Source organism: Streptomyces sp. NPDC030809 (assembly GCF_055572195.1).
In genome coordinates this window covers 114661-170535 of record NZ_JBVIDV010000016.1, presented here as the reverse complement: position 1 = coordinate 170535, position 55875 = coordinate 114661, and the positions used below count along the sequence as shown (strand labels likewise).

Genomic DNA, 55875 nt, shown 5'->3' with positions numbered 1-55875 from the left:
GCCGGCAGCTGCTGCGCTTCGAGCGCAGCTACACCGACGGCCCGCTGTACGCACCCGTCACCGGCTTCGCCTCCCAGGTCTACGGGACGAGCTTCGTCGAGCGGGCCGAGGACGGCATCCTGTCCGGCACCGACCCGGGGCTGTCGCCGGTCCCGCTGTGGAACGAGGTCCTGCGCCGGCGGCCGCCGGGCGGGGACGTGGCGACCACCGTCCGGGCGCCCGTGCAGCGGGCCGCGTACACCGGGCTGGCCGGGCGGCGGGGGGCGGTGGTCGCGCTGGAGCCCGCGAGCGGCCGCATCCTCGCCCTGGTCAGCAGCCCTTCGTACGATCCGGAGGAGCTGTCGGGGACGGGCGCCGCGGTCCGGGCGGCCTGGGCCCGGCTGAATGCGGACCCGGCCCGGCCGATGCTCAACCGGGCGCTGCGGGAGACGTATCCGCCCGGCTCCACGTTCAAGATCGTGACGGCGGCCGCGGCGCTCGACGCAGGGGTGGTGACGGATGTGGACGCGCCCACCGACACCCCGGACCCCTACCTGCTGCCGGGTACCCGCACCGCACTGCCGAACGCCGGGAAGGGCTGCGCGGACGCCTCGATGTCCGAGGCCGTCCAGTGGTCGTGCAACACGGTGATGGCGAAGATCGGCGTACGGGTCGGGCTGCGCGGGATGGCCGAGGCGGCGGAGCGCTTCGGCTTCAACGACCCGGGGCTGCGGGTCCCCTCCTGGGTGTCGCGCTCGGACTTCGACACCGACATGAGCCCCGACCAGCTGGCCCTGTCCTCGATCGGGCAGTTCAACACCAAGGCCACCCCGCTCCAGATGGCGATGGTCGCGGCGGCGGTCGCCAACGGCGGCGAGCTGCCCCGCCCGTACCTGGTGGAGCGGACCACCGAGGACGACGGGGACCAGGTGCGCCGCACCGCCCCGCGCAGCCTGGGCCGGGCGATGAACCCGGCGACGGCGCTGCGGCTCCAGCGGCTGATGGTGAAGGTGGTGGAGGACGGCACCGGGCGCAACGCGGCCGTGCCGGGGGCCGAGGTGGGCGGGAAGACGGGGACCGCACAGCACGGGCTGGGCAATGCGGGCACCCCGTACGCGTGGTTCATCGCGTGGGCGCGGGCGGAGGGCGCGCCGCAGCCCGCGGTCGCGGTGGCCGTGGTGGTCGAGGACGCGGAGGCCGACCGCGGGGACATCAGCGGCAACAGCAGCGCGGCGCCGATCGCCCGGGCGGTGATGGAGGCGGCCCTCGGAGGGGAGGCGGCCCTCGGACGGGAGGCGGCCCTCGGACGGGAGGCGGGCCCCGGGCGGAGGTCCGGTCCCACTCCGTGAGATTCCCGCTCCGGAAGCCCCAACTCCGCACCTAGGGTGCAGACATGAGCGAATCGTACGACCGGGCGGGCGGGTCCGCCCCCGCCGCGCAGCCCGGCGGCGGCCACGAGCTGGCCCAGGTCAACATAGGACGCATCAAGTACCCCACCGACGCACCCGAGTTCAAGGGCTTCATGGACGGGCTGGAGCCCGTCAACGCCCTGGCCGACGCGGCCGACGGCTTCGTGTGGCGGCTCCAGGGCGAGGCCGGGGACGCGACCGAGTACCGGGTGCTCGGCGACGACAAGATGATGATCAACCTGTCGGTGTGGCGGGACGCGGAGTCCCTGAACACCTTCACCTACCAGGGGCTGCACCGGGAGTTCCTGGCCCGCCGCCGCGAGTGGTTCGAGCACCTGAAGGAGGCGGTCACCGCCCTGTGGTGGGTGCCGGCGGGCCACCGCCCGACGGCGGCCGAGGCCGAGCAGCGGGTCCTGCACCTGCGCGCACACGGCCCGACCCCGTACGCCTTCACCCTGCGCAGCCCGTTCCCGCCGCCCGCCGCAGCACCCACGGACGCGGACACGGCCGCGGACGCGGGCACGCACACGGCCGCGGCCGCGGGCTCCGAGGGCTGAGGCGCCCGTCTCAGCCCCGGCCGCCGCCGGGCTCCGCAGGCCCCTCGACGACGGCCGCCTCGGCGCCCGCCCCCTCGGCGACGGCCGCCTGCACCTCGGCCACCCGGGCCTGCTCCTCGGCCGCGAAGCGCTCGCGGTCGACGGCCTCGGCCAGTTCCTCGTCCCGGCTCATCAGCAGGTCGAGGCTGGAGTCGCCCATCTCGAAGACGCCCATGTCCAGGTAGGCCTTCTGGAGCCGCTCGCCCCACAGCCCGATGTCCTTGACGCAGGGCACGATCCGGCTGAACAGCAGTTTGCGGAAGAGGTGCAGGAACTCGTTGCGCTCCGCGTACTCCTCGGCCTCCTTGCGCGGGATGCCGAAGTTCTCCAGCACCTCCACCCCGCGCAGCCGGTCCCTCATCAGGTGGCAGCCCTCGATGACGAACTCCTCGCGCTCGCGCCGCTCGGCGTCCGTGAGCTGCCGGTAGTAGTCGCGCAGGGCCATCCGGCCGAAGGCCACGTGCCGGGCCTCGTCCTGCATGACGTACGCGAGGATCTGCCGGGGCAGCGGCTTCGGGGTGCTGTCGCGGATCATCCCGAAGGCGGCGAGCGCCAGCCCCTCGATGAGCACCTGCATGCCGAGGTACGGCATGTCCCAGCGGGAGTCGCGCAGGGTGTCGCCCAGCAGCCCCTGGAGGTCCTCGTTGACCGGGTAGACCATGCCGATCTTCTCGTGCAGGAACCGGGTGTAGATCTCCGCGTGCCGGGCCTCGTCCATGGTCTGGGTGGCCGAGTAGAACTTCGCGTCGAGGTCCGGCACGGACTCCACGATGCGCGCCGCGCACACCATCGCGCCCTGCTCGCCGTGCAGGAACTGGCTGAACTGCCAGGAGGTGTAGTGCCGGCGCAGGTCGCCCTTGTCCTTCTCGGTGAGCTTGGACCAGTGCCGGGTGCCGTACAGGGTCATCGCCTCGTCGGGCGTGCCGAGCGGGTCGTACGGATCGACCTCCAGCTGCCAGTCGATCCGCTTGGCGCCGTCCCACTGCTTGTCCTTGCCCTTCTGGTACAGGGCGAGGAGGCGCTCGCGGCCGTCGTCGTACTCCCAGCTGAACCGGGCCGCGCCGGTTGCGGGAATCTGCCAGACCGGTTCACCCGGGTCACTCGTGTAGAGCTCGCGCGTCGACACGGACGCCCCCTTCTTGCTGTGGACTGCCGCACACATCAGGGTCGTCGGCAGCGTCACACGTTGGTAGACGGCGGGTCAACAACCCGCGCGCAAGGGATTGACGACCTTGCTGACAAGCAGTCTCATAAGCAGTGACCACCGGTAACCCCTCAACGGACGAGGTGCCTCCGCCATGACCACCGTGACGCCAGCGAACTCCGCGAGCCGCGCGGACCTCACCGCGCTGCGGGACGCCCTCGGGCTGCTCAAGGACCGCGAACAGGTCGCCGAGCGGCTGCTCGACTCCTCCGCGAAGCACTCCTTCGACCCGGACAGGCAGCTCGACTGGGAGGCCCCGCCCGTCGAGGGCAAGTGGTACTGGCCGCCGGAGCTGGTCTCGCTGTACGACACCCCGCTGTGGAAGAAGATGCCCGAGGAGCAGCGCATGGAGCTGGCCCGGCACGAGGCCGCGGCGCTCGCCTCCCTCGGCATCTGGTTCGAGATCATCCTGATGCAGCTCCTCGTCCGGCACATCTACGACAAGCCGCTGACCAGCAAGCACGTCCGCTACGCCCTGACCGAGATAGCCGACGAGTGCCGGCACTCCATGATGTTCGCCCGCATGATCGAGCGTCACGGCGCCCCCGCGTACCCGGTTTCGCGCCTCAACCACAACCTCGGCCGGGTGCTGAAGACCATCTCCACCACCCCCGGCTCCTTCGCCTGCACCCTGCTCGGCGAGGAGGTGCTCGACTGGATGCAGCGGCTGACCTTCCCGGACGAGCGGGTGCAGCCGCTCGTCCGCGGGGTCACGAAGATCCACGTCATCGAGGAGGCCCGGCACGTCCGCTACGCCCGCGAGGAGCTGCGCCGCCAGATGGTGACCGCCCCGCGCTGGGAGCAGGAGCTGACCCGCATCAGCTGCGGCGAGGCCGCCCGGGTGTTCTCGGTGGCCTTCGTCAACCCCAAGGTGTACGAGAACGTCGGCCTGGACCGGCGGGAGGCGGTGGCCCAGGTGAAGGCGAGCGGGCACCGCCGCGAGGTGATGCAGACCGGCGCCAAGCGTCTGACCGACTTCCTCGACGACATCGGCGTACTGCGCGGAGTCGGCCGGAAGATGTGGCAGCGCTCCGGACTCCTGGCCTGAGCCGTGCGCTGTGGGGCTACGCTGCGGGGCATGACCAGGACCTCGCCGACCCGGACGTACCGCCGGCTGAGCGTCGAGGAGCGGCGGGGCCAGCTCCTCGAAGCGGCCCTGCAGCTCTTCGCGCACCGCGCACCCGAGGACGTCTCGCTCGACGACGTCGCCGAGTCGGCCGGGGTCTCGCGGCCGCTGGTCTACCGCTACTTCCCCGGCGGCAAGCAGCAGTTGTACGAGGCGGCCCTGCGCTCGGCGGCCGAGGAGCTGGCGCAGTGCTTCGCCGAGCCGCAGGCCGGACCGCTGACCCGGCGGCTGTCCCGGGCCCTGGACCGCTACCTGGAGTTCGTGGACGGGCACGACGCGGGCTTCAGCGCCCTGTTGCAGGGCGGCAGCGTGGTGGAGACCTCGCGGACCACGGCGACCGTGGACGGGATCCGGCGGGCGGCGGCCGAGCAGATACTCGTGCACCTGGCGGTCCCGGACCCGGGGCCCCGGCTGCGGATGATGGTCCGCACCTGGATCACGGCCGTGGAGGCCGCGTCCCTGATCTGGCTGGACGAGGGCAAGCAGCCCCCGCTGCCGGAGCTGCGGGACTGGCTGGTGGACCAGTTCGTCGCCCTGCTCACGGCGACCGCGGCCACCGACCCGCAGACCGCCGCCGCGGCCCGCCGCGCCCTGGCCCTGGAGGCCGCCGAGGGCCCGGTCGGCGTCCTGGCCCGCCGGGTGATTCCGGTCGTCTCGGAGGCGGCGCACCTACTGTAGGAGCGTGAAGAGCCAGAACACCCCCTTCGAGGGCGGCCCGATGGACGGGCGGGTGCTGCCCATCCTGCTCGGCCCGACGGGCCACCCGCCGAAGGTGTACGAGATCCCCGTGCCCGATCCCGACGGGGGCCCGCCCACGGTCCTCCTCTACCGGCGCGTCCCGGCCGGGTACTCCAAGCGCCTCGGTTTGCAGACCGGCTGGAAGTACGCGTTCGACCCGACCGGCCGGCGCGAGCGGCTCCGCTGGCCGTGGTCCAAGCCGCAGCCGCCCGCGCCGGAGGGCTGAGCGGCCGGGGAGGCCCGGGCCGGGCGGCGGCCGGGCGGCACCGGGCGGGGCGGGAGCGCTGCGCCGTACGGCTGAGGCGGGCGGCAGGGCCGACCCGGTCGGGCGATTCGTCATATTTCATATGTCACGATCCCTCCCTCGGAGGTGATCCCATGTCACGAGGACTGCTGCGTACCGCCTGTGTGGCCGTCGCGGCCGCCGCCGCCCTGGTCACCGCGGTGCCGCCGGCCGCGACGGCCCGCCCGGCGGACCCGCCGGACCGGGGCCCGGGCACCGGGACGGTCTCGGACGGCGGGGCCGGCTCCACGGCCGAAGCGGGTGCGCCCACGGCCGCATCGGGTACGGACCCGGCGCCGGGCACGGACACGGACACCGGCACGGACACCGGCACCGGCACCGGCACCGGCACGGCGGCGAACCCCGGTGCGGGCCCCGGCAGGGGCGCCGGCTCGGCGGCCGAGGTCGCCGACCTGCTGAACCGGCTGCGCGAGCTCTACCGGCGGACCGAGGAGGCCACCGAGGCCTACAACGCGACCGCCGCCGCCCTCAAGGCCCGCGAGGCCGACGAGCGGCGGCTGCGCGAGGCCCTCGGCAAGGCCCGCAACGCGCTGGGCAGCGAGCGGGCGCAGGCCGGGCGGCTGGCCCGGGAGCAGTACCGGGGGGCCGCCGGCTTCTCCCGGTACGCCCGCATGCTGCTGTCCGGGAATCCGGAAGAGGCGCTGGACCAGCGGCGGATCGCCCGCCGCGAGGCCCGGCACCGGGCCGCGGTGCTGGCCCGGCTGACCGGCGCCGAGAAGCAGGCCGGAGCGCTCGCCGCCGGGGCCCGCAAGGCCCTGGACGCCCAGCAGCAGCTGGCCGCCCGCCGGAAGGCGCAGCGGGAGGAGGTGGTCCGGCAGCTCGGCGCGGTGGAGCGGCTGCTCGCCTCGCTCACCGCCGAGCAACTGGCGGCCCTCGCGGCCCGCGAGCGCGCCGACGAGGCCGCGGCCCAGCGGGCGCTGGAGGACTCGGGCCGGCTCGGCCCGCCCGGCACCCCCGGCTCCCCGGGCCCCCCGGCGGCGTCCGTCCGGACGCCCACGGCCGCGGGCGGCGCGGCCGTCGGCTTCGCGACCCGGCAGCTGGGCAAGCCGTACGTGTGGGGTGCCGAGGGGCCGGAGTCCTTCGACTGCTCGGGGCTCACCTCGCAGGCCTGGGCGCACGCCGGCCGGCCGATCCCCCGGACCAGCCAGGAGCAGTGGGCCCGGCTGCCCCGGGTGCCGCTGGACCGGCTGCGCCCCGGGGACCTGGTGGTGTACTTCCCGAAGGCCACCCATGTGGCGATCTACATCGGCGACGGCAAGGTGGTGCAGGCACCGCGGCCCGGGGCCCTGGTGAAGGTCTCCCCCCTCGCCGCGAACCCGCTGCTGGGCGCCGTACGCCCGGATCCGCAGGGGCTGCCGCTGCCCGCGGGCTCCTACACCCCGCCGGAGCTCCCCGAGGAGGCCGCGGCGGGGGACGACGCGGGCTACGCGGAGACGGAGGCTCCGGCCGCGGCGGACACCTCGGCGAGGTAGTCGGCCGTGTCTTCGGGGTCGTAGAAGAAGGAGTCGAAGTCGGCCGGGTTGTCGAAGCCGTTGGCGAACCGGTCGGCGACGGGCTGGAGCTGCCCGGCCGCGCCGAGCAGGTTCACCACGTGCTCCGGCAGCTCGCCGAGCATGGCGTTGGTCCACTGGGTGACCGGCTTGCCGGTGGTGAACCAGTACTTGTCGAACGTGGCCTTCATCCACGCCTCGTCGAACGGCTTGTCCCCGTGCATGAGGATCGAGGACAGGTACGAGGCGGCGCACTTGGCGGCCGAGTTGGAACCCTGCCCGGTGATCGGGTCGTTGGCCACGACCACGTCGGCCACACCGAGGACCACCCCGCCGCCGGGCAGCCGGCCCACCGGGTTGCGCACGACGGGCGCGTACCGGCCGGCGAGGGTGGCGCCCGCGTCGGTCAGCTCGGCCTTGGCGGCGCGCTCGTACTCCCAGGGGGTGAAGCGCTTCATCAGCTCCAGGGTGCGGGCGAGGTGCTCGGAGGGGCCGGCCAGCCCCTGGAACGCGTCGAGGGGGCCGCCGGGCACGCCCTCCCAGAAGAGGATGTCGGCCCGGCCGGAGGTGGTGAGGGTGGGCATCACGAAGAGCTCGCCCACGCCCGGCACCACGTTGCAGCGGACCGCCTCGGTCTCCGGGTGCTCGGGGCGCGGCTCCAGGCCGTGGACGTACGAGACGGCCAGCGCCCGCTGCGGGGTGCTGTACGGGGAGCGGGCGGCGTCGCGGCCGAAGAGGGAGACCAGCTCGCCCTTGCCCGCCGCGACGAGCACGAGGTCGTAGGTCCGGGAGAAGAAGTCGAGGTCGGAGACGGCGGCCCCGTGGATGACCAGCTGCCCGCCGCGCTGGGCGAAGGTGTCGAGCCAGCCGGCCATCTTGACCCGCTGGTCCACGGACTGCGCGAAGCCCTTGAGGCGGCCGAGCCAGTCGATCGGTCGGGAGGCGTCGGGGGCGGCGACGGAGACCCCGAGGCCCTCGATCTTCGGGGCCTGGCTCTCCCAGAAGCCGAGTCCGAGGTCGCGCTCGTGCTGGAGGGCGGTGGCGAACATGCACTGGGTGGACATGACCCGGCCGGTGCGGATCTCGTCCGCGGTCCGGTTGGACATGAGGGTGACCTCGTACCCCTTGGACTGGAGTCCGAGGGCGAGCTGGAGGCCGGACTGCCCGGCCCCGACGACGAGTATCTTCCGCATGGACTGTGCTCTCCGCAGTTCGGGGGCTATTCGGGGGTGTGGTCGAGTGCGTGACCCACGAGGGCGAGCAGCGATTCGAGCACGGTGCTCCGGCGCCGCGCGTCCATGATCACGACGGGTACGTGCGGGGGCACGGTGAGCGCCTCGCGGACGTCCTCGGGCTCGTAGGAGCGCGTTCCCTCGAAGTGGTTGACGGCGACCACGTACGGCAGTCCGCAGCTCTCGAAGTAGTCGAGGGCGGGGAAGCAGTCGGGCAGCCGGCGGGTGTCGGCCATGACGATGCCGCCGACGGCCCCGCGCACCAGGTCGTCCCACATGAACCAGAAGCGCTCCTGGCCGGGGGTGCCGTACACGTACAGGACGAGGTCGTCGTCGAGCGTGATCCGGCCGAAGTCCATGGCGACCGTGGTGGTGTTCTTCTCCGGGGTCGCGCTCAGGTCGTCGGTCGGGACGCTGGCCTCGGTCATGAGGGCCTCGGTGCGCAGCGGGGTGATCTCGGAGACGCAGCCGACGAAGGTCGACTTGCCGACGCCGAAGCCGCCCGCGACGACCACCTTGACGGCGATCGGGGCGCGGGAGCGGTCGTACTGCCAGGGCTGGACGCCCTCTTCGGCCTCCAGGAGGGCCAGGTGGCCGGGGCGGTCCGGGACGTCCTGGTCCGGGAGCGTTTCAGAGACGGCGGAGCCCACTGAGCACCCTTTCGAGCAGTGCGCGTTCGGGGCGGCCGCTGCCGTGGCCGGTGCCGTAGACGCGGATCCTTCCCTGGTCGGCCAGGTCGCTGAGGAGCACCCGGACCACGCCGAGGGGGAGTTTGAGCAGGGCTGCTATCTCGGCGACGGTGCGCATGCGGCGGCAGACCTCGACGATGGCCCGCATCTCGGGCATCCGGGCCGGGGCCTCGGGCCGGGGGTCGAGGCTGGCCACGAAGGTCTCGACGCGCAGGACGTGTCCGAAGCGGGTGCGGCCGCCCGTCAGGGAGTACGGGCGGACGCGGGCGGGGCGGCGGTCGGCTCCGCGTATCGGCAGCCGGTCGCTCACGGCGTTCTCTCCAGGGACTGGCGCAGCTCGCTGCGGACTTCGGGGGTCAGGACGTGTCCGGCACGGCCGACGAACAGGGCCATGTGGTACGCGACCACGCTCATGTCGCAGTCCGGGGTGGCGTGGACGCCGAGCAGCGAGCCGTCGCTGATGGCCATGACGAACACGTTGCCGTGCTCCATCGACACCATGGTCTGCTTGACCCCGCCGGCCTCCATGAGCTGGGCGGCGCCGCAGGTGAGGCTGCCGAGGCCGGAGACGATGGTCGCGAGGTCGGCGGAGGCGCCGCGCGGTCCTCTGGTCTCCTTCTTCGGCGCGTCGGGCTGCCCCGGGTCCGAGGACAGCAGCAGCAGCCCGTCCGAGGAGACCACGGCCACCGAGAGCAGCCCTGGCACCTCCTCGATCAGGTCGGTCAGCAGCCACTGCAGATTGCGGGCCTGCGTGCTCAGTCCGTACGTACTGGGCGCGGTCACGTGCGTGCCTCCTCGACGGTGTCCCCCTCGTCCTTCGCCCGCTCGGCGATCTCGGCGTCAGCAACCCGCCGGCCGTCGCGGGCCCCCTGGTAGAACCCCCCGAGACGGCGCCGGAGTTCCTCGGCGTCAACCCGCGGGGCCGTCTTTCGCTCGCCGGTGGGAGCGGCCTCGACCACGCGCGGGGTGCGCTTGGGCAGCCCCTTGTCGGTGAGCCGGTACGGCTCCCCGTCGGCGGCGGGCGCCTGCGGCGCGGTCTGCGGCTGCTCCGGGCGGGCCTGGCCGGCGTCCGGACCGGCGGGCGCCTGGGCCTGGGCCTGGTCGTGGGCGAACCGGTCGTCGGCGGCCTGGCCGTGGGCCTGTTCCCCGGCGGGTGCCTCGGCCTGGCGCGGCAGCGGGGCAGCGATGACCCACGCGTCGGGCTCGGCCTCGGGCGCGTGCCCGGCGGCGGCCTCCGGCTGCGCGGCCGGCTCGGGCGCGGGCACCCGGAAGACCTGTCCGGCGGGCGGCAGCGCGTCCTCGGGCTGTGCCGGCGGCGGTACGTCGAACACCTGGCGGCGCGAGACCACGGGCTCGGGCCCGGCCACCGCGGGGCCGGACTCCCGCCCGTGCTGCTGCTCGGCGGCGTGCTGCTGCGCGGGCTCGGGCTGCTGCTCCGGCGCGGAGCCGGGCTGCGGGGCCGCCGCCGCCCCGGCCGCGGCCTGGGGCGCAGCCTCGGGCTCGGGCTCGGGCTCGGGCTCGGCGAAGCCGTGTACGGGCTCCTGGGCGGGCACCCGGAAGACCTCGGCGGTCGGCGGAAGCTGCTCCGCCCCGCCGAAGGCGGGCGCGGGCGCGGAGGCCTGCGGCCCGGCCGCGTCCCCGGCGAAGCCGTGCGACTCCGCGGCGGCGGGGGACTCCTCGGCGAACCCGTGGGCCGGGTCCGCGGACCCGGCGGGACCGGTCGGGAAGGCGGCGGCAGCCGCGGCGGCCGGATGCGCGGGCTCGGCCGTCGGCTCCGGGAGCGCTTCCCCTCCGGACGCGGACGCGGTCGCGGGCGCCGACGGCTCGGCGAGGCCCTGCGCCGCTGCGGGATCCACGAAGACGGGGAACTCCGCGGTCTGCTCGGCATCGGCCGGGACGGTCCCGGAAGCGAGGCCCGCGGCCAGGTCCCCCGCCCGGTCGTCCGCCTCCGCGAAGGCCTCCGCAGCGGGGGCCTCCCCAGCAGGGGCCTCGTCCCCGAAGGCCTCCTCCGCGGACGCCTGCACCGCGAAGGCCTCCTCCGCAGGCGCCTGCGCCGCGCCCTCCGGCGCGGCCGGCTCGGCGAAGGCGTGGGCCGGGTCCGGGTCCGCGGCGGGAAACTCCGCCGGCTCCCCGGCGAAGCCGTGCGGCTCGGCCGGGGCCGGGCGGTGCCGGGGCGGGAGGGTGTTCGAGTTGGCCTCGGCCACCACGCCCGGCAGCTGCACGGAGGGGGCGTCCGGGACGCTCAGCGTGTGCTCGGGGGCCACCGGCGCGGCCGGCAGCAGGGCGGCGGGCACGACGACCAGGGCCTCGGTGCCGCCGCCGCGCCGGGCGCGCAGCTCGGCGGTGACCCCGTGCCGGGCGGCGAGCCGGCCGGCCACGTACAGGCCGAGGCCGAGGCCGTGCTCCGACTCCTCCTCGTGCTCGTACGCGTCGGGGTCGGCCAGGCGTACGTTCAGTTCGGCGAGCCGGTCCTCGGTGACGCCGATGCCCTCGTCCTGTACGGAGACCACGACCTCGCCGCCGTCCGCCGCCCAGGCGGAGACCTTCACCTTGGCTTCCGGCGGGGAGAAGGTGGTCGCGTTCTCCAGCAGCTCGGCGATCACGTGCGAGATGTCGTCGGCGGCGTGCCCGGCCACCTGCGCGAGGGCGGGCAGCACCTGGAGCTCCACCCGCTCGTAGCGCTCGATCTCGCTGACCGCGGCGCGCATGACGTCCACGAGCGGGACCGGCCCGGCGTGCCCGTGGCTGTGCTCCTGCCCGGCGAGGACCAGCAGGTTCTCGTTGTGGCGGCGCATGACCGTGGCCAGGTGGTCCACCTTGAAGAGGGTGGCCAGCCGGTCGGGGTCCTGCTCCTTCGCCTCCATCTGCTCGATGACGGCGAGCTGCCGCTCGACCAGGCCGAGGGTGCGCAGCGAGAGGGAGACCGAGGTGGTGGACAGGACCCGGCGGTACTCCTCCAGGTTGCCGCGGAGTTCCGCCAGCTCCTTGTCCAGGGCGGTCTTGGCGGCGCTCAGGGTGTCGTTGCGCTCGATCAGGCGGCGGCGGTCGTCGTCGAGGCCGGCGATGCGGGTGTGCAGGGCGGTGGACTGGGCCTCGTTGCGGGCCTGCATCGCGTTGAGGGAGCGGACGACCGCGGCGAACTCGTCGTTGCGGCCGATGAAGCGGACCGGGTCGGCGTCGCCCTCCGGGGAGGCGAGCCGCTCGGCCCCGCGCTTGAGCACGGACAGCGGGCGGGTGAGGGTGCGGGCCACGCCGGTGGAGACGCCCACGGCGATCAGCAGCAGCAGGCCGACGAGTCCGAGGAGCACCTCCAGCTCGGTGACGTCGTCGTCGCGCAGGGCCGCCAGGGCGGTGGCGCGCTCGGCGGCGAGGGTGGCCTCGACGGAGCGCATGCGGTCGATGCGCGCGGTGAGGGCGGCCGCGACCTTCTCCGCGTCGAGCTTGCGGTCGGCGCTGGTGAGGGTGGCGCGGTCGGTGAGCCGTTCGAGGTAGCCGTCGGCGGCCTTGACCTCGGGTCCGGTGACCGTCGCGGTCAGGGTCTCGCGGACGTCGGGCCGGGCGGCGCGGGTGAAGTCCTCCAGGGCGGCCTGCTCGCGGACCCGGGCGCGCTGGGCGGCGGCCGTCAGCTCGTCGCGGGCCTTGTCCTCGGGGCTCGGGCCGGGCTCCTCGTACCGCCCGGTGACCGGGTTGTAGACGGCGACGGGTTCCTCGCCCTCCGGGACGGCCAGGGCGGCGAGCAGCAGTCCGCGGGTGGCCGAGGCCTGGTCCACGGCCCGGCCCAGCGGGTCGAGGGCGCGGGCGGTGGCCAGGGCGGTGTCGGCGCGCGGCGGGGTCCGCTCGGCGAGTTCGCCGGCGGGGGCGAGGAGCTCTCCGATGACCTCGGAGTAGGCGAGGTGCGCGGCGAGGGCGCTGCCCTTGCCGCCGAGGGCGGCGGTCCGCACGGCCGGCACCCGGCCGAGGGCGCGCTGCAGGTCGGGGCCGGCGTCGGGGCGGGCCTCGGTGATCTGCTGGTCCACCCGGGCGGCGCGGTCGCGGACGGCGGCCTTGCCGGGGCCCTCGCGGCCGTCGGCGACGAAGACCACGGCCGCGTCCCGCTCGTCGGAGAGGGCGTGGGCCAGGGCGAGGGTCTGCCGGGTGTGCTCGGCGAGGGTGACCAGGCGCTGGGACTCGTTCAGCTCGGCGGAGGCGGAGACGGCTGCGGGTGCGCCCGCGCCGAGGACCGTGAGTCCGACCACCGCGACGCCGAGGACCAGCCGGGTGCGGACGCGCACCGACCGGCCGTCCGGGCGGCCTTCGGGACGGCTCTCGGCCCCGTGGCCCGCGGTGCCTCCGGAGCGTTCGGTCCTCGCCGTGCTGCTGCCGGTCCTCCGAGACCGCTTGTTCGCCACCGGTGCTCGCAATCCTGTACGTGTACTCGTCTGCTTCCCCGGGGTTTGCCCCGGGGGATTTCCCTGGCCGAGGTGACGGCCGGTCAACAAGTAAACGCCCCTGCCCCCTCGTACCGCTTCAGACCATTCCAAGTGTGTTTGGGAGACAGGCGTGCATCGCCGGCCCGGCCACTCGAACGAGTGAACATCAGGTGCGAGTTGGCGATCAACTCGGGCCGGACCCCGCCGGGGGCCGGTGGCGGACCGGCGGTTGAAACATCGCTGGGGCCTTTGGCAGTATGCGCGCCCACATCGCCGCGGAGGGCCGAATTCCCTTCCCGGCTGCGGGTTGCGCGCACCGGGAGGCCGTACCGGGGGCCCTGGTCCGTACCTGCGGCACCCTGCACGGCAATTCGCCCACCAGACCCGGACAAGCCGGGCAGACTGGGCCCATGCGCATCGAGATGGCCTCCCTCCCGGGGGATCCGCAACGCCCCAACGAGGACTGGGTGTCGGCCGCGATTCCGGCCTGCGGCCAGGGCGGAGTCCTGGTGGCACTGGACGGGGTGACTCCGCCCGCGGGCGGGGACGGCTGCACGCACGGAGTGCCCTGGTTCACGGCCCGGCTCGGCGGTCGGCTGACCGAACTGTCCGGATCGCTACGGAACATGACCCTTTCACAGGTCCTGGCGGAGGCCGTCCGCCGTACCGCCGGAGAGCACCGGGGCTCGTGTGACCTTTCTCACGTCCGCACCCCGCAGGCGACCGTGGTGCTGGCCCGCTGGGACGAGGAGGTCTTCGAGTACCTCGTGCTGTCCGACTCGGTGCTGCTGCTGCGGGGCCCGGACGGGACGGTGTCGGCCGTCCGCGACGACCGGCTGGACCGGGTCCCGCGGGAGGTGCTGCGCTCCCGCGCGGCGACGGACGCCCTGCGCAACGCGGCCGCCGCGGAGTCCGCCTTCTTCACGGCGGCCGCGGACCCGGCGGTGGCCGGGCGGGCGGTGACCGGCCGCCTGCCGCGGGCGGAGGTGACCGCGGCCGCGGCCCTCACCGACGGGGCGACCCGCTGGACGGACACCTTCCGGGAGGGCGACTGGACGGCCTGCATGGGCCTGCTGCGCAAGGAGGGCGTACGGGCCCTGCTCGACCGGGTCCGGGTGCTGGAGTCGGGGCCCGGCCCGGTGCCGCGGGGCAAGCGGCACGACGACGCCTCGGCGCTCTACGCGGAGCTGTGAGGACGGCGGGGCCTGCGGCGGGGGGCCTGCGCCCGGCGGGACCGCCGGCCCGCGCCGGTGCGGTCCCCGCCCGGTGTCAGGACTCGGCGCCCGCGTTGAGCTGGTGGAGCAGCCGGGCCAGTTCCGCGACCTCGCCGCGGTCCCAGCCGGCGAGCTTGCGCATGTACTGGACCCGCCGGGCGTCGCGCACCTTCAGGAACCGCTCCCGGCCCTCGGGGGTCAGGCCCACGAGGGAGGCCCGGCCGTCCGCCGGGTCCGGCTCCCGCGCCAGGAGGCCCAGCTCCTCCAGGGCCCGCAGCTGACGGCTCATGGTCGCCTTGCCCACCCCGAAGTACGCGGCCAGGTCGGTGGCCCGCTGCCGCCCCGCCTCCTCCAGGCGTACGAGCAGTCCGTACGCGGCGGGCTCCAGCTCGGGGTGGAGCTCCCGCGCCATCTCCCCGGACGACGCCCTGGCGCGCCGGAGGAACACGGAAAGCTCCCGCTCCAGAGCGAGGAACTCCTGCTCTCCACTGCCCTGCACGTGCGCTCCCATCGGTGGTGTCCCCGGCCTTGCGCGACCGGTCGGGGCACCAGTATTTCGCAGCGCGCCCGCCCGGGCCCCCGCAGGCGGCGGGGGCCCGGGCGGCGCGTCCGGGGGTCGTGCGGGTGCCGGACGGGAGTACCGGCGGGTAGGTCAGGCCGCGGCCGCCGCCACCGGGACCGCCGCCTCCGTCAGGGCCAGCTCCAGCACCTGGCGCACGTCGCTCACCGGGTGCACCTCCAGCTTGTCGAGCACCTCCGCCGGGACGTCGTCCAGGTCGGCCTCGTTGCGCTTGGGGATGATCACGGTGGTCATCCCCGCCCGGTGCGCGGCCAGCAGCTTCTGCTTCACCCCGCCGATCGGCAGCACCCGGCCGGTCAGCGAGACCTCGCCGGTCATCGCCACGTCGGTGCGGACCTGGCGGCCGGAGAGCAGGGAGGCCAGGGCGGTGGTCATCGTGATGCCCGCGCTCGGACCGTCCTTGGGGACCGCGCCGGCCGGGAAGTGGATGTGCACGCCCCGGTCCTTGAGGTCGGCCACCGGCAGCTCCAGCTCGGCCCCGTGCGAGCGCAGGAAGCTGAGCGCGATCTGCGCGGACTCCTTCATCACGTCGCCCAGCTGCCCGGTGAGGGTCAGCCCCGCCGCGCCCGTCTCGGGATCGGCGAGCGAGGCCTCCACGTACAGCACGTCCCCGCCGGCCCCGGTCACGGCCAGGCCGGTGGCGACCCCGGGGACGGCGGTGCGCCGCTCGGCCGGGTCCTGGGCCGACTCGGGCACGTGGTGCGGGCGCCCGATGAGCGCGCGCAGGTCCTCGGCACCGACCGTGAACGGCAGCTCCCGCTCGTCGAGTTCGTGCTGGGCGGCCACCTTGCGCAGCAGCCGGGCCAGCGCGCGCTCCAGGGTGCGCACGCCCGCCTCGCGGGTGTACTCGCCCGCCAGGCTGCGCAGCGCCTCCTCGGTCAGGGAGACCTCGTCGGCGGCCAGTCCGGCCCGCTCCAGCTGGCGCGGCAGCAGGTGGTCGCGGGCGATGACGACCTTCTCGTCCTCGGTGTAGCCGTCGAGGCGGACCAGTTCCATGCGGTCGAGCAGGGCCTCGGGGATGGCCTCCAGGACGTTGGCGGTGGCGAGGAAGACCACGTCGCTCAGGTCGAGTTCCACCTCCAGGTAGTGGTCCCGGAAGGTGTGGTTCTGGGCCGGGTCCAGCACTTCGAGGAGGGCGGCGGCCGGGTCCCCGCGGAAGTCGGAGCCCACCTTGTCGATCTCGTCGAGGAGGACCACGGGGTTCATCGAGCCGGCCTCCTTGATGGCCCGGACGATGCGGCCGGGCAGGGCGCCCACGTAGGTGCGGCGGTGGCCGCGGACCTCGGCCTCGTCCCTGACGCCGCCGAGGGCGACGCGGACGAACTTGCGGCCCATGGCGTGCGCGACGGACTCGCCGAGCGAGGTCTTGCCGACGCCGGGCGGGCCGACGAGGGCGAGCACGGCGCCCCCGCGGCGCCCGCCGACCAGGCCCATGCCGCGGTCGGAGCGGCGCTTGCGGACCGCGAGGTACTCGGTGATGCGCTCCTTGACGTCGTCGAGGCCCGCGTGTTCGGCGTCGAGGACGGCCCGGGCGCCCCGGATGTCGTACGCGTCCTCGGTCCGCTCGTTCCAGGGGAGTTCGAGCACGGTGTCCAGCCAGGTGCGGATCCAGGAGCCCTCGGGGCTCTGGTCGCTGGAGCGTTCGAGCTTGTCCACCTCCTTGAGGGCGGCCTCGCGGACCTTCTCCGGCAGGTCGGCGGCCTCCACCCGGGCGCGGTAGTCGTCGGACTCCTCGCCCTCGGGGTCGCCGTTCAGCTCGCGCAGCTCCTTGCGCACGGCCTCCAGCTGGCGGCGCAGCAGGAACTCGCGCTGCTGCTTGTCCACGCCGTCCTGGACGTCCTTGGCGATGGACTCGGCCACGTCCTCCTCGGCGAGGTGCTCGCCGAGCTGCTTGACGGCCAGCCGGAGGCGGGCCACCGGGTCGGAGGTCTCCAGCAGCTCGACCTTCTGCGCGGTGGTCAGGAAGGGCGAGTAGCCGGAGTTGTCGGCGAGGGCCGACACGCCCTCGATCTGGGCCACCCGGTCCACGACCTGCCAGGCCCCGCGCTTGCGGAGCCAGCTGGTGGCCAGCGCCTTGTACTCCTTGACCAGCTCGGCCACGGCCCCGGGCAGCGGATCGGGGACCTCCTCGGGCACGGTCTCGCCCTCCACCCACAGGGCCGCACCGGGGCCGGTGGTCCCGGCCCCGATGCGCACGCGGCCGCGGCCGCGGATGAGCGCGCCGGGGTCCCCGTCGGAGAGCCGGCCCACCTGCTCGACGGTGCCCAGCACGCCGGTCGCGGCGTACTTGCCGTCGATGCGCGGCACCAGGAGCACCTTGGGTTTGCCGCTCCCGCCGCCGGCCGCGGCCTGGGCTGCTTCGACGGCCGCGCGCACCTCCGTGTCGGAGAGGTCGAGCGGCACCACCATGCCCGGCAGCACGACCTCGTCGTCAAGCGGCAGCACGGGCAGGGTGAGCGGTACGGACGTCGAAGCCATGATCTTCCCTCCGGCAGTGAAGTTGAGCTATGCCGACTCAATGCATCTGCGCGGCCCGGTGTTCCCCAACTCCCGTTCGCCGACGGCGAACGCGCACGGACGGCTCCGTTCCGGATCCCCCGCCGGGCTGACGTACCGGCCCGCGGGCCGCATACTCGGGCTCGGCGGTCCCCGCGTTCCCGGAGGTTGGGCATGGGCAAGGTGCGTACGGCGGCGGCCGTCCTGGGCGCGGCGCTGGTCCTCGCGGCCTGCGCCCCCGGCACGGAGGCCGCGGACCCTCCGGCCGGCCCGTCCCGCTCCGCCGCGGCCCCCGCCGGCTCGCCGGCCCCGCCCGCCTCCCCCGGCGGGCCGTCTCCCACGGCCCCCGCCCCGCAGGCCACCCGCGCCGACCAGCGCCTGGTGACGGTGACCCGCAGCGGCGGCTACACCGGCCGGGAGCACAAGAGCATCCTGGTCGCGGGGGACGGCTCGTACCGGCGGCTCGACCACGGCAGGGAGACGGGCACCGGCCGGCTCACCGGGGCGCGGCTGGCGAAGCTGCGCGAGGCGCTGGCCGCCGCCGACTTCCCCCGCCTGCCGCGGGTCAGCACGGACCCGCAGTCCTACGACACCTTCACGTACGCCTTCGTGCACGCGGGCCGCGAGGTGGCCGCGCAGGAGACGGTCCTGCCCCCGGGCCTCGACGCGGTCCTGAAGGCCCTCCCCCCGTTCTAGACGCCCCCTTCCGGACGATCCGGAATGCCGGATTCAGCCCGTTGCCCACCCAAGAGGTGCCCCTTGCCCGGGCCGTCCTGACCTGGACCCACCGGGCATGGCCGGTGCTGCGGGACTCCTCTACGCTGCTCCCCATCGCGCGGATCACCGACCCGACCTCTGCACCTCCCGGCGGGCCGGTCCGGGCGACGAGGACGACGACGAGCAGCGAGTACGGCCGAACAGGGGCGGGGCATGGAACAGGCACACACCCACAGCGCGGCAGCGGCAACCCCCGGCGCCCAGCGGCGGGTCCTCGTCGTCGAGGACGACCAGACCATCGCGGAGGCCATCGCCGCCCGGCTGCGGGCCGAGGGCTTCCAGGTGGAGACGGCCGCCGACGGCCCCGCCGCCGTGGCCGCCGCCGAGGGCTGGCTGCCCGACCTGCTGGTGCTCGACGTGATGCTGCCGGGCTTCGACGGGCTGGAGGTCTGCCGGCGGGTGCAGGCGCAGCGCCCGGTGCCCGTGCTGATGCTGACGGCCCGCGACGACGAGACGGACCTGCTGGTCGGCCTCGGGGTGGGCGCGGACGACTACATGACCAAGCCGTTCTCCATGCGGGAGCTGGCCGCCCGGGTGCACGTGCTGCTGCGCCGGGTGGAGCGGGCCACGCTGGCCGCGGCCGCCCCCAAGGCGGGCACCCTGCGGCTGGGCGACCTGGAGATCGACCACGCGCAGCGCCGGGTGCGGGTGCAGACGGCGGACGTGCACCTGACGCCGACCGAGTTCGACCTGCTGGTCTGCCTGGCCGGCACCCCCCGGGCCGTGCTCTCCCGGGAGCAGCTGCTCGCCGAGGTCTGGGACTGGGCGGACGCCTCCGGGACCCGGACCGTGGACAGCCACATCAAGGCCCTGCGCCGGAAGATCGGCGCCGAGCGGATCCGTACCGTGCACGGCGTGGGATACGCGCTGGAGACCCCGGCGTCATGACCGCCGGGCCGGGACCGGTGGCGCGGCGGGGGGCGGGGCACGGGGCGGCCCGGCCGGGGGCTCCGGGGCAGCGCCCGCTGCGGCCCGGGGTGCGGCCCCGGATGCGGCCGTTCTCGATCAAGACCAAGCTCGGCACCCTGGTGGTGGTCTCGGTCTTCATCACCACGGGCCTGCTGATGGTGGCCCTGCGCACGGACACCGAGCTCCGCTTCATCACCGTCTTCTCGGTGATCGCGTCCATGCTGATCACCCAGTTCGTGGCGCACAGCATGACGGCCCCGCTGGACGAGATGACCACGGTGGCCCGCGCGATCTCGCACGGTGACTTCACCCGGCGGGTGCAGGGCGCGGACCGCCGGGACGAGCTCGGCGCCCTGGCCGCCACGATCAACGTGATGGCGGACGACCTGGAGGCGGTGGACCGGCACCGCAAGGAGCTGGTCGCGAACGTCTCGCACGAGCTGCGCACGCCCATCGCGGCGCTGCGGGCGGTGCTGGAGAACGTGGTGGACGGGGTCTCGGAGCCGGACGGCGAGACCATGCGGACCATGCTCAAGCAGACCGAGCGGCTCGGCGGGCTGGTGGAGACCCTGCTGGACCTGTCCCGCGTGGACAACGGGGTGGTGCCGCTGAACGCGCGCCGCTTCGAGGTCTGGCCGTACCTGTCGGGGGTGCTCAAGGAGGCCGGGCTGGCCGCGGCCGGACGCCCGGGGCTGGCCTCGAACACGGGCGGGCACACCCGCAAGGACGTCCACCTGCACCTGGACGTCTTCCCGCCGGACCTGACCGCGCACGCCGACGCCGAACGGCTGCACCAGGTGGTGGCCAACCTGATCGACAACGCCGTCCGGCACAGCCCGCAGCACGGCCGGGTCACCGTACGGGCCCGCCGCGGCGCCGAGCCGGAGTCCCTGGTCCTGGAGGTGCTCGACGAGGGGCCCGGGATCCCGGAGGCCGAGCGGCACCGGGTCTTCGAGCGCTTCAACCGGGGCAGCGCCAAGGGCGACGGGGGCACCGGCCTGGGCCTGGCGATCGCGCGCTGGGCGGTGGGGCTGCACGGCGGGCACATCGGAGTGGCCGAATCCCCGCGGGGCTGCCGGATTCTCGTCACCCTTCCGGGAGCCCGCAAAGTTCCAGGTTGACGTAGGGTTCGAGTCAGGAAGCGAGGATCTCGGCCACACGTGCACGGGTTCCGTCAGGGGTGCGAGCCGACAGGTCGCAACCACGGTGCCGCGTACGCAAACCACGCTTGTTTCCCGCCATTCAAACCGGCGAAACCCGCCGTTCGATGTGACTTGCGCGACGTAAGTCCCGCCCGGTCTGCATCTGACCGCCGGGGAGGCGTAGCCTTTATCCCCGCTGTCCATCACCTTGTGAAGCGGAAGAGGGCGGTTGCCGCCGTGTCGCCACAGTCCCCCAGTAACTCGAGCACCACGACCGATGCAGGTGGCGGGAAGAACCCCGCCTCAGGCTTCGGAGCCAACGAGTGGCTCGTCGACGAGATCTACCAGCAGTACCTCCAGGACCCGAATTCGGTCGACCGCGCCTGGTGGGACTTCTTCGCCGACTACAAGCCGGGCGGCCAGGCCGCAGCGGCGCAGCCGGAGAAGCCCGCCGTGACCACGGACGCCACGGCCCGGGCCACCGCGAGCGGAACCGCACAGTCTGCTCCCGTGCCCTCGGCCCCGGCTCCGGCCCCGCAGGCCCCTGACGCCGCCGCCACGGGGGCGGCCGGCGCCGCACCCGCACAGGCCTCGCCCTCTGCTCCAGCTCCTGCCTCTGCTCCTGCCACTCCCTCTGGTGCCTCTGCTGTGACTGTCACCTCCCAGACCCCGGCCGCCGCTCCGGCCGCGGTCGCCCCCCAGGCCTCCCCCGCCGCCGCTCCGAAGCCGGCTGCCGCCCCCGCGACCGAGGCCCCTGCCGGGCCCGAGTTCGTGACGCTGCGCGGCCCGGCCGCCGCGGTCGCCAAGAACATGAACGCCTCGCTGGAGGTGCCGACGGCCACGTCCGTCCGCGCCGTCCCGGTGAAGCTGCTGTTCGACAACCGCATCGTCATCAACAACCACCTCAAGCGGGCCCGCGGCGGGAAGATCTCCTTCACGCACCTCATCGGCTTCGCGATGGTGCAGGCCATCAAGGCCATGCCGTCGATGAACCACTCCTTCGCGGAGAAGGACGGCAAGCCGACCCTGGTCAAGCCGGAGCACGTGAACTTCGGCCTCGCGATCGACCTGGTCAAGCCGAACGGCGACCGCCAGCTCGTCGTCGCCGGCATCAAGAAGGCCGAGACCCTCAACTTCTTCGAGTTCTGGCAGGCGTACGAGGACATCGTCCGCCGCGCCCGCGTCGGCAAGCTGACGATGGACGACTTCACCGGCGTCACGGTCTCCCTGACCAACCCCGGCGGCCTGGGCACCGTCCACTCCGTGCCCCGCCTGATGCCCGGGCAGTCGGTCATCATGGGCGTCGGCTCCATGGACTACCCCGCCGAGTTCCAGGGCACCTCGCAGGACACCCTGAACAAGCTGGGCATCTCCAAGGTCATGACCCTGACCTCGACCTACGACCACCGGGTCATCCAGGGTGCGGCCTCCGGCGAGTTCCTGCGCATCGTCGCGAACCTCCTCCTCGGCGAGGACGGCTTCTACGACCAGGTCTTCGAGTCCCTGCGGATCCCGTACGAGCCGGTCCGCTGGCTGCGCGACATCGACGCCTCGCACGACGACGACGTCACGAAGGCCGCCCGCGTCTTCGAGCTGATCCACTCCTACCGGGTCCGCGGCCACGTCATGGCCGACACCGACCCGCTGGAGTACAAGCAGCGCAAGCACCCCGACCTCGACATCACCGAGCACGGGCTCACCCTGTGGGACCTGGAGCGCGAGTTCGCGGTCGGCGGCTTCTCCGGCAAGTCGATGATGAAGCTCCGCGACATCCTCGGCGTGCTGCGCGACTCGTACTGCCGCACCACCGGCGTCGAGTTCATGCACATCCAGGACCCGAAGCAGCGCAAGTGGATCCAGGACCGCATCGAGCGCCCGCACACCAAGCCGGAGCGCGAGGAGCAGCTGCGCATCCTGCGCCGCCTGAACGCCGCCGAGGCCTTCGAGACCTTCCTGCAGACGAAGTACGTCGGCCAGAAGCGCTTCTCCCTGGAGGGCGGCGAGTCCGTCATCCCGCTGCTCGACGCCGTCATCGACTCGGCCGCCGAGGCCCGCCTCGACGAGGTCGCCATCGGCATGGCCCACCGCGGCCGCCTGAACGTCCTGGCGAACATCGTCGGCAAGTCGTACGCGCAGATCTTCCGCGAGTTCGAGGGCAACCTCGACCCGAAGTCCATGCACGGCTCCGGCGACGTGAAGTACCACCTGGGCGCCGAGGGCACCTTCACCGGCCTCGACGGGGAGCAGATCAAGGTCTCCCTGGTCGCGAACCCCTCGCACCTGGAGGCGGTGGACCCGGTCCTGGAGGGCGTGGTCCGCGCCAAGCAGGACCTGATCAACAAGGGCGGAACGGACTTCACCGTCCTGCCCGTCGCGCTGCACGGAGACGCGGCCTTCGCCGGCCAGGGTGTCGTCGCCGAGACCCTGAACATGTCGCAGCTGCGCGGCTACCGCACCGGCGGCACCGTGCACATCGTCATCAACAACCAGGTCGGCTTCACCGCCGCGCCGACCTCCTCGCGCTCCTCCATGTACGCCACCGACGTGGCCCGCATGATCGAGGCGCCGATCTTCCACGTGAACGGCGACGACCCGGAGGCCGTGGTCCGCGTGGGCCGGCTGGCCTTCGAGTTCCGCCAGGCGTTCAACAAGGACGTCGTCATCGACCTCATCTGCTACCGCCGCCGCGGTCACAACGAGGCCGACAACCCGTCGTTCACGCAGCCGCTGATGTACGACCTGATCGACAAGAAGCGCTCGGTGCGCAAGCTCTACACCGAGTCCCTCATCGGTCGCGGCGACATCACGCTGGAAGAGGCCGAGCAGGCGCTGCAGGACTTCCAGGGCCAGCTGGAGAAGGTCTTCGCGGAGGTCCGCGAGGCCGCCGGCCAGCCCGCCGCGGCCGCGCCGGCCCCGGCCGCCCAGCCGGAGTTCCCGGTCGCCGTGAACACCGCGGTCTCCCAGGAGATCGTCAAGCGGATCGCCGAGTCCCAGGTCAACATCCCCGAGCGGATCACCGTCCACCCGCGCCTGCTGCCGCAGATCCAGCGCCGTGCGGCGATGATCGACGAGGGCACGATCGACTGGGCGATGGGCGAGACCCTGGCCTTCGGCTCGCTGCTGCTGGAGGGCACCCCGGTCCGGCTGTCCGGCCAGGACTCCCGCCGCGGCACCTTCGGCCAGCGCCACGCGGTGCTGGTGGACCGGGAGACCGGCGAGGACTACACCCCGCTGCTCTACCTGTCCGAGGACCAGGCCCGCTACAACGTCTACGACTCGCTGCTCTCCGAGTACGCGGCCATGGGCTTCGAGTACGGCTACTCGCTGGCCCGCCCGGACGCGCTCGTCCTGTGGGAGGCGCAGTTCGGCGACTTCGTCAACGGCGCGCAGACCGTCGTCGACGAGTTCATCTCCTCCGCCGAGCAGAAGTGGGGCCAGACCTCCGGCGTCACCCTGCTCCTGCCGCACGGCTACGAGGGCCAGGGCCCGGACCACTCGTCCGCCCGCCCGGAGCGCTTCCTCCAGCTGTGCGCGCAGAACAACATGACGGTGGCGATGCCGACCCTGCCGTCGAACTACTTCCACCTGCTGCGCTGGCAGGTCCACAACCCGCACCACAAGCCGCTCGTCGTCTTCACCCCGAAGTCGATGCTGCGCCTGAAGGCCGCGGCGTCGAAGGCCGAGGAGTTCACCAGCGGCTCGTTCCGCCCGGTGATCGGCGACACGACGGTGGACCCGACCGCGGTCCGCAAGGTCGTCTTCTGCGCGGGCAAGGTCTACTACGACCTGGAGGCCGAGCGGGTCAAGCGCGGGGTCACGGACACGGCGATCATCCGCATCGAGCGCCTGTACCCGCTGGCGGGTGCCGAGCTCCAGGCGGAGATCGCCAAGTACCCGAACGCCGAGAAGTACCTGTGGGCCCAGGAGGAGCCGGCGAACCAGGGTGCCTGGCCGTTCATCGCGCTCAACCTGATCGACCACCTCGATCTGGCGGTCGGTGCCGACATCCCGGCGGGCGAGCGCCTGCGCCGCATCTCGCGGCCGCACTCCTCCTCCCCGGCCGTCGGTTCCGCCAAGCGCCACCAGGCGGAGCAGGCCCAGCTGGTCGCCGAGGTCTTCGACGCGTAAGCGCAGGCCCGGCAGCACGCACGGCACACGGAAGGCCCGGTCCCCTCAGGGGGGCCGGGCCTTCCGGCCGTCCGGGCCGTGGCGTGCAGTCCGTGCCGTACGGGCCGTACCGCGCCCCGCCCTAGCCGGCGGGCGGGGTGTCCATGGACCGTTCGGCGGCGGCCATGGCCGAGACGAACTCCCTGCCCGCGGGCGTGAGTTCGGGGGCCGCGTCGAGCAGGGGGAGGGCGGCTGCGGTCCGCGTCCGGTGCCGGGCGTGGTGGGTCCAGGCGCCCCGGGCCCCGTAGAGCGCGGCGCGCTGCCAGTACCCGGCGAGGGCGAGGTCCGCGTACGCGCCGCCCAGGAGGGCTTCCAGGGGCCGCAGTTCGGACTGCCCGGGGGGCCGGTGCCGGGCGGGCCCGCCGGGCGTGTGCAGGGCGAGCAGCCGGGTCAGCGCGGCCAGCTTGCCGTACTGGACCTCCTGCACGAGGGCGGCGGCGAGGGCGGGCGGGGACTGGCCGCGCACGAGGACCGAGCCGGGGGCCGGGCGGGCGGGGCCGGCGGTGCGGATGCCCCCGGCCAGCGGGACGATGCTGCGCAGCAGCTCCGCGGTCTCCCGGGCGCGGGCGGTGTCGTACCGCTCCAGCAGGGTGAAGGCGCCCGTCCACTGGGTGTCCCAGCGCTTGTGCCCGCGGGCGGTGAGCCGGCGGGCGACCCGGGCGGCGGCGGGACCGCCGGGCACGCGGTACGGGTCGAGGTCGTCGAGCGCGGTGCGGCCGCAGGGCAGGGCGTGCAGGGGCAGGGCGGCCGGGTCCGCCGGGTCCCAGGCCCCCGTGCCGAGCGTGTACGGGCCGGAGTGGGGCGGGCGCAGGATCCCGAGGGTGGGGAGGGCCAGCCGGCCCTGTACGGGCTTCAGGACGGCCTTGAAGGCGATTTCCGCGCGCAGGGCGGCGGCCGCGGCCAGTCCCCCGAGGTGGCCGAGGTCGGGCGGCGGTCCGGCGGGGGCGCGCAGCCGGCGCAGGGTCTCCTCGGCCCAGACCCCGGTGGCCGGGTAGTGCAGGACATCCCGGACGGGCCCGGGGGCCTGCCGGCCGGCCTCGTCCAGCAGTTCCCAGGCCTCTGCCGCGGGCCCGTGCGGCGCGGCCTCGCACAGGGTCTCCCGGAGGGTTTCGAGCAGCCGGGTCCGGTCCTCCCGGCGGGCGTCGAGGAGCAGCCGGGTGCCCTCGGCGGTGGGCTCGGCGGCGGCCAGTCCGCGCAGCAGCGGGACCGGGACGGCGGGCGGCAGGGCGGGGGCCTCGGGCGGCGGGCTCACGGGGCGCCTCCGCCGGGCCGCCGCAGCGGGCGGGGCCGGTGGCCCGGGGCGCGCGGGGCGGCGGGGCCGGGCCGCGCACGCTGCCGGGGGGCGTGGGTGGGGTGCGCGGTCCGTATGCCGCCCTGGGTGCCGGCATGGCTCATCGGTGGTTCCTCCCGCTGCGGACGCTCCATCCCTGCCCTGGGACGGGGCGGCCTAACGTCGGAAAGCGGTCAACTGCGCGGCGGGCGGGTGCCGCCGGGCTTCACCCGGACGGGCGGTCCGGGCCGACTATCCTGGCGTGGACGTCCCACCCGAAATCTCACCCGGCACGGAGCCTGTTGTGTACTTCACCGATCGCGGCATCGAGGAACTGGAGAAGCGGCGCGGCGAGGAGGAGGTCACCTTCGAGTGGCTCGCCGAACAGCTCCGCACGTTCGTCGACCTGAACCCGGACTTCGAGGTGCCGGTGGAGCGGCTGGCCACGTGGCTGGCGCGGCTGGACGACGAGGACGAAGACGAAGACTGACGAAGACTGACGCAGACCGGCGCAGACCGACGCGGACCGAAGCGGACCGCGCGGGGCGGCCCCGGGGCCGTACGCACGGCGGCCCGGCCGGAGATCCCTCCGGCCGGGCCGCTGTGCGTCTGCGGGGCGCGGGCTCAGGCCTGCTTGGTCGCCCAGAAGATCTCGTCGATCTCCTTGATGAGGTCGAGGGCCTTCTGGCCGGTCGCCGGGTCGTTGGACGCCTTGGCGGCCGAGAGGGCCTTCAGGGTGTCGTTGACCAGCTGGTGCAGCTGCGGGTACTTCTCGAAGTGCGGGGCCTTGAAGTAGTCGCTCCACAGGACCGAGACGTGGTGCTTGGCCAGCTCGGCGCGCTGCTCCTTGATGACGAGCGCGCGGGCGCGGAAGTCCGCGTCCTCGTTGGCCTGGTACTTCTCCTGGACGGCCTTGACCGACTCGGCCTCGATGCGGGCCTGGGCGGGGTCGTACACGCCGCAGGGCAGGTCGCAGTGGGCGCTGACCTTCGCCGCGGGGGCGAACAGGCGGGAAAGCATGGAGTGGTCCTCCTCGTGATCGTCTTCTCAGGTGGGAGATTACTCCGTGAGAAAGCGGTTTTCGCGGCCACCCCCGGGGGCTTGGGACAAAAGTCCAGGGCCATGCTGGGACACGTGAGTGAACCTACGGACCGGAGCGGGAGGTGCCCGGGTGCTGGAACCGAGATCGTCCAGGATTCCGTACGAGGTGGTCGAGGTGACGGGGCCGTCGATGGCGCCGACCCTGCTGGACGGGGACCGGCTGCTGGTGCGCTTCGGCCGGCCGGTGCGTCCGGGGCAGATCGTGATCCTGCGCCACCCCTTCCAGCAGGACCTGCTGGTGGTCAAGCGGGCGGCCGAGCGCCGCGGGGGCGGCTGGTGGGTGCTCGGGGACAACGCGTTCGCCGGGGGTGACAGCACGGACTACGGGACGGTGCCCGAGGAGCTGGTCCTGGCCACCGCCCGGGTCCGCTTCCGGCCGCGGGGGCCGCATCAGCGCTCGCTGGCCGCCCGGCTCTCCTGGGCGCTGTCGGCGCTGCGCCCGCTGCGGGCCGACGTGTCGGCCTCCAGCCGCTTGCGGGCGCGGTAGGCGGCGACGTTGGCGCGGGTGGCGCAGCGGTCGGAGCAGTAGCGCCGGGAGCGGTTGGTGGAGGTGTCGAGGTAGGCGTTGCGGCAGGGGGCGGCCTGGCACAGGCCCAGCCGGTCGGCGCCGTACTCCGTGAGGTGGAAGGCCAGTCCCATGGAGGCGATGGCGGCGTAGCCGGCGGTGGCGTTGGAGGGGTGGTCGGCGAGGTGCATGTGCCAGCGCGGCCGGCCTTCCTCGTCGAGGTAGTCGTGCCCGGAGATCTGCGGGCTGACGGGGAACTCCAGCAGCAGCGAGTTCAGCAGGTCCACCGCGAGGGTGTGGTCCCCGCCGTCCGCCGCCTCGAAGACCGCGCGCAGCCGGGCGCGCACCCCGCGGAAGCGGGTGAGGTCCGCGTCGGTGGCCCGGCGGGCCATCTGCGAGGCGGCGCCGAACAGGGCGCGGACTGCCTCCACGGAGGTGAGGGAGTCCTTGTTGCGGGCCGGCTCCTCGGTGTTGACCAGGCGCACGGCATAGTCCGAGTAATAGGCCAGTTCCACTTGTAGTCCTTACGGCAGCGGTCTAGGGTTCCAGTAACGGCTGATACGGCTTCGAGGGTATTACGTACTGAGGAGTTCCAGATGACCGATCAGAAGACCGGTACCGACTGGCGGGCCTGGCAGGAGAGCTGGGACCGCCAGCAGGAGTGGTACATGCCCGACCGCGAGGAGCGGTTCCGGGTGATGCTGGACATGGTCGAGGCGCTGGCGGGCCCCGCGCCCCGGGTCCTGGACCTCGCGTGCGGTACGGGAAGTATCACGGACCGCGTCCTCGCGCGGTTCCCGGATGCGGTCAGCACGGGCGTGGATCTGGACCCCGCCCTGTTGACCATCGCCGAGGGCACCTTCGCGGGCGACCCCCGGGTCTCCTTCGTCACCGCGGACCTCAAGGACCCGGACTGGACCTCGCTGCTGCCGTACGACGCGTACGACGCGGTGCTCACCGCCACCGCCCTGCACTGGCTGCACAGCCCGGAGCTGGAGGTCCTCTACGGGCAGCTCGCCCCGCTGGTCCGGGACGGCGGCGTGTTCATGAACGCCGACCACATGCCCGACCCGGCCACCCCCCGGATCAACGCGGCCGAGCGCGCCCACCGGCACGCCGGCATGGACCGGGCGCGCGCGGCGGGCGCCCTCGACTGGGCGGACTGGTGGGCCCTGTGCGCGGCCGACCCGGTGCTCGCGGAGCCGACGAAGCGCCGCTTCGAGATCTACGGGGAGCACGCCGACGGGGACACCCCCTCGGACGCCTGGCACGCCGAGGCCCTGCGCGGGGCGGGGTTCGCGGAGGCCCGCACGGTCTGGCGCTCCCCCTCGGACGCCCTCGTCCTGGCCCTGAAGTAGCCCGGGAGGGCCTCCTCGGCCCCGCAGAACGCCGCAGGGGCGGTACGGATGTCCGTACCGCCCCTGCGGCGTTCTCCCGGGCCCGCGCGGGACTCCGGGACCGGCTACAGGACCTTCGACAGGAAGGCCTTGGTGCGGTCGTGCTGCGGGTTGCCCAGCACGTCGCGCGGGTGGCCGGACTCGACCACCACACCGCCGTCCATGAAGACCAGGTTGTCGCCGACCTCGCGGGCGAAGCCCATCTCGTGGGTCACGACGATCATGGTCATGCCGGACTCGGCCAGGTCGCGCATGACGTCGAGGACGTCGCCGACCAGCTCCGGGTCCAGGGCCGAGGTGGGCTCGTCGAAGAGCATCAGCTTCGGTTCCATGGCCAGCGCGCGGGCGATCGCCACGCGCTGCTGCTGCCCGCCGGAGAGCATGGACGGGTAGTTGTTGCCCTTCTCGCCCAGGCCGACGCGGTCGAGCAGCCGGATGGCGCGCTCGCGCGCCACCGCCTTGGACTCGCCCTTCACCATGACCGGGGCTTCCATGACGTTCTCTATGGCCGTCATGTGGGGGAACAGGTTGAAGCGCTGGAAGACCATGCCGATGTCCCGGCGCTGGGCCGCGACCTCGCTGTCCTTCAGCTCGTAGAGCTTGTCGCCCTTCTGGCGGTAGCCGACGAGGTCGCCGTCGACGTACAGCTTGCCCGCGTTGATCCGCTCCAGGTGGTTGATGCAGCGGAGGAACGTGGACTTGCCGGAGCCGGACGGGCCGACCAGGCAGAACACCTCGCGCGGGGCGACTTCCAGGTCGATGCCCCGGAGGATGTGCGCGGCGCCGTAGGACTTGTGGACGGCCTCGGCCTTGACCATGGGCTGGGCGGTCATCCCGACACCTCCGAGCGCTTGAACATGTTCAGGTTGGCGCGCAGGCGCTGCCAGGGGGTGGGCGGCAGCGTGCGGGTCGCACCGCGGGCGTAGTGCCGCTCCAGGTAGTACTGGCCGACGCTGAACACGCTGGTCAGCGCGAGGTACCAGATGGAGGCCACGAACAGCATCTCCATGATGGCACCGGCCGTGTTGCCGATGTTCGACGAGGCGCGGAGGAGCTCGGTGTACTGCACGGCCGAGACCAGGGAGGAGGTCTTGAGCATGTTGATGAACTCGTTGCCGGTCGGCGGCACGATCACGCGCATGGCCTGCGGCAGGACCACCCGGCGCATGGTCTGCACCTGGGTCATGCCGAGGGCGTGCGAGGCCTCGGTCTGGCCCTCGTCGACCGACTGGATGCCCGCGCGGACGATCTCCGACATATAGGCGCCCTCGTTGAGGCCGAGGCCCAGCAGGGCCACCACCCAGGGCTCCATGACCTCGACGGTCTCGTTCTTGTAGATCGGCCCGAGGTCGATGTACTTGAAGATCAGCGCGAGGTTGAACCACAGCAGCAGCTGCACGTAGACCGGGGTGCCCCGGAAGAACCAGACGTACAGCCAGGCCACGCCGCTCGTCACGGGGTTCTTCGACAGCCGCATGACCGCGAAGAGGATGCCGAGCACCAGGCCGATGGCCATGGAGCCGACGCTGATGGTGACCGTGTTCCACAGGCCGCTCAGGACCGAGGAGTCGAAGAGCTTGTCGCCGACCGTCGCCCAGATGACGTTGCCCTGGGAGAAGGCGTAGACCAGCCAGCCGAGGGCGGCGACGACGATGACGCCGCTGATCCACCGGCCGTAGTGGCGCACGGGAATGGCCTTGATCGCCTCGTACGGAGTACCCGAGGCGCCGGGCCCGGCCGGAGAGCCGGCCGGACCCTTGTCGATCTTGTCAGTCACAATGACTGCCCTTCAGTGGTGCGCGTGGTTCAGGAGCCGGCGTTGACGGTCGCCTTGTCCACGGCGCTGTCCTTGACGTTCCACTTCTCCAGGACCTTGGCGTAGGTGCCGTCCTTGATGATGGCGTCGAGTGCGTCCTTGACGGCGTCGCGGAGCCCGGTGTTGTCCTTGCTCACGCCGATGCCGAAGAGGCCGACGTCGCTCTGCGCGCCGGTCAGCTCGAAGTCGTTGCCGCCGCCCGAGGTCTTCGCCGTGTAGGCGGCGACCGGGTAGTCGTTCATGGCCGCGACGGCGCCGCCGGCCTTCAGGCGGGTCTGCGCCTCGGAGTCGGTGTCGAAGGCCTGGATGGTGAGCTTCTTGTCACCGCACTTCTTGGCCTGGGCCTTGAAGGTGTCCTCGTAGATGGTGCCGCGCTGGACGGCCACCGACTTGCCGCAGAGGTCGTCGAGGGACTTGATCCCCTCGGGGTTGCCCTTCTTGACGATCAGGGACAGGCCGGAGCTGAAGTAGTCGACGAAGTCGATGCCCTTGCCGATCTTCTTGCCGGAGTCGTCCAGACCCTCCTGGCGCTTCTTGTTGTCCGTGATGGACGACATGATGAGGTCCTGGCGGCCGGTGTAGATCGAGGTGATCAGGCCGTCGAAGTTGCCCGAGGTGAACTCGACCTTGACGCCGAGCTGCTTGCCGATGGCCTCGGCGATGTCGGGGTCGATGCCGACGATCTTGCCGTTCTCGGTGAACTCCATCGGCGCGTAGGCGGCGTCGGTGCCGACCTTGATGACGCCCGAGTCCTGGTACTTCTTGGGCAGCTTCGAGAACAGCGGGGCGTTGGTGGACTTGGCCGAGGGGGACGAGCCGCCGTCCTGCTTGTCGGTCTGGTCGCCGCAGCCGGTCAGAACGAGGGCGCCGGCGACCGCGATGGCGCCGACCGCGGCGATCCGGGACCGGGCGGCGGTCGTACGACGAGTGGTGCTAGCGGTCATGAGCTGGTCCTCCGGCAGGGATGCAGAAGCGGGCCGAAAACGGTCGGGCACGCACCTTCGAGTGTCGCGACCTCGTGTGATTCCGCATCTTGCCATTCGGACTGCATGAATCGGACGGCCAGTGAGGTCAAAATCGGATAACGGGCACCCCGGGATGTCCAACGTCCCTGCGGACAAGGGTGATCCCCGCCGGAATTCCTGCCGTGAAGGGTGCCTCGGGCGCCAATTTTTCCGGCGTGTCTCGACGTCTGGACAGAGTTCCGAGGACTTTTAGGTGAAACCGGACAACCGGCTTAAAGTCACAGGGGAAACGACTCGTCTGGGCGAGTGTTCTTCGGGTAGAACAGATCCTTACACCCCTCATCCGGGGCTCAGGGCGCGTGTGCGGCGCGCCCGCGCGTACGTACCTCCCACTCCGAGGGAGGCGGGGCAACCGCCATGCCGAAGCCGGAGCTCGCACGCGGTGCCCGCCCACCCCTCAACCAGGAGTGGCCAACCCTCAACGATTAAGACTTAAGGGGTCAAACAAAGTGGCAGCGGAGATCGTCAATCCTCGCAGCGACAGCGTCACGGACAACAATCCCGATGCGGCCTTCGCGCTGCACCGGGGCGGCAAGATGGCCGTGCAGGCCACCGTGCCCGTCCGCGACAAGGACGACCTGTCCCTCGCTTACACGCCCGGCGTGGCGAAGGTGTGCAGCGCCATCGCCGAGCAGCCCGACCTGGTCCACGACTACACCTGGAAGTCGAACGTGGTCGCCGTCGTCACCGACGGTACGGCCGTGCTCGGTCTCGGTGACATCGGGCCGGAGGCCTCCCTCCCCGTGATGGAGGGCAAGGCCATCCTCTTCAAGCAGTTCGGCGGTGTGGACGCCGTCCCGATCGCCCTCGCCACCAAGGACACCGACGAGATCGTCGAGACCGTGGTGCGCCTCGCTCCGTCCTTCGGTGGAGTGAACCTGGAGGACATCTCGGCGCCCCGCTGCTTCGAGATCGAGCGGCGGCTCCAGGAAGCCCTGGACATCCCGATCTTCCACGACGACCAGCACGGCACGGCGATCGTGACCCTGGCCGCCCTGCGGAACGCCGCGAAGCTCACCGGGCGCACGCTCGGCGACCTGCGCGCCGTGATCTCCGGTGCGGGCGCGGCGGGCATCGCCATCGCCAAGATCCTGGTCGACGCGGGCATCGGCGACGTGTGCGTCACCGACCGCAAGGGCGTCGTCTCCAGCGACCGTACGGACCTCACCGACGTGAAGCAGGAGATCGCGGGCCTCACCAACAAGACCGGGCTCTCGGGCAGCCTGGAGCAGGCGCTGGCCGGCGCGGACGTGTTCATCGGCGTCTCCGGCGGCACCGTGCCGGAGGAGGCGGTGGCCACCATGGCGAAGGACTCCTTCGTCTTCGCCATGGCCAACCCGAACCCGGAGGTCCACCCGGACGTCGCGCACAAGTACGCGGCCGTCGTGGCCACGGGCCGCAGCGACTTCCCGAACCAGATCAACAACGTCCTGGCGTTCCCCGGCATCTTCGCCGGTGCGCTCAAGGTCCGGGCCTCCCGGATCACCGAGGGCATGAAGATCGCCGCGGCCGACGCGATCGCGGGTGTGGTGGGCGACGAGCTCGCGGCGGACTACGTGATCCCGTCGCCGTTCGACGAGCGCGTCGCGGAAGCGGTCACGGCGGCCGTCGCGGCCGCCGCGCGTGCGGAGGGCGTCGCCCGGCGCCCCTGACCCGGTCCCGGCGCGTGCGGCGCCCCCGGCCAAACGGGCCGTGCCCCTCCCCAGCGAGGGCCACGGCCCGTTCCCGTCCCTCCCGCCGGCACCCGGGGCGCACGTCTCGGCAGAGCCCGGCACATTCCAGCCCCGCCGGCGTTTGAGGCGCGGGTCCGGGCAGAGCCCGGTGCCCGGCCGATACCCGGCTGTCCAGCCGTGACGTGGCCAACTCCGGCCCCACGGGCGCTTGAGGCGCGGGCACTTCCAGCCCCGCGGGCGCTTGAGGCGCGGGCACTTCCAGCCCCGCCGACGTTTGAGGCGCGGGTCCGGGCAGAGCCCGGTGCCCGGCGCCAGCCGGGTTGCCTTGGGCCCTGCCCCAGACCCCGCTCCTCAAGCGCCGGAGGGGCTGGAGTTGCCCCGGCTCGTGGGCTGCCGCGGGCCGTCGTCCCGGGGCTCCGCCCCGAACCCCGCTCCTCAAACGCCGGAGAGGCTGGAGTTGCCCCCGCCCCGGGGCAACCGCGGGCCGTCGTCTTGGGGCTCCGCCCCAAACCCCGCTCCTCAAGCGCCGGAGGGGCTGGAGTTGCCCCCGCCCCGGGGCGCCCCGGTCGGGGGCAGTCGGGGGTGCGATGTAGAACTCATGGTGCCGCCAGGTCTGGCCCCCGCCCCGTACCGACGGGTAGCGTCTGGCGCCATGTTCGCTGCCTACGCTGCACGTATCGACCGCGACCGCCCCCTCGACGGCCTCGTACTGGGCGAGCGCCCGGCCCCCGAGTCCCGCCCCGGCTGGGTGACCGTCAATGTCCGCGCCGCCTCCCTCAACCACCACGACCTGTGGTCCCTGCGCGGGGTGGGCCTCGGCGAGGCCCAGCTCCCCATGATCCTGGGCTGCGACGCGGCCGGCGTGGACCAGGACGGCAACGAGGTCGTGCTGCACTCGGTGATCGGCCAGAGCGGCCACGGCGTCGGCCCCGACGAGCCCCGTTCCATCCTCACCGAGCGCTACCAGGGCACGTTCGCCGAGCAGGTCACCGTCCCCGCGTGGAACGTGCTGCGCAAGCCCGCCGAGCTCTCCTTCGAGGAGGCCGCCTGCCTGCCCACCGCGTGGCTGACCGCGTACCGGATGCTGTTCACCAATGCCGGTGTCCGCCCCGGGGATTCGGTCCTGGTCCAGGGCGCGGGCGGCGGCGTGGCCACCGCCGCGATCGTCCTGGGCAAGGCCGCCGGCCTGCGGGTCTTCGCGACCAGCCGGGACGAGGCCAAGCGCAAGCGCGCGGTGGAGCTCGGCGCGCTGGAGGCCTTCGAGCCGGGTGCCCGGCTGCCGCACCGGGTGGACGCGGTCATCGAGACCGTGGGCGCCGCGACCTGGTCGCACTCGGTCAAGTCGCTGCGCCCCGGCGGCACCCTGGTCATCTCGGGTGCCACGAGCGGCGACCGCCCGGCGCACGCCGAGCTGACCCGGATCTTCTTCCTCGAACTCAAGGTCGTGGGCTCGACGATGGGCTCGAAGGACGAGCTGGAGGACCTGCTCTCCTTCTGCGCGGCCACCGGCGTGCGGCCGGTCATCGACGAGGTCCTGCCCCTCGACCGGGCCCGCGAGGGCTTCGCGAAGCTGGAGTCGGGCGACCTGTTCGGCAAGGTGGTCCTGACCGTCTGAGCCGTCCGAGCCGTCCAACCCGCCGCCGGGGGCCGGGCGTCCCGTCGAACGGGACACCCGCCCCCGGCCCCGGCCTCGGCCCGTACGGCTCAGTCCGTACGGCTCAGTCCGTACGGCCGCCCGGCCGCAGCGTGCGGCCGAGGGCGGCGGCGGCCTCGGCCAGGTGGCGGCGGGCCTCCTCGTACTGGCCGTCGGTCACCCCGTGGTCGCGGGCCGCGTCGCGGACGTCGTCGCGGAAGCGGTCCAGCAGCCGGTCCAGGTCCCGGGCCGGGTCCCCGCTGCGCGGCACGTCGGCCGCCCAGTCCGGGGCGCCGCCCGGCTCCCGTTCGCCGCCGCTGCCGCCGGCCGCCGGCTCGCGGTCCTGGCCGAGCCAGGCGGAGGCCTCCCGGGCCAGCCCGCCGAGCTGCGAGGTCAGCTCGGAGAACCCCTCCCGCACCCCCAGCTTCGTGAACTGGTCCTGCATCTGGCGGGCGATGCGCTGCACGTCCTCGCGCGCCTTCTCGTGGGCCTCCTGGGCCTGCCGCCGCGCGTTCTGCGCGTCCTCGCGCGCCCGCCGGCTCTCGTCCTTGGCCCGGCGGGTCTGCTCCTTCCACTCCTGCTTGGCCCGGCGCAGCTCCTCCTTGGCCGCCTGCCAGGCCTCGCTGTCGAGGAAGGTCTCGTCCCGGCGCTGCCCGGGACCGGAGGCGGCCGCCGCGGCCCGCATCTCGCGCCGCAGGTCGCCCGCGGCCCCGCGGACGTCCTCGCGGATCTCCGCGGCGAGTTCGGCCACGGACTCGCGGATCTCCACTTCCAGGTCGGCGAGTTCGCCGCTGCGGCCGGCGAGTTCGGTGCGGCCCGCGTCGGTGATCGAGTAGACCTTGCGGCCGCCCTCGGTGGTGTGGGTGACGAGCCCCTCGGCCTCCAGCTTGGCCAGCCGCGGGTACACGGTGCCTGCGGAGGGGGCGTACAGGCCCTGGAAGCGCTCCTCCAGCAGCCGGATCACCTCGTATCCGTGCCGGGGCGCCTCGTCGAGCAGCTTGAGCAGGTACAGGCGCAGGCGGCCGTGGGCGAAGACGGGCGGCATGTCAGAGCACCTTCTTGTCGAGGTCGAGCGGTCCGTCCGCCGGGCCGGCGGCCTCCGGGTCGGGGCGGCGGAGCAGGGCGATGGAGCCGGAGAGCGTGGTGGCCTTGAGGGTGCCGGCGCCGGTGCCGAGGGTGCCGGTGATCCGCTTGGCCCCGAACCGGCCGGTGACGCGCAGGTCGTCGAAGGCGTTGGTGACGGCCCCGCCTGCGGTGTTCGCGTCCACGCGGGCGTCCGCGGGGTGCGGAAGCCGGATCGCCACCTCACCGGAGACGGAGGCCACGCTGATGTCGGCGGGCGGGCCGGCCGGGTCGAGGGCCAGGTCGAGGACCACGTCCCCGCTGACCGACTCGGCCTTCACCGCGTCCGCGCCGTCGACCACGGTGATCTCCCCGGAGACCGAGCGGACCCGCAGGCCGCCGGTGACCGACTGGGCGTCGATGCCGCCGCTCACGGTGTCCGCGCGGACCGGGCCGGACAGCCCGACGAGGGTCACGTCCCCGGTGGCCGCCTTGACCTCGGCCGGGCCGGAGATCCCGGAGACCACGGTGGCCGCCGCGACGGCGCCGACGCGGACCCGGGTGCCGGGCGGTACGGCGAGGGAGACCACGGCGGTGCGCCGCCGGCCCTCGCCGTCGAGCCAGTTCTTGAGGTTCGCCCACTGGAGGTCCTCGTAGGTGACGGTGAGGACCCCCTCGGCCAGCGTCACATGCAGCGGCGGCCCGTCGAGGTGGGAGACCTCCAGACGGGCGGGGGCCTCGGCGCCCACGATGTTCACCGCCCCGCTCACGACGCGGACGCACAGCTCCGCCACCGGCTCCTCGAAGAGGAGTTTCTGCGGCTCGCTGACCGACCACGTCGACTGGGTCATCGTCACTGGTCCTCCTCGGCTCGTGGCTCGACTCGGTGGAGCACGACGCAACATATCGTGTCTCGTACGAGACACGATATATCGCGGCGAGGTGAAGTCAAGGCGCACCTTCCGGCCGCTCCGTCCGGTATGCCGGGCTCATGTCCACAACACCCGTTTTGCCTTAGCGTGTGGGCATGCCGATCTCGATGACGAACGCGGGCGGACTGCTGCTCTGCCGTGCCGAACCGCCGTCCGTACGCCCCGCTGCGCACCTGCTGCGCGAACCCCTGTTGCTCGCCCCGGCCGGGGAGCGGTGGAGCGTGCTCACCCCGCAGGACAAGCCGTGGCGGGCCGGGGGCGGCGGGGGCCGCGAGGTGCACCGGGTGGACGAGGTCCTGTCCGGCTGGGCCGCGGCGCTGGCCGTGGGGGTCAACTGGCCGGTGCTGGGCCTGTGGTGGGACGAGGGACGGACCGGTTTCGCGCTGGCCTCCGGATTCCGGCGCACGATCGCGTACGGCTGGCGGGCCGACGGGACCCCGGACGGCGATCCCGACGCCCTGCGCCTCCTGGGGGCCCGGCTGGGCGTGGACCCGGTCCTCGGCATGGCCGCGCTGGAGGAGCTGACCCGGCCGGATCCGGCGGCCGACGGACGGGCCCGGATGGTCGGCCTGGTGGCGGCCCTCGCCCGGGAGGGGCTGGCCCTCCCGGCCGGTCTGACCCCCGGGGAGCCGGCCGACCGGCTGCGCGAGGCGGCCAAGGTGGCGCCGGGGGCCGAGTCCGTCGAGTGGTCGGGCCGGGGGGCGGTCGGGGCGTGGTTCCGCGGACCGGGCGCCCGCGTGCTCGGCGCCGCCCAACTGGCCGCGGGGGCGCCGCTGCTGGTGTGGGGCGCGCGCCGCCGCGATGCGGGCTGGGCCGCGGCCGGCGCGCTCCTCACCACCCACGGCGCCCTCGCCCTGACCTCCGGCCGGTCCCGGCCCCCCGCGTGACCCCGCGCGGGATCACCCGCGGCACCGCTCCGGGGCTCCGCCCCGCACCCCGCGCCTCAAACGCCGGCGGGGCTTGATTCCGCCCCGCAGCATCCAGCCCCGACGCGAGCCGAGCTGAACGGGGCAGCTCCACCCCCGAGGCAAGCCGCACAAACGAGCCGGGAGCGGCGAGATCCAGCCTGTCCGGCGTTTGAGGACCGGGGTGCGGGGCGGAGCCCCGGGGGCCTCGCCGGTCGCTGGGTGCGGGCCGTGGGACGGCCCGGGGGCGATCCGGCCCGTCCGGCGCTCGAGGACCGGTCGGGGACCGCTCGGGAGCGGGGCAGGGGGCGGAACCACCGCGGGGGCGCGTACGTCCCCTGATCCGTAGGCAGAGTCGAACGGGGACGGGGAAACCGATGCGGGTCACGCTGGGCGAGGAGATCATGCTGCTGGCGCTGGACGCGCCGGCCGGTGCAGAGCACGAGCGGGCGGCCGCGGCCTGGGCGGTCGCAGCCGGCACCCTCGTCGAACTGACCCTGGCCGGACGGCTGTCGGTGACCGGCGGACGGCTCGGCGTCCGGGACACCGCCCCGACCGGCACCCGCCTGCTGGACGGCCGGCTGCGGCTGGCCCACGACTGGGCCGAGCGCCGCCGCCGCCCCACGGCGGGCGACTGGCTGGCCCACGACTTCTCCGCGGCGGCCGGGGCAGCGGCGGACAGCCTGCGGGCCCGCGGCCTGGCGCTCCCGGCCGACCGGTGGGCCGCGGACGGCCCCTTCCCCGTCCGCCGCGCGCCCGGCACCGCGGACCGGGCCGAGCAGGAGATCCGCACCCGCCTGGCGGACGCGGTCCTCGGCGGCACCGCCCCGGACCCCCGCACCGGCGCCCTGGCCTGCCTCCTGCACCTCGCAGGCCTGCACCGGCCGGCCTTCCCGGGCCTCGACCGCGCCGAGACCGGCCCCCTCCTGGAGCGCCTGGCGGAAGCCGCCTGGGCCCCGCTCCCCCTCCGTACCACCCTGCACGCCCTGCGGACCCTCCCGCTGCCGGACCGCCTGGCCCCGCACCCGCAGCCCCTCCGCCCGGCGGCGGCCGTCTGACCGCGCCCCCGGAAACCGGCGTCTACGACGCCGCCAGCACCGGGCTGCGGTGGCGCCGGAGCCAGGCCCGGTACGAGGGAGCGCGCAGGGCGGCCTCGCGGTAGGACGCGCGGAGGTCCTCGTACGCCTCGGCGGCGCCCGCCCCGGGGCGGGTGACCAGGAGGAGGCGGACCGCCAGCGGGTCACCGCGGAGCGGGCGGATCGCCATGTCCTCGCGGGGGACCGAGGTGGGCTGGCAGGGGGCCACCGCCTCGCCGGTGACGACCATCGAGGCGGCCGTGTGGTAGTCGCCGTGCAGGAAGGGCGGGTCGAAGCCGGCCGCGGCGAGCACCCGGCGCAGCCCGTCCCATTCGCCGTCCACCGAGGGGTCCACCATCCACCGGTCGCCGGCCAGGTCCGCGAGGTCCACTTCGGCCCGGCGGGCCGCGGGATGGTCCCGGGCCAGGGCGACGAACTGGGGCTCCCGCTCGACGAGCACCCGCTGGGCCAGCCCGGCGGGCATCCGCAGCGGGCAGCCCTCGACCTCGTGGACGAAGGCCACGTCGAGCACCCCCGAAGCGACCATCCGCAGCAGGGCGTTGGCCGAAACGTCGACCAGCAGGGTGACCTCGGCGGCCGGGAACCGCCCCCGCAGCCTCCGCAGCCAGCCCGGCAGGGCCCGGCTGGCCGTCGAGCCGATCCGCAGCCGCGGCCCGCGGGAGGCCGCCCGGGCCTCCTCGACGAGCGCGGCCATGCCGTCGAGCAGCGGGCGGGCCCGGCCCAGCACCTGCCGCCCCAGCGGAGTGGGCCGGCAGCCGGTGCGCCCGCGCAGGAACAGCTCGCCTTCCAGGGCCTGTTCGATCCGGCGCAGCTGGGTGCTCAGCGAGGGCTGGCTCACGCCGAGCTGCCGCGCCGCCTTGTGCAGGCTGCCCGTTTCCGCGATGGCGCACAGCGCGCGCAGATGCCTCACCTCCAGCTCCATGAGCCGAGGGTAGGGCGGCCCCCTGGGCCGCACCAGCCACTGGTGAACCACCGATTTCCGCCATTTTCACGGCAGTTGACGGAACGGTGAAAGTCGGCCGGAAGGCGGCGATAACGCCGTCCTATCGGCGTCCGGCATCATCCCCGTGCGGCTTCCGCTCCCCCAGACTCCGGTACCGAACGACCGCCTCGTTCACCGGATGAAGTTGGAGCCCCCCATGCCCAATCCCCGTATGACCGTGCTCGCTTCGCTGCTCGGCCTGGGCCTCGCCGCGGCCGTCGGCGCGGCCCCGGCCGCCGGCGCCGCCCCCGCCCCGGCGACCGGATCCGCCGCCTCCTACGCGGCGTACGAGCAGTCGAAGGAGAACGCTGCCGCGAACCGCGCCTTCTTCGAGGCCGTGATGAAGTCGGTGGCCGAGAAGCGCGCCGCGAACCCGGCCGCCGCCTCGGTCACGGTGTACTACAGCACCCGCAACGCCCCGAGCTTCCGCACCCAGATCGCCCGCAGCACCCAGATATGGAACAGCTCGGTGGCGAACGTGAAGCTCCAGGAGGTCAGCTCCGGGGCAAACTTCCAGTACTACGAGGGCAACGACTCGCGCGGTTCGTACGCGTCCACCGACGGGCACGGCCGCGGGTACATCTTCCTCGACTACCGGCAGAACCAGCAGTACGACTCCACCCGCGTGACCGCCCACGAGACCGGCCACGTGCTCGGCCTGCCGGACCACTACTCGGGCCCGTGCAGCGAGCTGATGTCCGGCGGCGGCCCCGGCACCTCGTGCACCAACGCCTACCCGAACTCGACCGAGCGCTCCCGGGTGGACTACCTGTGGCGCAACGGCCTGGCGGCCGCGCTCGCGAAGTAGGCGTACGGCAGGAAGCGCGCAGGGGCACGCGGCGCCGGCCGCGTGCCCCTGCCCGTCCGTTCCCGGCGCCGGAAACCGGCCCGGAACCCGCCCGCGCCGGCCCCGGAACCGGCCCGGAGCCGGCCCCGTCAGGCCGCGGCCTACGCCGCCGCCTCGGGCACGTACTCCGGGCACTCGGGGTTCCGGCACGGCCCCGGCCGCCACTCCGGCACGAAGACCCCGAGGCTCTTGTGCCGCTGCACCACCGTCCCGACCTCGCTGCCGCAGACCGGGCAGAAGCGCTGCGCCGTGCCCGCCTGCGGGGCCGGCACCGGCTCCCGCTGCTTCTCTTCGCCCATGCCTCCACGGTAGGCCCGCGGCGGCGTCAGCGCTTGCGCGTGTACCGGGTGACGAGCACGGAGCCGTCGAAGCTGCGGGTCTCCTCCAGGACCAGCTCGCGGGGGGCGAACCCGGCGCGGGACATGGGCATGCCGGTCCCGGCGAAGACCGGGTAGGTCTTGACCACGATCTCGTCGATCTCGTCGACGAGCTGCGCCGCCAGGTCGGCCCCGCCGCACAGCCAGATGCCGAGCCCGTCCTCGGCCTTGAGCCGGCGCACCGCGGCGGCCACGTCCCCCTCGATCAGGCGGACGGCCGGGTCCGGGGACTCGGTGAGGGAGCGGGAGACCACGTACTGGGTCAGGTGGGCGTACGGGCTGGAATCGCCCAGTTTGTAGCCCACGTCGTAGGTGCCGCGGCCCATCAGGACCGTGTCGAAGTGCTTGGCCTGCGAGGCGTCGATGCCCAGCTGGGCGAGGCCGGCGGAGGCGATCGTCTCCGGGTATTCGGCCTTGAGGTACTCCAGGAACTCCCCGCCCACCCACTGGTAGAAGAAGTTCCCGTCACCGTCCGGGTCGCCGATGAAGCCGTCGACGGAGGTGGCGATGAAGTACGTGAGCTTGCGCAAGAGCAGCCTCTTTCCGAGGGTTCCGCGGCCGCCCCCATGGCGACCACTGCATTGAAAGTACTACGCATGCAGTGGTCACGCAAGGGATTCCCGCGCGCCGCTTCCTTACGGCCCGCCGCAGCCTCCGTACGGCGCCCTCAGCCGCGCGGCTTGCGCCACATGGGCCACATCAGGGGCCCGTCCGGCAGCTGCACCGCCGTGCCGGTGAACTCGAAGCCGAGCCGCTCGTACAGTCCGCGGCTGCGGGCGCTGCTCGCCTCGAGGTACGCCGGCAGCCCCTCGCGGTCGCAGCGCTCCAGGACCGGCCGGATCAGCTCGGTGCCCAGCCCCTGCCCCTGCCGCTCCGGGGACACGGCGATCATCAGCAGGTACTCGTGCTCCTCCGCGGTCGGGTGCACCGCCCCGGTCAGCCGGCCCACCAGCTCGCACCGCTCGTTCTCCGGGTCCGCCGTCTCCCGCATCAGCGCCGGGACCTCGTCCTCGCCCTCCGGCTCGCCCGCCGGGACCCGCAGCCACAGGGCGGCCGCCGAACCGTCCTCGGCGTAGTCCACCCGGCCCTCGGCGAGGGCCACGTCCACGAACACCCCGAGGAACCTGCCGTGCACGGCCCGCCGGTGGGCGGGGTCCGGGAAGACCCAGCTGCTCACCGGGTCCTCGCGGAAGGCCTCGTCCAGCAGCGCCGCCACCGCGTCCCGGTCGCTCTCCACAGCCCGTCGTATCCGAAGTCCCACAGCCGCCACCCGTCACGCTCGAATCGGTCAACAATGCGAGCAGATCCTAGAGTTGCGCAGGGCCCGGACATGCCGGAGGCCCGTCCGCACGACCGAAACGGTCCTGCGGACGGGCCCCGGAGCGCAGCGCCCGGCGGCTACCGGGTGCGGCGCGTCACGAACTCCGCCAGCGCCAGCAGCCCTTCGGCCGCGGCCGGGTCGGGCACCGCGCGCGCCAGCTGCTGCACGGCCCGGCCCATCCGGTCCGCGGCGTGGGCCTGCGCCCAGTCGCGGGCGCCGGCCCGTTCCACCGCCTCGGCGGCCCGCCGTACGTCGTCCCCGGTCATGGGTCCCGCGTACAGCCGGGCCAGCTCCTCTCCGGCGGCCGTGCCCGAGGTGAGGGCGGCCACGACGGGCAGGGACTTCTTGCGGGCGGCCAGGTCGGCCCCCGCGGGCTTGCCCGTGTGCTCCGGGTCTCCCCAGATGCCGATCAGGTCGTCGATGAGCTGGAAGGCGAGCCCCGCCTCCCGCCCGAAGGCGTCCAGTGCCTCGACCTCCTCCTCGCCCGCACCGGCGTAGAGCCCGCCGAGCGCGCACGAACAGCCGAGCAGCGCACCGGTCTTGGCCAGGGCCATGGCCGTGCACTCGTCGAGGGTGACCTCGGCCTTGCGCTCGAAGGCGCAGTCGGTCTGCTGGCCCATGGACAGCTCGATCACGCAGTCCGCGAGCCGGGCCGCGGCCCGCGCCGAGGCCGGGTGCCGGTCCTCGGCCAGCACCCGCAGGGCCAGGGCGAGCATGGCGTCCCCGGTGAGCAGCGCATCGGGTATGCCGAAGACGGTCCAGGCCGTGGGCCGGCCGCGGCGGCGGGCGTCCTCGTCGATGATGTCGTCGTGGAGCAGGGTGAAGTTGTGCGCGAGCTCCACCGCCGCGGCGGGCCGGACCGCCGCCCGGGCGGAGCCGCCGAGGGCCCCGGCCGCGGCGAGCACCAGGGCCGGTCGGATCGCCTTGCCGGCGCGCCCGGCCGCCGGGCGGCCGTCGGCCTCCTCCCAGCCGAAGTGGTACGCGGCCACCCGGCGCAGCATGCCGGGGAGCTGTCCGACCGCCCGGCGCAGCTCCGGGCCGACCGTCTCTCTCGTCGTGTCGAGCAGGGCGGCGGCCGCCTCCCGCCCCTCGACTGCGGGCGCGCTCAGTTCCAGCGGCCGATCTGGACGTTCTCCAGTACGCCGAGCGCGTCGGGGACGAGCACGGCGGTGGAGAAGTAGGCGGTCACCAGGTAGGAGATGAGCGCCTGCTCGTTGATGCCCATGAAGCGGACCGACATGCTCGGCTCCAGCTCGTCGGGCAGCCCGGGCTGGTGCAGGCCGATGACGCCCTGCTCGTCCTCGCCGGTGCGCATGCACAGGATCGAGGTGGTGCGGGCGTCGCTGATCGGGATCTTGTTGCACGGGAAGATCGGGACCCCGCGCCAGGCCGGGATGTGGTGGCCGTGCACCTCGACGGGGGTGGGGTAGATCCCGCGCTTGTTCCACTCGCGGCCCAGGGCGGCGATGGCCTGGGGGTGCGCGAGGAAGAACTTGGAGCCGCGGCGCATCGCGAGCAGCGCGTCGAGGTCGTCGGGGGTGGGCACGCTGTCGTGCGGCTGGATGCGCTGGTCGTAGTCGGCGTTGTGGAGCAGGCCGAACTCGGGGTTGTTGATCATCTCGTGCTCTTGGCGCTCGCGGAGCGCCTCGACCGTGAGCCGCAGCTGCTGCTCGGTCTGGTTCATCGGGTGGTTGTACAGGTCGGCGACGCGCGTGTGCACGCGCAGCACCGTCTGGGCGATGCTGAGTTCGTACTCGCGCGGGCGGGCCTCGTAGTCCACGAAGGTGCCGGGCAGCACGGGCTCGCCGGTGTGGCCGGCGGAGAGGTCGATCTCGGCCTCGCCGTGCTCGTTGGTGCGCTGCTCGGGGAGCGAGCGCACGTGGTCGACGTGCAGGCGCAGGGACTCGACGCGGTCGGCGAGCAGCTGGAAGTCCTGGCGGGTCAGGACGAGGGCGGTGCCGGGTGTCACGGCGCGGGCGGTGAACTCCCAGATGGACTCCTCGTCGACGAGGCTGTCCTCGCCGAAGTACGCGCCGTCGGCGACGGTGCGCAGCACGGTGTCCTCGCCGTAGTGGCCGGGGCCGATCTGCTCGATGCGGCCGTGCGCCACCAGGTAGACCTGGTCGGAGGGGCTGCCGAAGGAGGTCAGCTCCTGTCCGGCGGCGAAGTCGACCTGCCGGCAGCGCTCGGCGAGCTCGGTGAGCACCTCCAGGTCCTCGTACGAGCGCAGCAGCGGCAGTTCACCGAGCTCCGCCGGGATGACCTGGACCCGGTCCCCGGTCTTGACGAACGTGACGCGGCCGTCGCCGACCGCGTAGCTCAGCCGCCGGTTCACCCGGTACGTGCCGCCCTGCACCGAAACCCAGGGGAGCATCTTCAGGAGCCACCGGGAGGTGATCTCCTGCATCTGCGGCACGGACTTGGTGGTGGTTGCCAAGTTCCGCGCGGCCGAGGTGGCGAGACTGCGCTGCGGCAGCGCCTGCGCCTCGGATTCGGAACCTGCCTGGACCGACATGTCATTCCCCTTCGACACTCCATGGATCTGCCGGGGCAGCCTTTCAGCGCGGGGCGTGACCGGACCATTACACGAACGGGTGGGACTGGATCGCACTGATGTGGGCACGTTCTGGAGTTCAGCCCTGGCGGGCCGGGGCCGTCCGGCGCCCGCGGAATCCGGCCATGCTCGGCTGCCGCCGCGGGGCGCTTTCCCCTGCGTCCCGGATGCACGTCCTCTCCGGTGGCCCCGTGTGCTTGACCCGATCCACCGAGCCGGCCCTGCGGGGTGCCGGTGCGCCCGGCAGCGGACCACGGCGGCTCCCCCGCCACCCGGGAGAGGCAGGCCGTGTGGCCGATATCCGACGGCCCGCCCGGCCGCCGGGCCTCGCCCCGGGCGCCGATCGAACGAACGTCCGTACCGCCAGGGCCCGGGCGGCACCGGATCCGGTCACCGCGCGTGACCGGATCGGCTCGCACGGCGTACGAACGGGCTGGCCCGGAACACGATGCTCCGGTACACCCCCGGTACGGGCGGTTGCGACCGGCGGCCGTCACGTCCGCAAAGGAGGCCACGGGTGGCCGAACCCATGTCCGCGGGAGAGTTCAAGCACGCCCTGGTGAACGAAGGACTGACGGTCGTCGAGGTCGGCGACTGGCGCAACCACAACCGCAACCACAAGGGCCCCTGGGGGCCGGTGCACGGGGTGATGATCCACCACACCGTCACCCGGGGCACGGCGGACACCGTCCGTATCTGCCGGGACGGCCACGCGCGGCTCCCCGGCCCCCTGTGCCACGGGGTCATCACCAAGGACGGCCGGGTCCACCTGGTCGGCTACGGCCGCGCCAACCACGCGGGTTCCGGGGACCGGGACGTCCTCGCCGCGGTGGTCGCCGAGAAGGCCCTGCCGCCCGACAACGAAGCGGACGTCGACGGCAACGCCCGCTTCTACGGCTTCGAGTGCGAGAACCTCGGCGATGGCGAGGACCCCTGGCCCCCCGTCCAGCTCGACGCGATCGCCCGCGCCGCCGCGGCCGTGTGCCGCCGGCACGGCTGGACCGCCCGCTCGGTGATCGGCCACCTGGAATGGCAGCCCGGCAAGATCGACCCGGCCGGCTTCACCATGCAGTCCATGCGCGACCGCGTCCACGAGCGCCTCAAGTAGCCGCCTGCCCCCGCCCCCGCTGCCGGCCCGCCCGGCAGCGGCCCACAATGGCGGGGTGGACACCGCACCCGGCCCCGCCCCCGACCTCGGCGCCCCCGACCTGGACTCCCTCCTGCGCCCCCGGCTCCCCTCGCCGCTGGCGGAGGTCCGCGACGACCGCTTCGAGCGGCACGGGGTCCGGCTGCTGCTCAAGCGGGACGACCTCGTGCACCCGGAGATCCCCGGGAACAAGTGGCGCAAGCTCGTGCCCAACCTGCGGGCCGCCGTGGCGGGCGGGGCGCGGGAGGTGGCCACCTTCGGCGGGGCCTACTCGAACCACCTGCGGGCCACGGCGGCCGCCGGCCGGCTGCTCGGGCTGGGCACGGTGGGCATCGTCCGCGGGGAGGAGCTGGCCGGGGCCCCGCTCAACGACTCGCTGGCCCGGTGCGCCGCGGACGGCATGCGGCTGCACTTCGTCTCCCGCTCCGACTACCGGCTGAAGGCCGATCCGGCGGGGCTCGCCCGGCTGCTGCGCGCGGCCGGGGCGCAGGACGCGTACGCGGTGCCCGAGGGCGGCAGCAACGAGCTCGCGGTGCGCGGCTGCGCCGAGCTGGGCCGGGAGCTGCGGGGGGCGGCCGGGGTGGTGGCGCTGCCCTGCGGGACCGGCGGCACCCTGGCGGGGCTGGCGGCCGGGCTGGGGCCCGGGTCCCGGGCGCTGGGGGTGCCGGTGCTCAAGGGCGGGTTCCTGGCCGCGGAGATACGTTCCTTCCAGCAGGCGGCGTTCGGCGGCCCGGCCGGCGACTGGTCGCTGGACGAGCGCTTCCACTTCGGCGGCTTCGCCCGGGTCCCGGCCGAACTCGACGCGTTCGCGGCGGACTTCGAGGACCGGCACGGGCTCCCGGTGGAGCGGCTCTACGTGGCCAAGCTGCTCTTCGCCCTGACCGCCCTCGCCGCCGAGGGCGCCTTCCCGCCCGGCTCGGCCGTCGCCGCCGTGGTCACCGGGCCGCCGCTGGACGGCACGCAGGCCCCCTGAACCGGGGCCGGCGGCCGGGCGGCCCGGCCCCTGGCGGCCTTCCGGCCCGGCCCTCAGCCCTCCGACTCCCGGTAGGCCGCGGCCTCCTCCAGGTCCAGGCGGCGCAGGAGGGTGCGGAGCATCTCGTCGTCGATGCGGCGGGCGTCGCGCAGGGAGACGAACACCTCCCGCTCGGCGGAGATCATCTCGCGGGACAGCCGCCGGTAGGTGTCGTCCGCGGACTCCCCCGTCTGCGGGTTGACCGCGCCCAGCCGCTCCCACACCGCGTTCCGGCGCCGCTCCAGCACCGTGCGCAGCCGCTCGGCCAGCGGCGGCGGCAGGGCGTTCGCCGGGTCCTCCAGGAGGGCGGCCAGCCGGTCCTCCGCCGCCTGCGAGGCCTGGTTCTGGGCCTGGGCCTCGGCCAGGGTCTCGGCCTGCGCGTCCCGCGGCGGCAGCTTCAGCCGGCGGATCAGCGGGGGCAGGGTCAGCCCCTGCACCACGAGGGTGGCGATGACCGTGGTGAAGGTCAGGAAGAGGATCAGGTTCCGGTACGGGAAGCCCCCGCCGTCGTCCACCGTCACGGGGATCGAGAAGGCGATGGCCAGCGAGACCACCCCGCGCATCCCGGCCCAGCCCACGATCACCGGGGCCTTCCAGTCGGTGTCCGGCTCCCGCTCGCGGATCCGCGCGGAGGCCGCCCGCGGCAGGAAGGTGGCCGGGAACACCCACACGAACCGGCTCACGACCACCGCCGCGAACACCGCCAGCGCGTACCAGGCCGCGTGCAGTCCCTCGTACTCCCCCAGGTCCGCCAGGACCACCGGGAGCTGGAGGCCGATCAGGGCGAAGACCACCGACTCCAGCACGAAGGCGACCATCTTCCACACCGCCTCCTCCTGGAGCCGGGTCGCGAAGTCCACCTGCCAGGCCCGGTGCCCCAGGTAGAGGGCGACCACGACCACCGCGAGCACCCCGGAGGCGTGCACCTCCTCGGCGACCGCGTACGCCACGAAGGGGATGAGCAGCGACAGGGTGTTCTGGAGCAGCGGCTCCCGCAGCCGGGTCCGCAGGTGGTGGATCGGGACCATGAGCAGCAGGCCCACGCCCACCCCGCCGACCGAGGCGAGGAGGAACTCGGCGATCCCGCCCGCCCAGCCGGCGCCCTCCCCCACCACGGCGGCGAGGGCCACCTTGTAGGCGGTGATCGCGGTGGCGTCGTTGACGAGGGACTCGCCCTGCAGGATGGTCGTGATCCGCGGGGGCAGCCGCAGCCGGCGGGCGATCGCGGTGGCCGCGACCGCGTCCGGCGGGGCCACGACCGCGCCCAGCACCAGCGCCGCGGTCAGCGGCAGCCCCGGCACCACCAGGTACGCCGCCCAGCCGACCGCGAGGGTGGCGAAGAGGACGTAGCCGACGGACAGCATCGCGACGGGCCGCACGTTCGCCCGCAGGTCCAGGTACGAGCTGTCCACCGCGGCCGTGTAGAGCAGCGGCGGCAGCATGAGGGGGAGCACGACGTGCGGGTCGAGCCCGTACGCCGGCACCCCCGGCAGGTAGGCCGCGGCCAGTCCCGCCGCGACCAGCAGCAGCGGGGCCGGCACCGGGGTGCGGCGGGCCGCCCCCGCCACGGCGGCACTGCCCGCCACCAGTGCCACCAGCGGCCACATCTCCATCGCGCGACCCCGCCCTTCCCCTCGTGCGCCGTCGTAACCTGGCCATCATGAGCGAGTGCACGCATGTTCCCGAACTGCCGCGCCCCGAGCCGGCGCCCCGGGCGATGACCTGCCCGGACTGCCTGGCGGTCGGCAGCCACCCGGTGCAGCTGCGGATGTGCCTGTGGTGCGGGCACGTGGCGTGCTGCGACTCCTCCCCGCACCGGCACGCGACCGCCCACTACCAGGAGACGGGGCATCCGGTGATGCGCAGCTACGAGCCGGGCGAGACCTGGCGCTGGTGTTTCGTGGACGCTTCTCTCGTGTGAGGTTCGATCGGCGGCAGAGGGGTAGGTCAACCCTCCGCCGGTTCCCTTTATTTGGGCCCGCAGACCCCTAGCCACTGTGCGTACCCGTCGGCTTACCATCAGTCACTGCCGCGGAACGGGGGTGCCGCGACACGATCGCCGTCGTCGCGGTAGCGTCACCGGCGAACAGAGCTCGTACCACCTTGGAGGTGAGGGTGTCCCAGATCGCAGGCGAGCCCGGGACCCAGGACTTCGTGGAAGTCCGGCTGCCGGCCGCAGGTGCCTATCTGTCGGTGTTGCGCACGGCCACGGCCGGTCTCGCGGCGCGCTTGGACTTCACCCTCGACGAGATCGAGGACCTGCGCATCGCGGTGGACGAGGCGTGCGCGATCCTGCTCCAGCAGGCCGTGCCCGGCTCCGTCCTCAGCTGCGTGTTCCGGCTGATCGACGATTCACTGGAGGTGACGGTCTCGGCCCCGACCACCGACGGGCGGGCTCCCGAGCGCGACACCTTCGCGTGGACGGTCCTGTCGGCCCTGGCCGGCAAGGTCGAGTCCACGGTCGCGGAGGACCGCACCGTCAGCATCAGCCTCTACAAACAGCGCGGCGCGGGACCAGGCCCGGCGTGAGCGGCGGGGACATCCCGGTGCGGGGCGGGGATGCGCCCCCGGTGCACGCTTCCGGCAGAGGCGTTCCGGAGCAGCAGCACGCGCGTCCGCATCCCGCGGAAGACGGCGCGCAAGACGGCTTTTTGGACTCGGCGGAGCGACGGGCGGGCCCTATGAGCGAGAACGATCACGAGCAACGGGAGCCGGCGGCGGACGACCCGCGGGACCGCAGCGGCGCACGGGCGCTGTTCCTGCGGCTGCGGGAGCTCCCCGAGGGCTCGCCGGAGCGGGCCGAGCTGCGCAACCGGCTGGTGCGGATGCACCTGCCGCTGGTGGAGCACCTGGCCCGGCGGTTCCGCAACCGCGGGGAGCCGCTCGACGACCTCACCCAGGTCGCCACGATCGGCCTGATCAAGTCGGTGGACCGGTTCGACCCGGACCGCGGGGTCGAGTTCTCGACGTACGCGACGCCCACCGTGGTCGGCGAGATCAAGCGGCACTTCCGCGACAAGGGCTGGGCGGTCCGGGTGCCGCGGCGGCTCCAGGAGCTGCGCCTCGCGCTGACCACGGCGACGGCCGAGCTGTCCCAGCAGCACGGCCGGTCGCCGACCGTGCACGAGCTCGCGGAGCGGCTCGGGATCTCCGAGGAGGAGGTGCTGGAGGGGCTGGAATCGGCCAATGCGTACAGCACCCTGTCCCTGGACGTGCCGGACACGGACGACGAGTCCCCGGCGGTCGCGGACACCCTCGGCGCGGAGGACGAGGCGCTGGAGGGGGTCGAGTACCGGGAGTCCCTCAAGCCGCTGCTGGAAGGGCTGCCGCCGCGGGAGAAGCGGATCCTGCTGCTGCGCTTCTTCGGCAACATGACCCAGTCGCAGATCGCGCAGGAGGTCGGCATCTCGCAGATGCACGTGTCCCGGCTGCTGGCGCGCACCCTGGCGCAGCTGCGGGACAAGCTCCTCGTCGAGGAGTGAGCCCGGCCCGGGGGGCGGGGCCGGTGCGGAGCGCGCCCGGGCCCGTACCGGTACGCGGGCCTCAGCCCCGCCCGGCGCCGACGCCCAGCGCCTCGGTGCTCTCCGGGTGGAACAGCAGGACGATCGCGGCCACGGCGGCCGCCGCGAGGGCCGCTGCGGCGGCGATCACGGCGCCGCCCGCGTGGTAGAGGGTCCAGGCCACGGGCAGGGCCATGAGCTGGGTGATCAGGGCCGGCCCCCGGCTCCAGCGGCGGCGCAGGCGCAGGCCGCGGGCCGCGGTGAGCGGCAGGGCGGCGAGCACGAGCATGGTGAGCCCGCCCGTCTCGGCCTGCTGCGGGGAGTCCGGGTCCCCGAGCAGGCCCATGATCAGCATGGACAGGCCCAGGCCGGCGAGGGCCAGCCCCTCCAGCGCGGTGAGCGCGGCCGCGGCGGTCAGCCGGGCCGGGACGGGTCCGGCGGGGGTGGCGGAGGGCTGCTTCGTACTCACCCCAGCAGGGTAGCCCCGTCGAGGTGGGCAGCCGGTATGGGAGGTGTACCGACGGGTGGGTAGGCTGCTGCTCATGCGTGCACTCCTCGTGGCGAACCCGGCGGCAACGACCACCAGTGCGCGCACGCGCGACGTCCTCGTCCACGCCCTGGCCAGCGAGATGAAGCTGGAGGCGGTCACCACCGAGTACCGCGGGCACGCCCGGGACCTGGGCCGGCGGGCGGCGGAGAGCCGGGACATCGAGCTCGTGGTCGCGCTCGGCGGGGACGGCACCGTCAACGAGGTGGTGAACGGGCTCCTGCACAACGGCCCGGACCCCGAGCGGCTGCCCGGTCTGGCGGTGGTCCCCGGGGGCTCCACCAACGTCTTCGCCCGCGCGCTGGGCCTGCCGAACGACGCCGTCGAGGCGACCGGCGCCCTGCTGGACGCGCTGCGCGAGCGCCGGGAGCGCACGGTCGGGCTGGGCCTGGCCGAGGGCGTGCCGGGGACCGAGGACGAGTCGGTGCCGGCGCGCTGGTTCACCTTCTGCGCCGGATTCGGATTCGACGCCGGGGTGGTGGGCCGGGTCGAGCAGCAGCGGGAGCGCGGAAAGCGTTCGACGCACGCCCTCTATGTGCGGCAGCTGCTGCGCCAGTTCCTGGAGGAGCCGAACCGGCGGCACGGGACGGTCACGCTGGAGCGTCCGGGCGCGGATCCGGTGACGGACCTGGTGCTCTCGATAGTGTGCAATACGTCACCGTGGACATATCTGGGAAACAAGCCGCTCTACGCGTCTCCGGAGGCCTCGTTCGACACCGCACTTGACGTGCTGGGTCTGAGCCGTTTGTCAACTCCGGCCATCGCGCGGTACGCGACACAGCTCCTGACCTCGACTCCTGAGCGGGGTCCGCACGGCAAGCATGCGGTCAGTCTGCACGATCTGACCGACTTCACCTTGCATTCGAAGGTGCCGCTTCCTTTCCAGATGGACGGCGACCACCTCGGACTGCGCACGAGCGTGCGGTTCACAGGCGTACGCCGTGCACTGCGTGTGATTGTGTGAGTGGAAGGGCCGTTAACCCTTTCAGTCGAACGTTTAGACGCGGGTCCACCCCATAGAAGTACGGCTGTGACCTAGTCGACACCGACGAATCAAAAAAAACTTTCCGGAAGGGGTTGTATCCCCGTCCGAGGTTTGCGAATCTCTACATGGCGATCGGGACAGCCCGCAGAACCGGCACCCACGAAGGCCGCCAGAACCCCTCCACGAATCAAGGACCGCTCCGGGCAACCTGGGCGACGTCCCTTCCCCCGTGAAGGGATTCGTGAAAGCGTTCACATTCACAAGCAACCTGCCCGCAATACCAAGGAGATGGAGCAGCCATGGACTGGCGTCACAACGCCGTTTGCCGCGAGGAAGACCCCGAGCTCTTCTTCCCCATCGGCAACACCGGTCCTGCGCTGCTGCAGATCGAGGAAGCCAAGGCCGTCTGCCGCCGCTGCCCCGTCATGGAGCAGTGCCTGCAGTGGGCGCTCGAGTCCGGCCAGGACTCCGGCGTCTGGGGCGGTCTCAGCGAGGACGAGCGCCGCGCGATGAAGCGCCGCGCCGCCCGCAACCGGGCGCGCAACGCCAGCGCCTGACACCAACTTCGAGCCTCGAGCCGCAGCGCGTAGCACCCCCGAAAGCGATCGGCGACGTGCTCTTGAGCCCCGGTCCGGGAACCCCCTCCAGCCACCGCCGGAGGTGACTCCCGGTTCGGGGCTCAGTGCTTTCGCGGGAGGTCCCGCGCCCGCCGGGGCCGTCCGTCACTCTCCGTGACGTACGGCCCCGGCGGTGCTATTTCTGCGGGCTGGCGGGGATGTCGAGCACGACCTTGGTGCCGCGCTCGGGGCCGGGCTGCATGTCGAAGGTGCCTCCGAGCTCCCCCTCGACCAGGGTCCGGACGATCTGGAGGCCGAGGTTCCCGGCCCGCTGCGGGTCGAACCCCTCGGGCAGCCCGCGGCCGTCGTCGACGATCGTGATCAGCAGTCGCGAATCATTGCGGCCGGTGCCGCTGCGCACCGCGGCCACCTCCACCGTGCCCTGCTCGGCCGGCGCGAAGGCGTGCTCCAGCGCGTTCTGCAGCACTTCGGTCAGCACCATCGACAGCGGGGTGGCCACCTCGGCGTCCAGGATCCCGAACCGGCCGAGGCGCCGGCAGCTCACCTTGCCCGGCGAGATCTCCGCGACCATGGCGATGACGCGGTCCGCGATTTCGTCGAACTCCACGCGCTCATCCAGGTTTTGAGACAGCGTCTCATGGACGATGGCGATGGAGCCGACCCGGCGGACCGCCTCGTTCAGGGCCTCGCGGGCACTGCGGCCGCCGGCCGAGGCGGAGTCCATCCGGCGGGCCTGGAGCCGCAGCAGCGCGGCCACCGTCTGGAGGTTGTTCTTGACCCGGTGGTGGATCTCCCGGATCGTCGCGTCCTTGGTGATCAGTTCGCGTTCGCGACGGCGCAGTTCGGTCACGTCGCGGCACAGGACGAGCGAACCGATGCGCACGCCCTTGGGCTTGAGGGGGATCGCGCGGAGCTGGATCACCCCGCCGTTGCCGTCGACTTCGGTCTCCCGCGGGGCCCAGCCGCTGGCCAGCTTGACCAGGGCCTCGTCCACCGGGCCCCGGGACGGGGCGAGTTCGGCGGTGATGGTGCCCAGGTGCTGGCCGACCAGGTCGGAGGCGAGGCCCAGACGGTGGTAGGCGGACAGGGCGTTGGGGCTCGCGTACGTGACCACGCCCTCGGCGTCCAGCCGCATCAGGCCGTCGCCCACCCGCGGAGAGGCGTCCATGTCCACCTGCTGGCCGGGGAACGGGAAGGTGCCGGCCGCGATCATCTGGGCCAGGTCCGAGGCGGACTGGAGGTAGGTGAGCTCCAGCCGGCTGGGGGTGCGGACGGTGAGCAGGTTCGTGTTGCGCGCGATCACCCCGAGCACCCGGCCCTCGCGCCGGACCGGGATGGACTCGACGCGGACCGGGACCTCCTCGCGCCACTCCGGGTCGCCCTCGCGCACGATCCGCCCCTCGTCGAGGGCGGCGTCGAGCATGGGGCGGCGGCCGCGCGGCACCAGGTGGCCGACCATGTCGTCCTGGTAGGAGGTGGGGCCGGTGTTCGGGCGCATCTGGGCGACCGAGACGTAGCGGGTGCCGTCCAGGGTGGGCACCCACAGCACGAGGTCCGCGAAGGACAGGTCGGAGAGCAGCTGCCACTCCGAGACCAGCATGTGGAGCCACTCCAGGTCGGTGTCACTGAGAGCGGTGTGCTGGCGTACGAGGTCGTTCATGGAGGGCACGTGAGCGAGGGTACCCCGGGCCCGGGCCATGACTTTCGCCCCAGGGAATACCCAGGATGGCCAGGTTCCGCGTATGTTGGAGGAAGTGACGGTTATCGGGGCCCCGTCATTGGATGGACAGAACAGATTGGTCTAGTCCACAATGCAGTGAGCAAGTGATGCTTCCGCCCTCCCCGCACAGGAGGACGGAGCGAGGTAAGCCGCGCGTTCTGCCCTGACCGCGCCGGCGCCTCCTGCCGGCCGCCGGGACCGCACACCCGCCGGCCGAAGCACTCCGGGCTGCGGTGCCGGACGGGTTGAGGGTCCCGTCCCGGCACCGTGGCCCTGAGGTCTTTCCGGGGCCGGTACGGCTCCCCCCGTCAGGCGGGCCAGGCCTGCATCGCCCGCTCCCCCACCGCCAGCAGCTCCTGCCGGGCCGCCCCGTCGCGGGCCTGCTGGGACATCCCCTGGAGCACCGCGCCGGCGTACCGGGCCAGGGCGGCGGCATCGGTGTCCGCCGGGATCCGCCCGGCCGCCGCATCCGCGCGGATCCGGCTCTCGAAGAGGGCGATGTTCGCGTTGCGCCGGGCGCGCAGGGCCTCCGCCACCTCGGGGACCGTGCAGTTCACGGCGGCGCTGATGACCAGGCAGCCGGCCGGGTGGTCCGGATCGGTGTAGATCTCCGCGGCCTCGCGCAGGATCCGCGCCATCGCCTCCCGTACGGAGGGCTCCTCGTCCAGGGCGCGCAGGGCGAAGGCGGCGAAGGACTCGGCGTACGCCTGCACCACCTCGTCGAAGAGGGCCCGCTTGTCGCCGAAGGCCGCGTAGAGGCTGGGGGCGCCGATGCCCATGGCGCGGGTCAGGTCGGCGATCGAGGTGCCCTCGTAGCCGCGCTCCCAGAAGGCGCGCATGGCCTGGGCGAGGGCTGCCCCGCGGTCGAAGGAGCGGGGCCTGCCGCGCTGTCCGGAAACCATGGCGGCAATTCTATAGCGGGCGTTACTGAATCTGGTACGGTCCCTTTCTGTAGCGACCACTAGAGAATTCGAAGGGGGGCGCGTCATGGGCGTGCTCAAGGGGAAGACGGCTCTGGTCACGGGCGGCAGCCGGGGCATCGGGCGGGCCGTGGCCGAGCGGCTGGCCCGGGACGGGGCCCTGGTCGCCGTCCACTACGGGCGGGACGAGGCCGCCGCGAAGGAGACGGTGGCCGCGATCACGGGGGCCGGCGGCCGGGCCTTCGCCCTCCGCGCCGAACTCGGCGTGCCGGGGGACGCGGCCGCGCTGTGGGCGGCGTACGCGGCGCACCCGGACCACACCGAGCAGGTGGACGTCCTGGTGAACAACGCGGGGGCGGCCTTCTTCGCGGGGATCGCGGACACCGACGAGGAGGCCTTCGACCGGGCGATCGCGCTCAACGCGAAGGCCCCCTTCTTCGTGATCAAGGAGGGGCTGTCGCGGCTGCCCGAGGGCGGCCGGATCGTCAACGTCACCGGCACCCCGGAC

The 55875-nt window shown here is 73.4% G+C and carries 53 protein-coding genes (2 of these 53 cut by a window edge); 27 read left to right on the top strand and 26 right to left on the bottom strand.

Annotation, left to right across the window (positions count from 1 at the left end; translation table 11 throughout):
- Positions 1-1328, top strand: partial view of a penicillin-binding transpeptidase domain-containing protein gene (locus tag ACZ407_RS22065; RefSeq protein WP_468130713.1) — the 3' portion only. Its footprint begins 202 nt before the window's first position; only the last 1328 of its 1530 coding nucleotides appear in the window; the start codon falls outside the window, past its left edge; its stop codon occupies positions 1326-1328.
- Positions 1329-1372: 44 nt separating this feature from the next.
- A complete protein-coding gene (locus tag ACZ407_RS22060) occupies positions 1373-1945 on the top strand; it encodes a DUF3291 domain-containing protein (RefSeq protein ID WP_468130711.1) in 573 nt (190 codons plus the stop codon).
- A 10-nt stretch (positions 1946-1955) separates the two neighbouring features.
- On the opposite strand, the gene ACZ407_RS22055 is transcribed toward ACZ407_RS22060, so the two are convergent.
- A complete protein-coding gene (locus ACZ407_RS22055) occupies positions 1956-3110 on the bottom strand; it encodes a ferritin-like domain-containing protein (RefSeq protein WP_468130709.1) in 1155 nt (384 codons plus the stop codon).
- Positions 3111-3282: 172 nt separating this feature from the next.
- On the opposite strand from ACZ407_RS22055, the gene ACZ407_RS22050 reads away from it, so the two are divergent.
- The 4 genes from ACZ407_RS22050 (at position 3283) to ACZ407_RS22035 (ending at position 6828) form a co-directional block, all read left to right on the top strand.
- Positions 3283-4236: an AurF N-oxygenase family protein gene (locus ACZ407_RS22050; RefSeq protein WP_468130707.1), complete on the top strand. Its 954-nt coding sequence runs from the start codon at positions 3283-3285 to the stop codon at positions 4234-4236.
- A 30-nt stretch (positions 4237-4266) separates the two neighbouring features.
- Positions 4267-4992: a TetR/AcrR family transcriptional regulator gene (locus ACZ407_RS22045; protein ID WP_468130705.1), complete on the top strand. Its 726-nt coding sequence runs from the start codon at positions 4267-4269 to the stop codon at positions 4990-4992.
- Between the two features lie 4 nt (positions 4993-4996).
- Positions 4997-5278 carry a hypothetical protein gene (locus tag ACZ407_RS22040; RefSeq protein ID WP_468130703.1) on the top strand — a complete coding sequence of 94 codons (282 nt, stop codon included), beginning with the start codon at positions 4997-4999 and terminating at the stop codon, positions 5276-5278.
- Between the two features lie 152 nt (positions 5279-5430).
- A complete protein-coding gene (locus ACZ407_RS22035) occupies positions 5431-6828 on the top strand; it encodes a C40 family peptidase (RefSeq protein ID WP_468130701.1) in 1398 nt (465 codons plus the stop codon).
- Here the strand turns inward: ACZ407_RS22035 and ACZ407_RS22030 are convergent.
- From ACZ407_RS22030 to ACZ407_RS22010, 5 genes are read right to left on the bottom strand one after another with little or no spacing between them, the layout of a single operon-like run.
- Positions 6780-8039 (bottom strand): styrene monooxygenase/indole monooxygenase family protein, encoded by a 1260-nt coding sequence (locus ACZ407_RS22030; RefSeq protein WP_468130699.1) that lies wholly within the window; start codon positions 8037-8039, stop codon positions 6780-6782. The genes ACZ407_RS22035 and ACZ407_RS22030 overlap by 49 nt on opposite strands.
- A 26-nt stretch (positions 8040-8065) precedes the next feature.
- Positions 8066-8728: a GTP-binding protein gene (locus ACZ407_RS22025; RefSeq protein WP_468130697.1), complete on the bottom strand. Its 663-nt coding sequence runs from the start codon at positions 8726-8728 to the stop codon at positions 8066-8068.
- Positions 8709-9077 (bottom strand): DUF742 domain-containing protein, encoded by a 369-nt coding sequence (locus tag ACZ407_RS22020; RefSeq protein ID WP_468130695.1) that lies wholly within the window; start codon positions 9075-9077, stop codon positions 8709-8711. Before ACZ407_RS22020 ends, ACZ407_RS22025 begins: the two co-directional genes overlap by 20 nt.
- Positions 9074-9550 (bottom strand): roadblock/LC7 domain-containing protein, encoded by a 477-nt coding sequence (locus tag ACZ407_RS22015; RefSeq protein ID WP_468130693.1) that lies wholly within the window; start codon positions 9548-9550, stop codon positions 9074-9076. Before ACZ407_RS22015 ends, ACZ407_RS22020 begins: the two co-directional genes overlap by 4 nt.
- Entirely contained in the window at positions 9547-13038 is a 3492-nt protein-coding gene (locus tag ACZ407_RS22010) for a sensor histidine kinase (RefSeq protein ID WP_468130691.1), read from the bottom strand. The genes ACZ407_RS22015 and ACZ407_RS22010 overlap by 4 nt, the downstream gene beginning before the upstream one ends.
- 548 nt (positions 13039-13586) lie before the next feature.
- Between ACZ407_RS22010 and ACZ407_RS22005 the strand changes: the two genes are divergently transcribed.
- Positions 13587-14369: a hypothetical protein gene (locus tag ACZ407_RS22005; RefSeq protein WP_468130689.1), complete on the top strand. Its 783-nt coding sequence runs from the start codon at positions 13587-13589 to the stop codon at positions 14367-14369.
- A gap of 76 nt (positions 14370-14445) precedes the next feature.
- On the opposite strand, the gene ACZ407_RS22000 is transcribed toward ACZ407_RS22005, so the two are convergent.
- Together ACZ407_RS22000 and lon are read right to left on the bottom strand one after the other, a co-directional pair.
- Positions 14446-14901, bottom strand: coding sequence for a MarR family winged helix-turn-helix transcriptional regulator (locus tag ACZ407_RS22000; RefSeq protein ID WP_468130687.1), 456 nt, complete (start codon positions 14899-14901; stop codon positions 14446-14448).
- Positions 14902-15042: 141 nt separating this feature from the next.
- Positions 15043-17448, bottom strand: coding sequence for an endopeptidase La (gene lon / locus ACZ407_RS21995; RefSeq protein WP_468130685.1), 2406 nt, complete (start codon positions 17446-17448; stop codon positions 15043-15045).
- Between the two features lie 192 nt (positions 17449-17640).
- Here lon and ACZ407_RS21990 point away from each other — a divergent pair, with 192 nt between their 5' ends.
- The 4 genes from ACZ407_RS21990 to ACZ407_RS21975 all read left to right on the top strand — a co-directional run bounded on the left by ACZ407_RS21990 (position 17641) and on the right by ACZ407_RS21975 (position 24422).
- Positions 17641-18162 carry a hypothetical protein gene (locus ACZ407_RS21990; RefSeq protein ID WP_468130683.1) on the top strand — a complete coding sequence of 174 codons (522 nt, stop codon included), beginning with the start codon at positions 17641-17643 and terminating at the stop codon, positions 18160-18162.
- 234 nt (positions 18163-18396) lie between these two features.
- Positions 18397-19131 carry a response regulator transcription factor gene (locus tag ACZ407_RS21985; RefSeq protein ID WP_468130681.1) on the top strand — a complete coding sequence of 245 codons (735 nt, stop codon included), beginning with the start codon at positions 18397-18399 and terminating at the stop codon, positions 19129-19131.
- A 101-nt stretch (positions 19132-19232) separates the two neighbouring features.
- On the top strand, positions 19233-20273 hold the full coding sequence (locus tag ACZ407_RS21980; protein WP_468130790.1) for a HAMP domain-containing sensor histidine kinase: 1041 nt from the start codon (positions 19233-19235) through the stop codon (positions 20271-20273).
- Between the two features lie 258 nt (positions 20274-20531).
- Entirely contained in the window at positions 20532-24422 is a 3891-nt protein-coding gene (locus tag ACZ407_RS21975; RefSeq protein ID WP_468130679.1) for a multifunctional oxoglutarate decarboxylase/oxoglutarate dehydrogenase thiamine pyrophosphate-binding subunit/dihydrolipoyllysine-residue succinyltransferase subunit, read from the top strand.
- A gap of 121 nt (positions 24423-24543) precedes the next feature.
- Here the strand turns inward: ACZ407_RS21975 and ACZ407_RS21970 are convergent, their stop codons facing one another.
- Entirely contained in the window at positions 24544-25713 is a 1170-nt protein-coding gene (locus ACZ407_RS21970; RefSeq protein ID WP_468130677.1) for an aKG-HExxH-type peptide beta-hydroxylase, read from the bottom strand.
- A gap of 322 nt (positions 25714-26035) precedes the next feature.
- On the opposite strand from ACZ407_RS21970, the gene ACZ407_RS21965 reads away from it, so the two are divergent.
- Positions 26036-26221: a DUF6104 family protein gene (locus ACZ407_RS21965; protein WP_064729792.1), complete on the top strand. Its 186-nt coding sequence runs from the start codon at positions 26036-26038 to the stop codon at positions 26219-26221.
- Between the two features lie 134 nt (positions 26222-26355).
- Here the strand turns inward: ACZ407_RS21965 and sodN are convergent, their stop codons facing one another.
- Positions 26356-26751, bottom strand: coding sequence for a superoxide dismutase, Ni (sodN, locus tag ACZ407_RS21960; protein WP_468130675.1), 396 nt, complete (start codon positions 26749-26751; stop codon positions 26356-26358).
- A 151-nt stretch (positions 26752-26902) separates the two neighbouring features.
- Between sodN and sodX the strand changes: the two genes are divergently transcribed.
- Positions 26903-27319 carry a nickel-type superoxide dismutase maturation protease gene (gene sodX, locus ACZ407_RS21955; protein WP_468130673.1) on the top strand — a complete coding sequence of 139 codons (417 nt, stop codon included), beginning with the start codon at positions 26903-26905 and terminating at the stop codon, positions 27317-27319.
- Here sodX and ACZ407_RS21950 read toward each other — a convergent pair.
- On the bottom strand, positions 27223-27852 hold the full coding sequence (locus tag ACZ407_RS21950; RefSeq protein ID WP_468130671.1) for a CGNR zinc finger domain-containing protein: 630 nt from the start codon (positions 27850-27852) through the stop codon (positions 27223-27225). The two genes, sodX and ACZ407_RS21950, sit on opposite strands and share 97 nt — an antisense overlap.
- Before the next feature lie 81 nt (positions 27853-27933).
- Between ACZ407_RS21950 and ACZ407_RS21945 the strand changes: the two genes are divergently transcribed.
- The gene (locus tag ACZ407_RS21945) at positions 27934-28695 is read left to right on the top strand and encodes a class I SAM-dependent methyltransferase (protein WP_468130669.1); all 762 of its coding nucleotides are present in this window, start codon (positions 27934-27936) and stop codon (positions 28693-28695) included.
- Positions 28696-28799: 104 nt separating this feature from the next.
- Here ACZ407_RS21945 and ACZ407_RS21940 read toward each other — a convergent pair whose 3' ends face one another.
- From ACZ407_RS21940 to ACZ407_RS21930, 3 genes are read right to left on the bottom strand one after another with little or no spacing between them, the layout of a single operon-like run.
- The gene (locus ACZ407_RS21940; protein WP_468130667.1) at positions 28800-29567 is read right to left on the bottom strand and encodes an amino acid ABC transporter ATP-binding protein; all 768 of its coding nucleotides are present in this window, start codon (positions 29565-29567) and stop codon (positions 28800-28802) included.
- On the bottom strand, positions 29564-30511 hold the full coding sequence (locus tag ACZ407_RS21935; RefSeq protein ID WP_468130665.1) for an amino acid ABC transporter permease: 948 nt from the start codon (positions 30509-30511) through the stop codon (positions 29564-29566). Before ACZ407_RS21935 ends, ACZ407_RS21940 begins: the two co-directional genes overlap by 4 nt.
- A gap of 29 nt (positions 30512-30540) precedes the next feature.
- Positions 30541-31494, bottom strand: a complete 954-nt coding sequence (locus tag ACZ407_RS21930; RefSeq protein WP_468130663.1) for an ABC transporter substrate-binding protein — start codon at positions 31492-31494, stop codon at positions 30541-30543.
- A 530-nt stretch (positions 31495-32024) separates the two neighbouring features.
- Between ACZ407_RS21930 and ACZ407_RS21925 the strand changes: the two genes are divergently transcribed.
- Together ACZ407_RS21925 and ACZ407_RS21920 are read left to right on the top strand one after the other, a co-directional pair.
- The gene (locus ACZ407_RS21925) at positions 32025-33227 is read left to right on the top strand and encodes an NAD(P)-dependent malic enzyme (protein ID WP_468130661.1); all 1203 of its coding nucleotides are present in this window, start codon (positions 32025-32027) and stop codon (positions 33225-33227) included.
- A gap of 673 nt (positions 33228-33900) precedes the next feature.
- Positions 33901-34863, top strand: a complete 963-nt coding sequence (locus ACZ407_RS21920; RefSeq protein ID WP_468130659.1) for a zinc-binding dehydrogenase — start codon at positions 33901-33903, stop codon at positions 34861-34863.
- A gap of 103 nt (positions 34864-34966) precedes the next feature.
- On the opposite strand, the gene ACZ407_RS21915 is transcribed toward ACZ407_RS21920, so the two are convergent.
- Both ACZ407_RS21915 and ACZ407_RS21910 read right to left on the bottom strand, forming a co-directional pair.
- Positions 34967-35926, bottom strand: a complete 960-nt coding sequence (locus tag ACZ407_RS21915) for a PadR family transcriptional regulator (RefSeq protein ID WP_468130657.1) — start codon at positions 35924-35926, stop codon at positions 34967-34969.
- Position 35927: 1 nt separating this feature from the next.
- Positions 35928-36794, bottom strand: coding sequence for a DUF4097 family beta strand repeat-containing protein (locus ACZ407_RS21910; protein ID WP_468130655.1), 867 nt, complete (start codon positions 36792-36794; stop codon positions 35928-35930).
- Between the two features lie 182 nt (positions 36795-36976).
- On the opposite strand from ACZ407_RS21910, the gene ACZ407_RS21905 reads away from it, so the two are divergent.
- Together ACZ407_RS21905 and ACZ407_RS21900 are read left to right on the top strand one after the other, a co-directional pair.
- Entirely contained in the window at positions 36977-37762 is a 786-nt protein-coding gene (locus tag ACZ407_RS21905; RefSeq protein ID WP_468130789.1) for a hypothetical protein, read from the top strand.
- 395 nt (positions 37763-38157) lie between these two features.
- On the top strand, positions 38158-38838 hold the full coding sequence (locus ACZ407_RS21900) for a GOLPH3/VPS74 family protein (protein WP_468130653.1): 681 nt from the start codon (positions 38158-38160) through the stop codon (positions 38836-38838).
- Positions 38839-38860: 22 nt separating this feature from the next.
- Here ACZ407_RS21900 and ACZ407_RS21895 read toward each other — a convergent pair whose 3' ends face one another.
- Positions 38861-39799, bottom strand: coding sequence for a LysR family transcriptional regulator (locus ACZ407_RS21895; protein ID WP_468130651.1), 939 nt, complete (start codon positions 39797-39799; stop codon positions 38861-38863).
- A gap of 217 nt (positions 39800-40016) precedes the next feature.
- Between ACZ407_RS21895 and snpA the strand changes: the two genes are divergently transcribed.
- A complete protein-coding gene (gene snpA / locus ACZ407_RS21890) occupies positions 40017-40667 on the top strand; it encodes a snapalysin (protein WP_468130649.1) in 651 nt (216 codons plus the stop codon).
- 140 nt (positions 40668-40807) lie between these two features.
- Here the strand turns inward: snpA and ACZ407_RS21885 are convergent, their stop codons facing one another.
- The 5 genes from ACZ407_RS21885 to ACZ407_RS21865 all read right to left on the bottom strand — a co-directional run bounded on the left by ACZ407_RS21885 (position 40808) and on the right by ACZ407_RS21865 (position 44919).
- Positions 40808-41005, bottom strand: a complete 198-nt coding sequence (locus tag ACZ407_RS21885) for a hypothetical protein (RefSeq protein WP_468130647.1) — start codon at positions 41003-41005, stop codon at positions 40808-40810.
- A 26-nt stretch (positions 41006-41031) separates the two neighbouring features.
- Positions 41032-41613 carry a dihydrofolate reductase family protein gene (locus ACZ407_RS21880; RefSeq protein ID WP_468130645.1) on the bottom strand — a complete coding sequence of 194 codons (582 nt, stop codon included), beginning with the start codon at positions 41611-41613 and terminating at the stop codon, positions 41032-41034.
- 137 nt (positions 41614-41750) lie between these two features.
- Positions 41751-42344, bottom strand: a complete 594-nt coding sequence (locus tag ACZ407_RS21875; protein ID WP_468130643.1) for a GNAT family N-acetyltransferase — start codon at positions 42342-42344, stop codon at positions 41751-41753.
- A 137-nt stretch (positions 42345-42481) separates the two neighbouring features.
- Positions 42482-43519: a family 2 encapsulin nanocompartment cargo protein polyprenyl transferase gene (locus ACZ407_RS21870; RefSeq protein ID WP_468130787.1), complete on the bottom strand. Its 1038-nt coding sequence runs from the start codon at positions 43517-43519 to the stop codon at positions 42482-42484.
- Positions 43510-44919 carry a family 2B encapsulin nanocompartment shell protein gene (locus tag ACZ407_RS21865; protein WP_468130641.1) on the bottom strand — a complete coding sequence of 470 codons (1410 nt, stop codon included), beginning with the start codon at positions 44917-44919 and terminating at the stop codon, positions 43510-43512. The genes ACZ407_RS21870 and ACZ407_RS21865 overlap by 10 nt, the downstream gene beginning before the upstream one ends.
- Positions 44920-45475: 556 nt before the next feature.
- Here ACZ407_RS21865 and ACZ407_RS21860 point away from each other — a divergent pair.
- A complete protein-coding gene (locus ACZ407_RS21860; RefSeq protein ID WP_468130639.1) occupies positions 45476-46066 on the top strand; it encodes an N-acetylmuramoyl-L-alanine amidase in 591 nt (196 codons plus the stop codon).
- A 55-nt stretch (positions 46067-46121) separates the two neighbouring features.
- A complete protein-coding gene (locus ACZ407_RS21855; protein ID WP_468130637.1) occupies positions 46122-47078 on the top strand; it encodes a 1-aminocyclopropane-1-carboxylate deaminase/D-cysteine desulfhydrase in 957 nt (318 codons plus the stop codon).
- A 53-nt stretch (positions 47079-47131) separates the two neighbouring features.
- Here the strand turns inward: ACZ407_RS21855 and ACZ407_RS21850 are convergent, their stop codons facing one another.
- The gene (locus ACZ407_RS21850) at positions 47132-48730 is read right to left on the bottom strand and encodes a Na+/H+ antiporter (RefSeq protein WP_468130635.1); all 1599 of its coding nucleotides are present in this window, start codon (positions 48728-48730) and stop codon (positions 47132-47134) included.
- 47 nt (positions 48731-48777) lie between these two features.
- On the opposite strand from ACZ407_RS21850, the gene ACZ407_RS21845 reads away from it, so the two are divergent.
- The 3 genes from ACZ407_RS21845 (at position 48778) to ACZ407_RS21835 (ending at position 50599) form a co-directional block, all read left to right on the top strand.
- Complete coding sequence (locus ACZ407_RS21845) at positions 48778-49038, top strand: UBP-type zinc finger domain-containing protein (RefSeq protein WP_468130634.1); 261 nt, start codon at positions 48778-48780, stop codon at positions 49036-49038.
- 194 nt (positions 49039-49232) lie between these two features.
- Positions 49233-49646 (top strand): ATP-binding protein, encoded by a 414-nt coding sequence (locus ACZ407_RS21840; protein ID WP_468130632.1) that lies wholly within the window; start codon positions 49233-49235, stop codon positions 49644-49646.
- A 17-nt stretch (positions 49647-49663) separates the two neighbouring features.
- Positions 49664-50599, top strand: coding sequence for an RNA polymerase sigma factor SigF (locus tag ACZ407_RS21835; RefSeq protein ID WP_468130785.1), 936 nt, complete (start codon positions 49664-49666; stop codon positions 50597-50599).
- 61 nt (positions 50600-50660) lie between these two features.
- Here ACZ407_RS21835 and ACZ407_RS21830 read toward each other — a convergent pair whose 3' ends face one another.
- Positions 50661-51161 carry a hypothetical protein gene (locus ACZ407_RS21830; protein ID WP_468130630.1) on the bottom strand — a complete coding sequence of 167 codons (501 nt, stop codon included), beginning with the start codon at positions 51159-51161 and terminating at the stop codon, positions 50661-50663.
- Between ACZ407_RS21830 and ACZ407_RS21825 the strand changes: the two genes are divergently transcribed.
- Both ACZ407_RS21825 and ACZ407_RS21820 read left to right on the top strand, forming a co-directional pair.
- Positions 51160-52128, top strand: coding sequence for a diacylglycerol/lipid kinase family protein (locus ACZ407_RS21825; protein ID WP_468130628.1), 969 nt, complete (start codon positions 51160-51162; stop codon positions 52126-52128). The genes ACZ407_RS21830 and ACZ407_RS21825 overlap by 2 nt on opposite strands.
- Before the next feature lie 320 nt (positions 52129-52448).
- Positions 52449-52706 carry a WhiB family transcriptional regulator gene (locus ACZ407_RS21820; RefSeq protein ID WP_003953983.1) on the top strand — a complete coding sequence of 86 codons (258 nt, stop codon included), beginning with the start codon at positions 52449-52451 and terminating at the stop codon, positions 52704-52706.
- Between the two features lie 196 nt (positions 52707-52902).
- Here ACZ407_RS21820 and ACZ407_RS21815 read toward each other — a convergent pair whose 3' ends face one another.
- A complete protein-coding gene (locus ACZ407_RS21815; protein ID WP_468130783.1) occupies positions 52903-54387 on the bottom strand; it encodes a histidine kinase N-terminal domain-containing protein in 1485 nt (494 codons plus the stop codon).
- Between the two features lie 368 nt (positions 54388-54755).
- Positions 54756-55349, bottom strand: a complete 594-nt coding sequence (locus ACZ407_RS21810; protein WP_468130626.1) for a TetR/AcrR family transcriptional regulator — start codon at positions 55347-55349, stop codon at positions 54756-54758.
- 85 nt (positions 55350-55434) lie between these two features.
- On the opposite strand from ACZ407_RS21810, the gene ACZ407_RS21805 reads away from it, so the two are divergent.
- Positions 55435-55875: the 5' portion of an SDR family oxidoreductase gene (locus ACZ407_RS21805; RefSeq protein ID WP_468130624.1), read on the top strand. The gene runs 321 nt beyond the window's last position; the window shows 441 of its 762 coding nt (coding positions 1-441); it begins with the start codon at positions 55435-55437; the stop codon falls past the right edge of the window.

Excerpts from the sequence above, each read along its gene's own strand:
- ACZ407_RS22060 (WP_468130711.1), top strand. The coding sequence starts at position 1,373 with ATGAGCGAATCGTACGACCGGGCGGGCGGGTCCGCCCCCGCCGCGCAG.
- ACZ407_RS22050 (WP_468130707.1), top strand. The coding sequence starts at position 3,283 with ATGACCACCGTGACGCCAGCGAACTCCGCGAGCCGCGCGGACCTCACC.
- ACZ407_RS22045 (WP_468130705.1), top strand. The coding sequence starts at position 4,267 with ATGACCAGGACCTCGCCGACCCGGACGTACCGCCGGCTGAGCGTCGAG.
- ACZ407_RS22035 (WP_468130701.1), top strand. The coding sequence starts at position 5,431 with ATGTCACGAGGACTGCTGCGTACCGCCTGTGTGGCCGTCGCGGCCGCC.
- ACZ407_RS22030 (WP_468130699.1), bottom strand. The coding sequence starts at position 8,039 with ATGCGGAAGATACTCGTCGTCGGGGCCGGGCAGTCCGGCCTCCAGCTC.
- ACZ407_RS22005 (WP_468130689.1), top strand. The coding sequence starts at position 13,587 with ATGCGCATCGAGATGGCCTCCCTCCCGGGGGATCCGCAACGCCCCAAC.
- ACZ407_RS22000 (WP_468130687.1), bottom strand. The coding sequence starts at position 14,901 with ATGGGAGCGCACGTGCAGGGCAGTGGAGAGCAGGAGTTCCTCGCTCTG.
- lon (WP_468130685.1), bottom strand. The coding sequence starts at position 17,448 with ATGGCTTCGACGTCCGTACCGCTCACCCTGCCCGTGCTGCCGCTTGAC.
- ACZ407_RS21990 (WP_468130683.1), top strand. The coding sequence starts at position 17,641 with ATGGGCAAGGTGCGTACGGCGGCGGCCGTCCTGGGCGCGGCGCTGGTC.
- ACZ407_RS21985 (WP_468130681.1), top strand. The coding sequence starts at position 18,397 with ATGGAACAGGCACACACCCACAGCGCGGCAGCGGCAACCCCCGGCGCC.
- ACZ407_RS21980 (WP_468130790.1), top strand. The coding sequence starts at position 19,233 with ATGCGGCCGTTCTCGATCAAGACCAAGCTCGGCACCCTGGTGGTGGTC.
- sodN (WP_468130675.1), bottom strand. The coding sequence starts at position 26,751 with ATGCTTTCCCGCCTGTTCGCCCCCGCGGCGAAGGTCAGCGCCCACTGC.
- ACZ407_RS21945 (WP_468130669.1), top strand. The coding sequence starts at position 27,934 with ATGACCGATCAGAAGACCGGTACCGACTGGCGGGCCTGGCAGGAGAGC.
- ACZ407_RS21940 (WP_468130667.1), bottom strand. The coding sequence starts at position 29,567 with ATGACCGCCCAGCCCATGGTCAAGGCCGAGGCCGTCCACAAGTCCTAC.
- ACZ407_RS21930 (WP_468130663.1), bottom strand. The coding sequence starts at position 31,494 with ATGACCGCTAGCACCACTCGTCGTACGACCGCCGCCCGGTCCCGGATC.
- ACZ407_RS21920 (WP_468130659.1), top strand. The coding sequence starts at position 33,901 with ATGTTCGCTGCCTACGCTGCACGTATCGACCGCGACCGCCCCCTCGAC.
- ACZ407_RS21915 (WP_468130657.1), bottom strand. The coding sequence starts at position 35,926 with ATGCCGCCCGTCTTCGCCCACGGCCGCCTGCGCCTGTACCTGCTCAAG.
- ACZ407_RS21910 (WP_468130655.1), bottom strand. The coding sequence starts at position 36,794 with ATGACCCAGTCGACGTGGTCGGTCAGCGAGCCGCAGAAACTCCTCTTC.
- ACZ407_RS21900 (WP_468130653.1), top strand. The coding sequence starts at position 38,158 with ATGCGGGTCACGCTGGGCGAGGAGATCATGCTGCTGGCGCTGGACGCG.
- ACZ407_RS21895 (WP_468130651.1), bottom strand. The coding sequence starts at position 39,799 with ATGGAGCTGGAGGTGAGGCATCTGCGCGCGCTGTGCGCCATCGCGGAA.
- snpA (WP_468130649.1), top strand. The coding sequence starts at position 40,017 with ATGCCCAATCCCCGTATGACCGTGCTCGCTTCGCTGCTCGGCCTGGGC.
- ACZ407_RS21885 (WP_468130647.1), bottom strand. The coding sequence starts at position 41,005 with ATGGGCGAAGAGAAGCAGCGGGAGCCGGTGCCGGCCCCGCAGGCGGGC.
- ACZ407_RS21865 (WP_468130641.1), bottom strand. The coding sequence starts at position 44,919 with ATGTCGGTCCAGGCAGGTTCCGAATCCGAGGCGCAGGCGCTGCCGCAG.
- ACZ407_RS21850 (WP_468130635.1), bottom strand. The coding sequence starts at position 48,730 with ATGGAGATGTGGCCGCTGGTGGCACTGGTGGCGGGCAGTGCCGCCGTG.
- ACZ407_RS21845 (WP_468130634.1), top strand. The coding sequence starts at position 48,778 with ATGAGCGAGTGCACGCATGTTCCCGAACTGCCGCGCCCCGAGCCGGCG.
- ACZ407_RS21825 (WP_468130628.1), top strand. The coding sequence starts at position 51,160 with ATGCGTGCACTCCTCGTGGCGAACCCGGCGGCAACGACCACCAGTGCG.
- ACZ407_RS21830 (WP_468130630.1), bottom strand. The coding sequence starts at position 51,161 with ATGAGCAGCAGCCTACCCACCCGTCGGTACACCTCCCATACCGGCTGC.
- ACZ407_RS21820 (WP_003953983.1), top strand. The coding sequence starts at position 52,449 with ATGGACTGGCGTCACAACGCCGTTTGCCGCGAGGAAGACCCCGAGCTC.
- ACZ407_RS21815 (WP_468130783.1), bottom strand. The coding sequence starts at position 54,387 with ATGAACGACCTCGTACGCCAGCACACCGCTCTCAGTGACACCGACCTG.
- ACZ407_RS21810 (WP_468130626.1), bottom strand. The coding sequence starts at position 55,349 with ATGGTTTCCGGACAGCGCGGCAGGCCCCGCTCCTTCGACCGCGGGGCA.